Source organism: Benzoatithermus flavus (assembly GCF_037908215.1).
In the GTDB taxonomy this organism is placed as follows: domain Bacteria; phylum Pseudomonadota; class Alphaproteobacteria; order Geminicoccales; family Geminicoccaceae; genus Benzoatithermus; species Benzoatithermus flavus.
This window is the reverse complement of sequence record NZ_JBBLZC010000029.1, coordinates 1-52,381: the sequence shown is the minus strand read 5'-3', so window position 1 is coordinate 52,381 and position 52,381 is coordinate 1. Positions and strand designations below refer to the sequence as shown.

The 52,381-nt window shown below is 69.5% G+C and carries 52 protein-coding genes, 2 tRNA genes and 1 pseudogene; 27 read left to right on the top strand and 28 right to left on the bottom strand.

The features are described 5' to 3' along the window. Positions 1-141 precede the first annotated feature (141 nt). Positions 142-981, top strand: a complete 840-nt coding sequence (locus U1T56_RS20775; protein WP_418161417.1) for a phytoene/squalene synthase family protein — start codon at positions 142-144, stop codon at positions 979-981. 42 nt (positions 982-1,023) lie between these two features. Here U1T56_RS20775 and U1T56_RS20770 read toward each other — a convergent pair whose 3' ends face one another. From U1T56_RS20770 to U1T56_RS20755, 4 genes are all read right to left on the bottom strand, one after another. Next, positions 1,024-1,251: a hypothetical protein gene (locus tag U1T56_RS20770; protein ID WP_418161416.1), complete on the bottom strand. Its 228-nt coding sequence runs from the start codon at positions 1,249-1,251 to the stop codon at positions 1,024-1,026. 29 nt (positions 1,252-1,280) lie between these two features. After that, positions 1,281-1,661, bottom strand: coding sequence for a Rap1a/Tai family immunity protein (locus U1T56_RS20765; protein ID WP_418161415.1), 381 nt, complete (start codon positions 1,659-1,661; stop codon positions 1,281-1,283). Between the two features lie 100 nt (positions 1,662-1,761). Beyond that, complete coding sequence (locus U1T56_RS20760) at positions 1,762-2,235, bottom strand: CreA family protein (protein ID WP_418161414.1); 474 nt, start codon at positions 2,233-2,235, stop codon at positions 1,762-1,764. A 481-nt stretch (positions 2,236-2,716) separates the two neighbouring features. Continuing rightward, positions 2,717-3,145: a GFA family protein gene (locus tag U1T56_RS20755; protein ID WP_418161413.1), complete on the bottom strand. Its 429-nt coding sequence runs from the start codon at positions 3,143-3,145 to the stop codon at positions 2,717-2,719. Positions 3,146-3,412: 267 nt separating this feature from the next. Here U1T56_RS20755 and U1T56_RS20750 point away from each other — a divergent pair, with 267 nt between their 5' ends. Then, on the top strand, positions 3,413-4,744 hold the full coding sequence (locus U1T56_RS20750; protein ID WP_418161412.1) for a replication-associated recombination protein A: 1,332 nt from the start codon (positions 3,413-3,415) through the stop codon (positions 4,742-4,744). Beyond that, on the top strand, positions 4,741-5,748 hold the full coding sequence (locus U1T56_RS20745; RefSeq protein WP_418161411.1) for an RluA family pseudouridine synthase: 1,008 nt from the start codon (positions 4,741-4,743) through the stop codon (positions 5,746-5,748). The genes U1T56_RS20750 and U1T56_RS20745 overlap by 4 nt, the downstream gene beginning before the upstream one ends. Positions 5,749-5,757: 9 nt before the next feature. On the opposite strand, the gene U1T56_RS20740 is transcribed toward U1T56_RS20745, so the two are convergent. Genes U1T56_RS20740 through U1T56_RS20725 form a run of 4 tightly spaced genes read right to left on the bottom strand, consistent with a single transcriptional unit; the run spans position 5,758 to position 10,232 of the window. Next, positions 5,758-6,711 carry an ABC transporter ATP-binding protein gene (locus U1T56_RS20740; RefSeq protein ID WP_418161410.1) on the bottom strand — a complete coding sequence of 318 codons (954 nt, stop codon included), beginning with the start codon at positions 6,709-6,711 and terminating at the stop codon, positions 5,758-5,760. Next, positions 6,708-7,727, bottom strand: a complete 1,020-nt coding sequence (locus U1T56_RS20735; protein WP_418161409.1) for an ABC transporter ATP-binding protein — start codon at positions 7,725-7,727, stop codon at positions 6,708-6,710. The genes U1T56_RS20740 and U1T56_RS20735 overlap by 4 nt, the downstream gene beginning before the upstream one ends. Beyond that, complete coding sequence (locus U1T56_RS20730; protein ID WP_418161408.1) at positions 7,724-8,662, bottom strand: acetamidase/formamidase family protein; 939 nt, start codon at positions 8,660-8,662, stop codon at positions 7,724-7,726. Before U1T56_RS20730 ends, U1T56_RS20735 begins: the two co-directional genes overlap by 4 nt. Continuing rightward, the gene (locus U1T56_RS20725) at positions 8,652-10,232 is read right to left on the bottom strand and encodes an ABC transporter substrate-binding protein (protein ID WP_418161407.1); all 1,581 of its coding nucleotides are present in this window, start codon (positions 10,230-10,232) and stop codon (positions 8,652-8,654) included. Before U1T56_RS20725 ends, U1T56_RS20730 begins: the two co-directional genes overlap by 11 nt. Before the next feature lie 122 nt (positions 10,233-10,354). On the opposite strand from U1T56_RS20725, the gene U1T56_RS20720 reads away from it, so the two are divergent. Beyond that, positions 10,355-10,579: an AbrB/MazE/SpoVT family DNA-binding domain-containing protein gene (locus U1T56_RS20720; protein ID WP_418161406.1), complete on the top strand. Its 225-nt coding sequence runs from the start codon at positions 10,355-10,357 to the stop codon at positions 10,577-10,579. Positions 10,580-10,585: 6 nt separating this feature from the next. Beyond that, the gene (locus U1T56_RS20715) at positions 10,586-10,972 is read left to right on the top strand and encodes a type II toxin-antitoxin system death-on-curing family toxin (RefSeq protein ID WP_418161405.1); all 387 of its coding nucleotides are present in this window, start codon (positions 10,586-10,588) and stop codon (positions 10,970-10,972) included. Positions 10,973-10,978: 6 nt separating this feature from the next. Here U1T56_RS20715 and U1T56_RS20710 read toward each other — a convergent pair whose 3' ends face one another. The 3 genes from U1T56_RS20710 to U1T56_RS20700 form a co-directional block, all read right to left on the bottom strand. Then, a complete protein-coding gene (locus tag U1T56_RS20710) occupies positions 10,979-11,899 on the bottom strand; it encodes an ABC transporter permease (protein ID WP_418161404.1) in 921 nt (306 codons plus the stop codon). Next, positions 11,899-12,741 (bottom strand): ABC transporter permease, encoded by an 843-nt coding sequence (locus tag U1T56_RS20705; protein ID WP_418161420.1) that lies wholly within the window; start codon positions 12,739-12,741, stop codon positions 11,899-11,901. The genes U1T56_RS20710 and U1T56_RS20705 overlap by 1 nt, the downstream gene beginning before the upstream one ends. 103 nt (positions 12,742-12,844) lie before the next feature. Further along, positions 12,845-13,693 carry an alpha/beta hydrolase gene (locus U1T56_RS20700; RefSeq protein WP_418161403.1) on the bottom strand — a complete coding sequence of 283 codons (849 nt, stop codon included), beginning with the start codon at positions 13,691-13,693 and terminating at the stop codon, positions 12,845-12,847. A 139-nt stretch (positions 13,694-13,832) separates the two neighbouring features. On the opposite strand from U1T56_RS20700, the gene U1T56_RS20695 reads away from it, so the two are divergent. The 6 genes from U1T56_RS20695 to U1T56_RS20670 all read left to right on the top strand — a co-directional run bounded on the left by U1T56_RS20695 (position 13,833) and on the right by U1T56_RS20670 (position 20,865). Further along, a complete protein-coding gene (locus tag U1T56_RS20695; RefSeq protein ID WP_418161402.1) occupies positions 13,833-14,480 on the top strand; it encodes an HAD-IA family hydrolase in 648 nt (215 codons plus the stop codon). A gap of 237 nt (positions 14,481-14,717) precedes the next feature. Next, positions 14,718-15,740, top strand: a complete 1,023-nt coding sequence (locus U1T56_RS20690; RefSeq protein ID WP_418161401.1) for an NAD-dependent epimerase/dehydratase family protein — start codon at positions 14,718-14,720, stop codon at positions 15,738-15,740. Next, positions 15,727-16,425 (top strand): PIG-L deacetylase family protein, encoded by a 699-nt coding sequence (locus U1T56_RS20685; protein ID WP_418161400.1) that lies wholly within the window; start codon positions 15,727-15,729, stop codon positions 16,423-16,425. The genes U1T56_RS20690 and U1T56_RS20685 overlap by 14 nt, the downstream gene beginning before the upstream one ends. 56 nt (positions 16,426-16,481) lie before the next feature. Beyond that, a complete protein-coding gene (locus U1T56_RS20680; protein WP_418161399.1) occupies positions 16,482-17,411 on the top strand; it encodes a glycosyltransferase family 2 protein in 930 nt (309 codons plus the stop codon). Positions 17,412-17,497: 86 nt separating this feature from the next. After that, on the top strand, positions 17,498-19,951 hold the full coding sequence (ppsA, locus tag U1T56_RS20675; RefSeq protein WP_418161398.1) for a phosphoenolpyruvate synthase: 2,454 nt from the start codon (positions 17,498-17,500) through the stop codon (positions 19,949-19,951). Positions 19,952-20,169: 218 nt separating this feature from the next. Then, complete coding sequence (locus U1T56_RS20670; protein ID WP_418161397.1) at positions 20,170-20,865, top strand: ATP12 family chaperone protein; 696 nt, start codon at positions 20,170-20,172, stop codon at positions 20,863-20,865. On the opposite strand, the gene U1T56_RS20665 is transcribed toward U1T56_RS20670, so the two are convergent. Beyond that, a complete protein-coding gene (locus U1T56_RS20665; protein WP_418161396.1) occupies positions 20,846-21,685 on the bottom strand; it encodes a hypothetical protein in 840 nt (279 codons plus the stop codon). The two genes, U1T56_RS20670 and U1T56_RS20665, sit on opposite strands and share 20 nt — an antisense overlap. A gap of 173 nt (positions 21,686-21,858) precedes the next feature. Here U1T56_RS20665 and U1T56_RS20660 point away from each other — a divergent pair, with 173 nt between their 5' ends. After that, complete coding sequence (locus tag U1T56_RS20660) at positions 21,859-23,391, top strand: acyl-CoA carboxylase subunit beta (protein WP_418161395.1); 1,533 nt, start codon at positions 21,859-21,861, stop codon at positions 23,389-23,391. Positions 23,392-23,398: 7 nt separating this feature from the next. Then, a pseudogene (locus U1T56_RS20655) lies at positions 23,399-23,614 on the top strand (hypothetical protein); the annotation flags it as partial. A 93-nt stretch (positions 23,615-23,707) separates the two neighbouring features. On the opposite strand, the gene U1T56_RS20650 reads toward U1T56_RS20655, so the two are convergent. Further along, positions 23,708-25,060 (bottom strand): DEAD/DEAH box helicase, encoded by a 1,353-nt coding sequence (locus U1T56_RS20650; protein ID WP_418161394.1) that lies wholly within the window; start codon positions 25,058-25,060, stop codon positions 23,708-23,710. 259 nt (positions 25,061-25,319) lie between these two features. Further along, positions 25,320-27,254 (bottom strand): potassium transporter Kup, encoded by a 1,935-nt coding sequence (locus tag U1T56_RS20645; RefSeq protein WP_418161393.1) that lies wholly within the window; start codon positions 27,252-27,254, stop codon positions 25,320-25,322. Between the two features lie 228 nt (positions 27,255-27,482). Between U1T56_RS20645 and U1T56_RS20640 the strand changes: the two genes are divergently transcribed. The 5 genes from U1T56_RS20640 (at position 27,483) to U1T56_RS20620 (ending at position 32,518) form a co-directional block, all read left to right on the top strand. Beyond that, positions 27,483-27,692, top strand: a complete 210-nt coding sequence (locus tag U1T56_RS20640; protein ID WP_418161392.1) for a TOBE domain-containing protein — start codon at positions 27,483-27,485, stop codon at positions 27,690-27,692. Between the two features lie 136 nt (positions 27,693-27,828). Further along, positions 27,829-29,814 (top strand): acetyl-CoA carboxylase biotin carboxylase subunit, encoded by a 1,986-nt coding sequence (locus U1T56_RS20635; protein WP_418161391.1) that lies wholly within the window; start codon positions 27,829-27,831, stop codon positions 29,812-29,814. Positions 29,815-29,912: 98 nt separating this feature from the next. Next, a complete protein-coding gene (locus U1T56_RS20630) occupies positions 29,913-31,211 on the top strand; it encodes an arylsulfotransferase family protein (protein WP_418161390.1) in 1,299 nt (432 codons plus the stop codon). Between the two features lie 84 nt (positions 31,212-31,295). Continuing rightward, positions 31,296-32,078, top strand: coding sequence for an exodeoxyribonuclease III (locus tag U1T56_RS20625; protein ID WP_418161389.1), 783 nt, complete (start codon positions 31,296-31,298; stop codon positions 32,076-32,078). Next, the gene (locus U1T56_RS20620; protein ID WP_418161388.1) at positions 32,075-32,518 is read left to right on the top strand and encodes a GFA family protein; all 444 of its coding nucleotides are present in this window, start codon (positions 32,075-32,077) and stop codon (positions 32,516-32,518) included. The genes U1T56_RS20625 and U1T56_RS20620 overlap by 4 nt, the downstream gene beginning before the upstream one ends. A gap of 112 nt (positions 32,519-32,630) precedes the next feature. On the opposite strand, the gene U1T56_RS20615 is transcribed toward U1T56_RS20620, so the two are convergent. From U1T56_RS20615 to U1T56_RS20600, 4 genes are all read right to left on the bottom strand, one after another. Further along, a complete protein-coding gene (locus U1T56_RS20615; protein WP_418161387.1) occupies positions 32,631-33,827 on the bottom strand; it encodes a glycoside hydrolase family 26 protein in 1,197 nt (398 codons plus the stop codon). 206 nt (positions 33,828-34,033) lie between these two features. After that, positions 34,034-35,890, bottom strand: coding sequence for a chloride channel protein (locus tag U1T56_RS20610; protein WP_418161386.1), 1,857 nt, complete (start codon positions 35,888-35,890; stop codon positions 34,034-34,036). Continuing rightward, positions 35,874-36,398, bottom strand: a complete 525-nt coding sequence (locus U1T56_RS20605; RefSeq protein ID WP_418161385.1) for a glycine cleavage system transcriptional repressor — start codon at positions 36,396-36,398, stop codon at positions 35,874-35,876. Before U1T56_RS20605 ends, U1T56_RS20610 begins: the two co-directional genes overlap by 17 nt. 86 nt (positions 36,399-36,484) lie before the next feature. Continuing rightward, positions 36,485-37,519, bottom strand: coding sequence for an ABC transporter permease (locus U1T56_RS20600; protein WP_418161384.1), 1,035 nt, complete (start codon positions 37,517-37,519; stop codon positions 36,485-36,487). 135 nt (positions 37,520-37,654) lie between these two features. Between U1T56_RS20600 and U1T56_RS20595 the strand changes: the two genes are divergently transcribed. Next, the gene (locus tag U1T56_RS20595) at positions 37,655-38,098 is read left to right on the top strand and encodes a DMT family transporter (protein WP_418161383.1); all 444 of its coding nucleotides are present in this window, start codon (positions 37,655-37,657) and stop codon (positions 38,096-38,098) included. Positions 38,099-38,108: 10 nt separating this feature from the next. On the opposite strand, the gene U1T56_RS20590 is transcribed toward U1T56_RS20595, so the two are convergent. From U1T56_RS20590 to U1T56_RS20580, 3 genes are all read right to left on the bottom strand, one after another. Further along, a complete protein-coding gene (locus U1T56_RS20590) occupies positions 38,109-39,647 on the bottom strand; it encodes a sugar ABC transporter ATP-binding protein (RefSeq protein WP_418161419.1) in 1,539 nt (512 codons plus the stop codon). Between the two features lie 73 nt (positions 39,648-39,720). Next, positions 39,721-40,677, bottom strand: coding sequence for a substrate-binding domain-containing protein (locus U1T56_RS20585; protein ID WP_418161382.1), 957 nt, complete (start codon positions 40,675-40,677; stop codon positions 39,721-39,723). 185 nt (positions 40,678-40,862) lie between these two features. Next, positions 40,863-41,261 (bottom strand): response regulator, encoded by a 399-nt coding sequence (locus U1T56_RS20580; protein ID WP_418161381.1) that lies wholly within the window; start codon positions 41,259-41,261, stop codon positions 40,863-40,865. Between the two features lie 202 nt (positions 41,262-41,463). On the opposite strand from U1T56_RS20580, the gene U1T56_RS20575 reads away from it, so the two are divergent. Next, on the top strand, positions 41,464-42,363 hold the full coding sequence (locus U1T56_RS20575; protein ID WP_418161380.1) for a methyltransferase domain-containing protein: 900 nt from the start codon (positions 41,464-41,466) through the stop codon (positions 42,361-42,363). An 18-nt stretch (positions 42,364-42,381) separates the two neighbouring features. Here U1T56_RS20575 and U1T56_RS20570 read toward each other — a convergent pair whose 3' ends face one another. The 3 genes from U1T56_RS20570 to U1T56_RS20560 form a co-directional block, all read right to left on the bottom strand. Further along, positions 42,382-42,897 (bottom strand): hypothetical protein, encoded by a 516-nt coding sequence (locus tag U1T56_RS20570; protein WP_418161379.1) that lies wholly within the window; start codon positions 42,895-42,897, stop codon positions 42,382-42,384. Positions 42,898-42,936: 39 nt separating this feature from the next. Continuing rightward, positions 42,937-43,494, bottom strand: coding sequence for a bactofilin family protein (locus U1T56_RS20565; protein WP_418161378.1), 558 nt, complete (start codon positions 43,492-43,494; stop codon positions 42,937-42,939). A 153-nt stretch (positions 43,495-43,647) separates the two neighbouring features. Beyond that, on the bottom strand, positions 43,648-44,334 hold the full coding sequence (locus tag U1T56_RS20560; RefSeq protein WP_418161377.1) for an EI24 domain-containing protein: 687 nt from the start codon (positions 44,332-44,334) through the stop codon (positions 43,648-43,650). A 107-nt stretch (positions 44,335-44,441) separates the two neighbouring features. Between U1T56_RS20560 and U1T56_RS20555 the strand changes: the two genes are divergently transcribed. Genes U1T56_RS20555 through U1T56_RS20545 form a run of 3 tightly spaced genes read left to right on the top strand, consistent with a single transcriptional unit; the run spans position 44,442 to position 46,205 of the window. Next, the gene (locus U1T56_RS20555) at positions 44,442-45,455 is read left to right on the top strand and encodes an adenosine kinase (protein WP_418161376.1); all 1,014 of its coding nucleotides are present in this window, start codon (positions 44,442-44,444) and stop codon (positions 45,453-45,455) included. A 4-nt stretch (positions 45,456-45,459) separates the two neighbouring features. After that, on the top strand, positions 45,460-45,969 hold the full coding sequence (locus U1T56_RS20550; protein WP_418161375.1) for a hypothetical protein: 510 nt from the start codon (positions 45,460-45,462) through the stop codon (positions 45,967-45,969). Positions 45,970-46,004: 35 nt separating this feature from the next. After that, a complete protein-coding gene (locus tag U1T56_RS20545; protein ID WP_418161374.1) occupies positions 46,005-46,205 on the top strand; it encodes a hypothetical protein in 201 nt (66 codons plus the stop codon). A 102-nt stretch (positions 46,206-46,307) separates the two neighbouring features. Here U1T56_RS20545 and U1T56_RS20540 read toward each other — a convergent pair whose 3' ends face one another. Genes U1T56_RS20540 through U1T56_RS20530 form a run of 3 tightly spaced genes read right to left on the bottom strand, consistent with a single transcriptional unit; the run spans position 46,308 to position 49,404 of the window. Further along, positions 46,308-47,588, bottom strand: coding sequence for an O-acetylhomoserine aminocarboxypropyltransferase (locus tag U1T56_RS20540; protein WP_418161373.1), 1,281 nt, complete (start codon positions 47,586-47,588; stop codon positions 46,308-46,310). Positions 47,589-47,644: 56 nt separating this feature from the next. Beyond that, the gene (locus tag U1T56_RS20535; RefSeq protein ID WP_418161418.1) at positions 47,645-48,892 is read right to left on the bottom strand and encodes an MFS transporter; all 1,248 of its coding nucleotides are present in this window, start codon (positions 48,890-48,892) and stop codon (positions 47,645-47,647) included. Further along, positions 48,889-49,404, bottom strand: a complete 516-nt coding sequence (locus U1T56_RS20530) for a CoA-binding protein (protein WP_418161372.1) — start codon at positions 49,402-49,404, stop codon at positions 48,889-48,891. The genes U1T56_RS20535 and U1T56_RS20530 overlap by 4 nt, the downstream gene beginning before the upstream one ends. Before the next feature lie 99 nt (positions 49,405-49,503). Between U1T56_RS20530 and U1T56_RS20525 the strand changes: the two genes are divergently transcribed. After that, positions 49,504-50,973 (top strand): pyridoxal phosphate-dependent decarboxylase family protein, encoded by a 1,470-nt coding sequence (locus U1T56_RS20525; protein ID WP_418161371.1) that lies wholly within the window; start codon positions 49,504-49,506, stop codon positions 50,971-50,973. Here U1T56_RS20525 and rlmB read toward each other — a convergent pair. Further along, the gene (gene rlmB / locus U1T56_RS20520; RefSeq protein WP_418161370.1) at positions 50,968-51,825 is read right to left on the bottom strand and encodes a 23S rRNA (guanosine(2251)-2'-O)-methyltransferase RlmB; all 858 of its coding nucleotides are present in this window, start codon (positions 51,823-51,825) and stop codon (positions 50,968-50,970) included. The genes U1T56_RS20525 and rlmB overlap by 6 nt on opposite strands. An 85-nt stretch (positions 51,826-51,910) precedes the next feature. Between rlmB and U1T56_RS20515 the strand changes: the two genes are divergently transcribed. From U1T56_RS20515 to U1T56_RS20505, 3 genes are all read left to right on the top strand, one after another. After that, positions 51,911-51,996: transfer RNA gene (locus tag U1T56_RS20515), tRNA-Tyr, on the top strand. A gap of 42 nt (positions 51,997-52,038) precedes the next feature. Continuing rightward, positions 52,039-52,112, top strand: a tRNA-Gly gene (locus U1T56_RS20510). Between the two features lie 72 nt (positions 52,113-52,184). Then, positions 52,185-52,381 (top strand): GTP-binding protein (locus tag U1T56_RS20505; RefSeq protein ID WP_418161369.1); only part of this gene is annotated, 197 nt, incomplete at its 3' end.

Here is a 52,381-nt window from a genome sequence, read left to right as displayed (position 1 = left end):
GCGGGGTGGAGCAGCCCGGTAGCTCGTCAGGCTCATAACCTGAAGGTCGCAGGTTCAAATCCTGCCCCCGCAACCAAACCCAGCCGACGTCGCCCGGTGTGCTATCTGGCCTCCGTCCGGCATCGACAGGGATCGCTCCGCGTGCAGCCTCACGAACGCTCGTTCTACCTCGCCGCCGAGGCGCGCCGGCACGACCCGGATCGGTATCTGTGCGCGCTGTTCGCGCCGGCCGAGCGGCGCGATGCCGTGCTCGCGCTCGTGCTGCTCCATCACGAGCTGGCACGGGTGCCGGACGTGGTGAGTCAGCCGATGGCCGGCTACATCCGCTACCAGTGGTGGCGGGATGCTCTCGCCGAAATCGACCAGGGCGAGGGGCCGCGGCGGCATCCGGTGGTGCTGGCGCTGGCGCAGGCCTTCCGCGAGGGCTGGGTCGCCGGACCCGCGCTGCAGGCGCTGATCGACGCGCGCGAGCGGGAACTCGACGAGGTGGTCGCCGAGGATCTGCCGGCGCTCGAGCGCTACGTGGCGGCGACCAGCGGAGCGCTGCAGGCGATCATCTATCGGGCGCTGGGCGGCAATGCGCCCGCCGAGGCAGAGGCCGCGACGGCGATCGGCACCGCCTTCGGGCTCGTCGGCATCGCCCGTGCGGTGGCGCACGGGATGCGGCACCGGCGCCAGTCGCTGCCGGCAGGCCTGCTGCGTCCAGCCGCAGCCGTGGACGAGGCGAGCACGGCACAGCCGCTGGCTGGTGCGATCGGCGCCGTGCTGGAGCGCGTGGAGGCGCTGCTGACGGCGGGTCGGGCACGGGCCGGTCGGCCGACGCGTGCCGTGATGGCGGCGTTCCTGCCGGCGACGCTGGCGGCAGGATACGCCGTGCGGATCCGCCGGCTGGATTGCGATCCCATCCGGGCCGCCGGCCTGACCCGCCCGGCGACAGCACCGCTCCAGCTCCTGGCGCATGTGCTGCTGCGGCGGCCGTGAGCCTCGGCTGCACGCGCTACCCGCGAGCCGAGCGAGCGATCGTCAGCGCTTCTTGAGCTGGTCGTAGACGAAGCCGCCGGTGCCGCCGGCGACTGCGCCGGTGACGGCGCTGCTCAGGAAGTCGCCGTGGAGCAGGCCCACTGCCGCCCCGCCCGCTGCACCCACGATGGCGCCGGTGAGCGTGCGCTCTCCCGTCTGCCGGTTGACCGAGCAGGCGGCCGCGAGAAGCGGCAGCAGTAACGCCACCGCCGCGCCGCGTAGACTTCGCATGTCCCCGTTCTCCGCCATTGGCCTCGCTCCTACCTGGAGCAGGGATAGGTTGCGGCCATGGCCTGCCAGAAGCCGTCGACGGGTTTCGCGCTCAACTGCTGCGGGTTGGCCTTGGCCCAGCGCACGAAAGCGCTGCGGATCTCGTTCAGCGGCGGTGTCGGCTCCTTGCAGGCGAGCGGTTTGATCGCGTCGGCACGGACGAGCTCGAGATAGAACAACCCGGTGCCGGCGATGAAGCCGTTGCAGAAGGCGAGGTCCGCCCCGGTCGGATCGCCGGCATCGCCCGATCCCTCGCAGAAGGCGAGCAGATCGGCCGTGGTGTCGAGCTTGCCGGGATTGGCCGCCTCCGTCGCATGCCCGGCGAGGAGGGCAAGGAGGCCGGCCATCCCGATGACCCTGATCCTGCGCATGGTCGCTCCCTTTTCCGACCGCTCGAGCATAGGCGGTGCGCGGCCGGTGGCAAGCGGCGCAGGGTGGAGCGCACAGCATCGTGCGTCCTCGGGCCGGTCGCTACAAGCCGCTGACCTGCTGATTGTAGAGGGCGACGGTGCTGATCCCCATCTTGGCCGAGCCTTCGGTGACCTGCCGGCTGTAGACGACGTAGATCAGCGTGTTGTTGGCCTTGTCGTAGATCCGGCGCACGGCCAGCGACTTGAACACGAGGCTGAGCCGCTGGCTGAATACCTCCTCGCCCGACTTGCTGCGGTCGATGTCGCGGATCGTGATCGGGCCGGTCTGGCGGCAGGCGATCGAGGCGTTGGACGGGTCCTCGAACCAGTTGCCCTTGGTCAGCTTGTCGATGAAGCCGCGCTCGAAATGGCTGATGTGGCAGGTGACACCGTCGACCTTGGGGTCGGCGATCGCCTCGACCACGATGCCGTTGCCGGTCCAGTCGTTCGTGAAGCTGCCGACCTCCTCGGCAGCGGCGGGAACGATCCCGCAACCCAGGGCGAGCAGAGCGGCCAGCGCACGGAAACGTCTCATGGTCGAGCCTCGGCGGTGAAGGATGGTGGACAGTCGGCAGCCGGCGCGCCGCCGTCAATAGCTCTCGAGCGCCTCGGCCGGCACCTCCGTCCGCTCCCCGGGCACGGCCGCCACCGTCTCGCGCGGTCCGGCCACGGCGCCGTCCCGGGCAGAAGCCAGGCAGCGCGCATCAGCGCCAGGACGAGGTGACAGAGCCCCGGCAGCCGGACAGGAGCCGGCAGGAGGAGCGGCATGGCGGGTATCCCGCGCAGCAGAGGGTATCCCGCCTTCGAAGATGGCGCTGTGCTGCTCGCTCGATCGGCGGGCACCTATCGGAGGCCGCACAGGCGGCGGACGAGGCCAGCTCGCCCGCCTCGTTCGCGTCGCGGCCCAGGTCGGGGCGGCCGCGCGGATGAACGGGTGCCGGGCGCAGCTCGGCCGGCGAGGCGCGAGGGCCGGCGGATCGGGCGGCACCGGCCCTTCCGGTGGCAGGGACCTGCCCCTATTCCGGGACCATCTCGCCCGAGCCGCCGGCCTCGGCCGGAAAATCCTTGAACTTGGGCAGGCCGTCGCGCATCGGCAGGACGGTCTCGGCATAGTTGACGTGGAGCTGCGGGGCGAAGGGAAGGTCGGGCAGGGTGGCGGCGAAGACGTCGACCAGGTTCAGCGGGGGATGGGCCGTCATCAGGTGGCCGCCGCAGACGCGGCAATACTGGCGCTGGCTGAGCGGGGTCTTCTGGAAGGTGGCGATGTGCTCCGCACCCTTGACCACCCGAACCGCCTCGGGCGACCAGAGCGTGAACGCGTTGACCGGGCCGCCCGACCAGGACCGGCACGAACGGCAGTGGCAGTAGCCCATGAGCTGGGGCTCGCCGGTGACGCGGATCTCGACGGCGCCGCAGAAGCATTGACCGGTGTGGGACGTGGGCATGGGGCTCCTCCCTGGGCGTGCGATGCGAGCGGAGTGTCGCCCGATCCGGCGTGGAGGCAAGGGAAATCGGCTCTGCGGGGGCGATCCGTCGACGGGCAGTCGGCCTGTGCTCGAATGCAGGATGCGCTCCCAGTGCCGCCCGCCTGGTTTCCGGCTGGCTCAGCGACCGCACCGGCCGGGAGAAACAACGCTCCACGTGCCGGCGCAGGGCCTGCCTGCACGAACGATTTCGGGACGCCGGCCCTTGCGCCCTGCTAAGCTTCGTCCATGAGCGACCTCTTCACCGACCTCGAATCCGGCCCGCCCCCGCCCGCCGCGCGCGAGCCGGGTGACCGGCCGTTGGCCGACCGGCTCCGGCCTCGCACCCTCGCCGACCTCGTCGGTCAGGACCAGCTCCTGAAGCCCGAAGCGCCGCTCTCGCGGATGCTGCAGCGGCGTCGGCTCGCCTCCCTCATCCTCTGGGGCCCGCCCGGCTGCGGCAAGACCACGCTCGCCCGGCTGCTCGCGAAAGAGGTGGGCGAGCCGCTCCTGGCGCTCTCCGCGGTCATGGCGGGCGTGGCGGATCTGCGCAAAAGCTTCGAGGAGGCGCGCAAATACCGCGCACGCGGGCGGCGGCCGATCCTGTTCATCGACGAGATCCACCGCTTCAACCGCACCCAGCAGGACGGGCTCCTGCACGAGGTCGAGGACGGCACGGTGACGCTGATCGGCGCCACCACCGAGAATCCCTCCTTTGCGCTCACCCCGGCCCTCGTCTCGCGCTGCCACGTGCTGGTGCTCGACCGCCTGCCCGAGACGGCGCTCCTCACCCTCCTGGAGCGCGCCGAAGCAGCGCTCGGCCATGCGCTCCCGCTCGATGCGGCCGCGCGCCGGCGCCTCGCCGAGCTCGCCGACGGCGACGGGCGCTATCTTCTGAACCTGGTCGAGACCATCGCCGACCTGCCGCCCGAGCCGGTCCTCGACCCCGCCGCCCTCGCCGATCTCCTCCAGCGCCGCCTGCCGGTCTACGACAAGGCGCAGGAGGCGCACTACAACCTGATCAGCGCCCTTCACAAATCCATCCGCGGCTCCGACCCCGACGCCGCCCTCTACTGGCTCGCCCGCATGCTCCAGGGCGGCGAGGACCCGCGCTATCTCGCACGCCGGCTCGTGCGCATGGCGATCGAGGATATCGGCCTCGCCGATCCGCAAGCCCTCGTCCTCGCCCGCGCCGCCGCCGAGACCTTCGAGCAGCTCGGCTCGCCCGAGGGCGAGCTGGCGCTGGCGCAGGTCGCGATCTACCTGGCGCTGGCGCCCAAGTCGAACGCGGGCTATGTCGCCTTCAAGGCGGCCATGCGCTCGGCCAGGGAGCGGGGCTCGCTGCCGCCACCCATGCACATCCTCAACGCCCCGACCGGATTGATGAAGCAGCTCGGCTACGGAGAAGGCTACGCCTACGACCACGACGCGCCCGACCGGTTCTCCGGCCAGAACTATTTCCCCGAGGCCATGGCGCGCGAGCACTACTACGTGCCCACGGCGGAGGGCTTCGAGGCCGAGCTGAAGGCGCGCGGCGAACGGCTCGCGGCCTTGCGGGAGAAGCGCGAGGCCGGCCGATGAGTGCCGTCACCCATCTCGAGGTCCGCCCGGAGGAGGAGGGCTGGCGCTTCGATCGCTGGGCCAAGGCCCATTTCCCGGGCCTGAGCTTCGGCCAGCTCCAGAAGCTCTGCCGCACCGGCCAGTTCCGACTCGACGGCAAGCGGGTCGAGGCCAATGCCCGGCTCGCGCACGGCCAGATCGTCCGGGTACCGCCGCTCGACGAGGCGGCGAAGGCGCCGGCAGCACCGGAGAAGCCCGCCCATCGTCCGCTCCGGGCGGAGGATGCGGCCTTCATCAGGAGCCTCGTCATGTACGAGGACGAGCGGCTCATCGCCTTCAACAAGCCCGCGGGCCTCGCCGTCCAGGGCGGCAGCGGCACCACACGCCACATCGACGGCCTGCTCGCTGCCTTCGCCAGGAAGGGCGAGCGGCCGCGCCTCGTGCACCGGCTCGACCGCGACACCTCGGGGCTCCTCGTGGTGGCGCGCTCGGCAGAAGCCGCGCGCGAGCTCACCTTCGCCTTCCAGCAGCACAAGGTGCGCAAGCTCTACTGGGCCATCGTCCTCAAGGGCCCCGAACGCAACCACGGCCTGATCGACGTGCCGCTGGTCAAGGCCGGGCCGGTGGGCCAGGAGAAGATGCGCACCGTCGTCCGCGACGAGGAGGACGCGCCGGAGGCGCGCAACGCCCGCACCCGCTTCATGGTGCTGGCGCGCGCCGGCAAGGTCGCGGCCTGGGTCGGCCTCATGCCGCTCACCGGCCGCACCCACCAGCTTCGCGTTCATTGCGCCGCCATCGGCACGCCGATCCTGGGCGACGGCAAGTACGGCGGCAAGGCGGCGCACCCCACGGGCGCTCCCAAGGGCCTGATGCTCCACGCCCGCGAGCTCGAGCTGCCGCAGCCCAAGGGCCGCCCCTTGCGCCTCACTGCCGAGCCCCCGGCCTCCTTCCGGGAGGCGCTGCGGTGGCTCGGCCTCGGCGTTCCGGAGCTGCCGGGGGCGAGCCTCGACGAGTGGCCGGATTAGGCAGCGCCATCAGCCGTAGAGGTGGCAGCGCACCTCGTGCCCGGCCGAGAGCTGGCGTGGCTCGGGCACGACCGCGCGGCAGACGGCCATCGCCTTCGGGCAGCGCGGGTGAAACGGGCAGCCCGAAGGCGGGCGCTCCGGGCTCGGCGGCTCGCCCTCGAGCGGCGCCCGGCGGCGGCGCCTGGCCGGGTCCGGCTGCGGCACGGCGGCGAGGAGCGCTTCGGTGTAGGGATGCGCCGGATCGGTGAAGAGACGCTCGGCCGAGGCGGTCTCGACGATCCGGCCGAGATACATCACGGCCACCCGGTCGCTGATCGCATGGACCACGCCGAGGTCGTGCGAGATGAAGAGGTAGGAGAGCCCGAGCCGCTCCTTGAGGTCCATGAGGAGATTCAGGACCTGCGACTGGATCGAGACGTCGAGGGCCGAGACCGGCTCGTCGAGGACGACCAGCTTCGGGGCGAGCGCTATCGCCCGTGCTATGCCGATCCGCTGGCGCTGGCCGCCCGAGAACTCGTGCGGGTAGCGGCTCGCGGCCCCTGGATCGAGGCCCACGGTCTCGAGCAGCTCGGCCACCCGTGCCTGGCGCTCCGCCCGGTTGCCGAGCCCGTGGACGACCAGAGGCTCGGCCAGGCTCCGGCCCACCGTGAAGCGCGGATCGAGCGAGGCCATGGGGTCCTGGAAGACGAGCTGCATGTCGCGCCGGCGGCGGCGCAGCGCCGGCTTCGACAGGCCCAAGAGATCCTCGCCCTCGAATCGTACCCGGCCCGAGGCGGGCTCGACCAGCCGCAGGATCGAGCGGACGAGCGTGGACTTGCCGCAGCCCGATTCGCCGACGATGCCGAGCGTCTCGCCGCGCTGCAGGCCGAGATCGACGCCGTTCACGGCATGGATGCGTCCGCCGCCCTCGAGCGGGAAGCTCGTGACCAGGTTCTCGACGAGCAGGAGCGGCTGACCGGTCACGACACGGGATTCCAGCAGGCGACGTCGTGGCCCGCCACGGGTGCCAAGGGCGGCATCGCCGCCCGGCAGCGTTCGAGAGCGCGGGGGCAGCGCGGATGGAAGGGGCAGCCCGTGGGCCGCCGGCCCGGCGGCGGCACGCTGCCCGGGATGGTCGGCAGACGGCCGCGGCCGGCATCGAGCCTGGGCATGGCGGCGAGAAGGCCCGCCGTGTAGGGGTGGGACGGCCGCGCGAACAGGGTGCCGACCGGCGCCTGCTCGACGATCCGGCCGGCATACATCACCGCCACCTCGTCGCAGAACTCGGCGACGACGCCGAGATCGTGGGTGATGAGGAGGATCGCCGTCCCGAGCTCGTCGCGCAAGCTCGCCATCAGCTCCAGGATCTGCGCCTGGACGGTGACGTCGAGCGCGGTCGTGGGCTCGTCGGCGATCAGGAGCCTGGGCGCGCAGGCGAGCGCCATCGCGATCATGACGCGCTGGCGCAAGCCCCCCGAGAGCTGATGCGGGTACTGCGCCGCCCGGCGCTCGGGAGCGCCGATCCCGACCCGGCGCAGGAGCTCCTGCACGCGCTCCTTGCGCGCCCTTGAGCCGAGATCGGTGTGGAGCTTGAGGCTTTCCTCGATCTGGTAGCCCACGGGCCAGGTCGGGTTGAGCGAGGTCATCGGCTCCTGGAAGATCATGGCGATCTGATTGCCGCGCACATTCCGCATCCGGCGCTCGGGCAGGCGCAGGAGCTCGGTGCCATCGAACCGCAGCGTCCTGGCGTTCACCCGCGCGGGTGGCTCCGGCAGAAGGCGCATGATGGCGCGCGCGGTAATGCTCTTGCCGCAGCCGGACTCGCCGACGAGGCCCAGAATCCGGCCGGGGGCGAGACGGAGATCCACCTCCTCCACCACCCGCACCTCGCCTGCCTCGCCCCGGAACGCGACCTCGAGTCCTTCAATTTCGAGCAGCGCCGTCGCGGCCTCGGGCGGCGGGAAGGGGAGACGGGCCGTGAGCGGCCCGCCCGTCATCATCGCAGCACGATCCGGGGAAAGTAGAGCGAGACCACCCAGTTGGGCACGTCCACGATCTCGCTGATCCGAAGGTCGGCGCACACGCTGCACAGCATGTAGGCCTCGACCGGCTTCATGCCGAAGCGGCCGCTCAGGAGGTCGATCATCCCGCTCACCGCGGCGCGCGCGGCCTGCATGAGATCGGGGCCGATGCCGGTCGTCACCTCGTAGCCCTCGCCGTCGAGATGGCGGCTCACCGGCCCCGGCGTGGTGAAGCGTGGCATCCCGAGGTTGGCGCCCTTCACGAGCTCGAAGGAGAGCACCACCGACATCGGGCTCTCGATCGCTGTGCCACAGACCTCGCCGTCGCCCTGCGCCGCGTGCGTGTCGCCGATCGAGAACAGGGCACCCTTCACCTGCACGGGCAGGTAGAGCTCGGTGCCGGCGGCGAGGTCGCGCACGTCCATGTTGCCGCCACAGGCGCGCGGCGGGACGATGCTGTGGAGGCCGGGCTCGGCGGGAGCGAGGCCGATGGTACCGGCGAAGGGCTTGAGCGGCACGCGCCCGCCGGGCCCATAGACGGCGGGGGCGAGGCTCGACGGGTCGTACTTCCAGATGTGGAGCGCCGGCTCCTGGAACTGGTCGGCCAGAAGGCCGAAGCCCGGAATGTTGGCGGTCCAGCCCCAGCCCGAGGGCTGGAACGCGTGGATCGTCACCTTCAAGGCATCGCCGGGCTCGGCTCCGTCCACGTGGATGGGACCGGTCACGGGATTGACCTTGCCGAAATCGAGCCGGGCGAGGTCGTCCAGGCCGGAGCCGGGGTTGAGCTGGGCACCCGAGCTGTCGACCGTCTCGAACTCGACCGTATCGCCCGGTGCGATCACGAGGGCCGGGGTGTTGGCGTTGTCCCAGCCGAAATGGTGGTGGTGCCGGTGGATCGTGTGGCTACTGCGCATCCTTGGCCCAGACCTCGTCGTAATGGACCGGGATGTGGACGGGGTCGACGAAGATCGCGTCGGGCCCGCCGATCCGGTCGGATTTCATGGTGAAGCGCTGTTCGTTGAACACCGGCGCCCAGGGCGCATCGGCCATGATATCGAGGAAGATCTCGCGCCAGAGCGCCAGGCGCTCCCCCGCCCGTGCCGGATCGGTGATGGCATCCGCCTCGGCCGCCTTCCTGTCGAGCGCCTCGTTGCAGTACCAGGACCAGTTCCAGCCGCCGGGCACCGCACCCGCGCAGCCCAGGATCGGCCCGTAGAAGTTGGAGGGATCGGGGAAGTCGGCGATCCAGGCCATGCCGCCCGACCAGATCATGGGCGCACCCGTCTTCTCCCCGCCGGCCGCGATCACGTTGGCCTGGGCCAGGGTCCTGAGCTCGGCCTTGATCCCGATCGCGGCCAGATCCTGCTGGATCGCCTGCGCGATGCGCGGGTTCGGGTCGGTGTTGTTGGCATAGAGCACGGTCGAGAAGCCGTTGCCGAGACCCGCCGCCTGGAGCAGCGACTTGGCCTTCGCCGGATCGTAGGCGTAGCCTTGGTAGTCCTCGGCGTAGCCCGGCATCGAGGGCGGCAGCGGCTGGTTCGCGGGCTTGGCGCGGCCGTTGATGATCCGGACGATGCGCTCCTTGTTGATGGCGTGGTTGACCGCCTGGCGCACCTCCTTCTTGTCGAAGGGCGGCACGTTGACGTTCATCGTCACGTAGCCGGTATGAAGCTGGCCGCCCTCGACGATGTTGTCACCCCACTCCGGGCTGTTCCTGACCTCGAGGAACTTGGCCGGCGGAATGCCGTCACCCAGGATGTCGACCTCGCCGCGCTGGAGGCGCAGGAGTGCCACCAAGGGCTCCTGGCCGATCTCGAACACGATCCGATCCAGATGCGGCTTGCCGGCCTTCCAGTGAGCGGGGTTGCGCGCGAGCACGAGGCGCTGGCCCAGCGTCCACTCCTCGAGCCTGAAGGCGCCGGTGCCGACGGGATGCTTGCCGAAGTCGGCGCCGTACTTCTCGACCTCCTCCCTGGGCACGGCGAAGCTGAAGTTGATCGCCATGACGTGGAGGAAGGTCGCGTCGGGCCGCGAGAGCTTGAAGACGATGGTGCGCGGATCCGGAACCTCGATGCTCTCGATCGAGCCGAAGAAGCCGGCACCCGGGCTCTGGGTCGCGGGATCGCGCACGCGCTCGATCGAGTACTTGATGTCCTCGGCGGTGAGTGCGCGGCCGTTGTGGAACTTCACCCCGTCCCGCAGATGGAAGGTGTAGGTCCTGCCGTCGGGGGCGATGTCGAAGCCCTCGGCGAGGTCGGGGACGAGCTCGGTGGTGCCGGGCTTGTAGTCCATGAGCCCGTCGAACAGGCTCTTGATGATCGACCAGTTCTGCCAGTCGTAGCCGATCGCCGGATCGAGCGTGCTGACGTCGTCCTTGTAGGTGACGACCATCTGCCCGCCCTGCTTGATCGTCTCGGCCGAAGCCGCAGCCGTGAACGCGAGTGTCAGCGTCAGCGCCGTGCCCGCGAGCAGCCCTCGTGCCATCTCGTGCCTCCCGTGCCTCTTGCCCTTCTGATAGCGCAGCCCGCGAGACCGGTCGACAGGCGCCTTGCCAGCCGCCCCGGTCGGCCATATTATAACATCTGTCATAACGGGACGATGCCACCATGCTCGCACTCAAGATCGCCCAGATCGGCAACTCGCTCGGTCTCGTGCTGCCCAAGGAGGCCGTCAACCGCCTGAAGGTGGGGAAGGGCGACGTGGTCTATCTGACCGAGGCCGCCGACGGCTATCGGATCACGCCCTATGATCCCGGGTTCGAGGAGCAGATGGAGAAGGCGCGCGCGATCATGAAGCGGCGCCGCAACGCGCTGCGCGAGCTCGCGAAGTAGGCGCTCATGCACCCGGTCTGGGTCGCGCAGGCGGTGGTGCTCGCGATCCACGACGAGCAGATCGCCGAGCATGGCGGGGCTGCCGGCGTGCGCGACCTGGGCCTGCTCGAATCGGCGCTCGCCCGGCCGCAGCATCTCGCCGCCTACGAGCCCGAGGTGGATCTCGCAGCCTTGGCGGCGGCCTACGCCTATGGGATCACGCGCAACCACCCTTTCGTCGACGGCAACAAGCGGGTGGCGCTCGTGGTCCTGGAGCTGTTCCCGGAGCTCAACGGCCATCGGCTCGAGGCCGAGGATGCCGACTGCGTCGTGACCTTCTCGGCCCTGGCTGCAGGGGATCTGAGCGAGGAGGCCCTCGCCGATTGGGTGAGGGAACGGCTGACGGCTGTCTGAGCGGCCTCATCGCCGCTTGATGCGCGGGTCCACGAACGGGGCCGCGATGTCGGCCATGAGGTTGCCGAGCACGATGAAGCAGGCGGCCACGGCCGTCACACCCACGATCACCGGAATGTCCACGAGCTGGATCGCCTGCCAGACGAGCTGACCGATGCCGGGCCAGCCGAACACCGATTCCACGACCACGGCGCCGCTCATGAAGATGCCGATGTCGAGCCCGATCATGGCGATGATCGGCAGCGCCGCGTTCCTGAACGCGTGGACGAGGAGGATGCGCGCGCTGCCCGCTCCCTTCGCGCGCGCGGTGGTGATGTAGTCCTGGCGCAGCACGTCGAGCATGGCCGAGCGGGTCATGCGCGCGTACCAGCCGCCGCCCAGGAGCCCCAGCGTCAGCGCCGGCAGGACGAGGTGCGAGAAGCTGCCGTAGCCGCCGATCGGAAACCAGCCGAGCTGCACGGCGAAGACGTAGAGCAGGAGGATGCCGACCACGAACTGCGGGGCCGAGACGGCGGTGAGCGAGGCCACCATCAGCGCCCGGTCCACGGGCCGGCCGCGCTTGGCGGCGGCGAGGACCCCCAGGGGCAGGCCGATCAGGAGCTCGACCGCGATCGCCCCTGCCATGAGCTGGAGCGTCGCCGGCAGGCGGGAGAGGATCAGCGTCGTCACCTCGGTCTTCTGGGCGTAGGAGCGGCCGAGGTCGCCCGTGAGCAGCCGGCCGAGATAGCGCAGGTACTGCTGCCAGAGCGGCAGGTCGAGCCCGAGCTGGCGGCGGATGCTCTCGACCACCTCGGGCGTGGCGCTCCGGCCCGCGATCTGCCGCACGGGGTCGGCCGGCAGGAGGAAGAGAAGAAGATAGGTGACGAGCGTGATGCCGAGCAGGATGAAGAGGGCCTGGCCCAGGCGGCGGGCGAGGTAGGTCGCCATCAGTCACGGCCCCGCTGGGTGGGGTCGAGCGCATCCCGGAGCGCGTCGCCCACGAGGTTGAAGGCAAGGGCGAGCAGCAGGATCGCGGCACCGGGAAAGACGACGAGCCAGGGTGCCGTCGTGAGCCAGGTCTGGTTCTCGAAGATGATGTTGCCCCAGGAAGGTGTCGGTGGCCGCACGCCCACGCCGAGGAAGGAGAGGGTGGCCTCGAGCAGCACGGTCGTGGCGATGCCCAGGGTGCCCCAGACCAGCATGGTGGGGACGAGATGCGGCAGGACGTGGCTGAGGAGGATGCGCAATGGCCCGGCGCCGATGGCGCGGCTCGCCTCGATGAACTCGCGCTCCACGAGCGAGCTGGTCTCGGTGTAGACGATGCGCGCGATCTGCACCCAGTTCACCATCGCGATCACCAGCGCCACGATCCATAAAGAGGGCCGGAAGATGGCAGCGAGCGCTATCGCGAGGAGAAGGGCGGGGAATGCCATCATGAGGTCGGTGAAGCGCATGATGACGGCTCCGAGCCAGCCGCGCGCGTAGCCGGCGGCGACGCCCAGGAGCGTCCCCAGGAGCACGGCGAAGCCGTTCGCGACCACGCCGATCAGAAGCGAGGTGCGCGAGCCCCAGATCAGCCGCGAGAGCAGGTCGCGGCCCAGAAGGTCGGTGCCGAGCCAGAAGCGCTCGCTCGGCGGCAGAGGGGCTCCTTCGAGCGACAGGCCGTCGAAGAACTGCTCGTCGGGCGAGTAGGGAGCGAGCTGCGGGGCCAGGAGCGCCGCGAGCACGGTCGCGAGGATCACGGCGAGCCCGAACAGGGTCACGGGATCGCGGAGCAGGCGGCGCAGCATGGAGGTCGGCGGGCCAGGGTTGAGGGAAGCCGCGGTCGAGAAGCCGGCGGCACCAATCTTAGCCACGTGTCCGCACGCGGCAAGAAGCGAAGCTTGGCGCCGTTCAGCCCGGCCGGCCCAGTACCCGGTCGAGGAAGGCCACGGTGTCGCTCAACACCCGGAACACGCGGCGGAACGGGTTGGCCATGGCGAGCAGGATGCCGACATGGCCGTGCCGTGGGTAGAGTTTGGCGGTGGCCTCGTTGCCGGTCTCGCGCAGGGCCTCGGCCAGCTTCAGGCTGTTGATCGGCAGGACCCGCTGATCGCGCATGCCGTGCGCCAGGAGCATGGGCGGGACGTGCCGGCGGACCAGACGGACGGGCTGGACCCGGGTCGGGTCGTGGCGGGCGGTGGCGAAGATCTCCCGCGTCTCCTCGTAGTCGAGCGGATTGAAAGCGTAAGGTCCGGCCAGGCCCACCACACCGCGCAGCGCCGACGGCGGGACTCCGGCCCGCTCGAGATAGGCGGGATCGAGCGCCGCCACGACCGCATTGTAGGCGCCGGCCGAGTGGCCGATCAGGGTCATCCGGCTGCTGTCGACGCCGAAGTCCAGTGCGTTGCGGTAGAGCCAGCCCAGCGCCGAGGCCGTGTCCTCGAGGAAGTCCGGGAAGCGCGCCTCCGGAAACAGGCGATAGTCCGGCACTGCCACCGCGAAGCCGCAGGCGACCATCATGTGGGCGATGAAGCGGTAGGTCCGCCTGGCACCTGCGTCCCAGCCGCCGCCATAGAGGAAGACCACGAGGCGACGCCGCGCGCGCGGGTCGTGTGGCAGATAAAGGTCTAGCCGTTGGCGCGGGCGTGGCCCATAGGCAAGGCTGTCGAGCAGCTCGAGCGGCGGGTTGGGCATCCATGCCTCGAGCAGACGCGAGGGATTGTCGCCGCGGCCGTTGCGGCGGGCGATGTGGTCGAACATGTTGCCGAGCATCGTGACCGTGCCATCATCGAGATCCGACGCCGGTGACGCAGGCAGGGTGCCTCGTCGGCCAATACTTTGATACTGAAACATTGCGGCTCGGAAAAGGAGCCCTCCATCGAAGGAGACTCACACCATCGTGCGTCTGATCGTGTTCGACTGCGACGGCACGCTCGTGGACAGCCAAGCCACGATCGTCGCCTGCGCTCAAGCCGCGTTCCGGGCGGAGGGCCTGATCCCGCCGCCGGCCGAGGCGGTGCGCCGGATCGTCGGCCTCTCGCTCCTGGAGGCCATGACGGCCCTTCTGGCCGAGCCCGATCCGATCTTGGGTGCGCGGCTGGCTGAGCATTATCGGGCCGCGTTCCTCGAACACCGCGCCCGGCCGGATTTTCACGAGCCACTGTTCCCCGGCGCCCGTGAGCTGCTCGAAGCGCTCCTCGAGCGCGATCTCCTGCTCGGGATCGCAACCGGCAAGGCGATGCGGGGCCTGCGCGCCGTGCTCGAGCGGCACGGGCTCGAGCGCTGCTTCGTCACCCTGCAGACGGCCGACCTGCATCCGAGCAAGCCCCATCCCGCCATGCTCGAGGCCGCCATGGCCGAGACCGGCAGCAGTCCGCACGAGACCATGCTCGTGGGCGACACCAGCTTCGACATCCTGATGGCGCGCGCGGCGGCAGCCGTGCCGGTAGGGGTGAGCTGGGGCAATCATCCGGCCGAGGAGCTGGTCGCGGCCGGCGCCACGTACGTGCTCGACCGGTTCGACGAGCTGCACGCTCTTCTACCGTAACGGCAATTTACCTCTACAGACATCCTGCCCTTTGCGTTAATCTCTCTGGAAGCGGACGGGAAAATTCTGCGTATATGGACGATCTGTAATTTCTGGTTTAGATATAATCAGGAGTTCAGATGGTGGCACCATAAATCACGCTGAGGCTGCTCCCGGCTCGGTGCGGCCCGGTGTCGAGATGGATGCTCCCCGCCTTGCACGCAGCGCCCGAGACATATTGAAGAGAAGGGTGTCAGAATGACCATCGAACCGATCAGACCGCGAAGCCGGCGTCGGCATGTTCTGATCACCGGCGGGCTAGGCTTCATCGGCACCCATGTCGCCGATGCGTTCCTTGCCGCTGGCCATGCCGTGACCCTGGTCGACTCCATGGTTCAGGCCGTGACCGACGGCAGCTGGTATCGGGGCATGCCCGAGGTCGCGATCCACACGATCAGCATCGAGGACTATCTCGAGCAGGGGGCGGACCTCGCGGCCTTCGACCTCGTGATCCACGCCGCCTCGCACGTCGGCCCGGCCAGCATCCTGAAATATACCGGCCGTCTCGGCTTCGAGATCGTGAATGCCACCCATCGCGTGATCGAGGCCTGCCTCGAGGCCGGCCGGCCGCTCGTCGTCTTCAGCTCGGCCGAGGTCTACGGCAGGAGCGGCCGGCTCGCCGAAAGCGACGACCTGATCGTGCCTGTGCCCTACAGCACCCGCGTCGAGTACGCGATCGGCAAGGCGCTCACCGAGGCCATGACCCTGAACAGCCGCCACCGCGGGCTCAAGGGCCTCGTCATCCGTCCGTTCAACGTCACGGGCTCGCGGCAGAGCAAGGCCGGCGGCTTCGTCATGCCGACCTTCGTGCAGCAGGCGCTCTCTGGCCAGCCGATCACCGTGTTCGCGGGCGGCCGGCAGACCCGTGCTTTCCTCGCCGCCACCGACCTTGCCCGCTTCCTGGTCGAGCATCTCGACGCGGCGCTCGCGAGCGGGCACGGCATCGTCAATCTCGGCAACCCCGACAACGCCGTCTCGGTGCTGGAGCTGGCCCATCGCATCAAGCGGCTCGCCGGCAGCACGTCGCCGATCGTGCACGTCGACGGCAAGGCGATCCACGGCGAACTCTACGAAGAAGCGGCTTCGGTCGACAAGCTGCCGGTGCTGGACGCTGCCGTCGCCGCCGGCTGGACACCCAGGGTCGGGCTCGACGAGCTGATCCAGCAGACCATCGCCTTCTATCGCTCGCACCGGGATTTCTGTGCCGATGAAGCTGCTTGAGGGTGTCTCGCGGGCGGTCGTGGTGGCGCCGCACGCCGACGACGACGTCTTGGGCTGCGGCGGGCTGATGGCGCGGCTGGGCCGCGCGGGGGCGAAGGTCCACGTCGTCTTCATGACCGTGGACGGCTTTCATCATTACGGCCTGCCGGGCGGGGTCTCGTTCGCCGAGCGGATCGCGGAGATCGAAAGGGTGGCGGCGCATCTGCGCTTCACGTGGGAGATCTTCTTCCCCGACCAGGGCCTGATCGAGAAGCTCGACACGGTGCCGAAGCGCGATCTCGTCGACCGGTTCGAGCATCTGTTCAACGAGCATCGGCCGGAGCTTCTGCTCCTGCCGAGCTACGTCGACTACGACCAGGACCACCGGCAGACCTTCGAGACCGCGTTCGCAGCCGCGCGGCCGATCGCGCCCGTGTTCGGCAAGTGGCTGATCCCGTTCGTGCTCGCCTACGAGCAGACCAAGCTCAACTTCGCCTGGAGCGATCTGCCGAGGCCCGCGGCCTTCGTCGACATCACCGATCACATCGAGGCCAAGCTCGAGGCGAACGCGCTCTACCGCTCGCAGCTCCGGCCGGTGCCGCACGTGCGGAGCCCCGAGGCGATCCGGGCTCTGGCCCGGATCCGGGGCAGCGAGATCGGGGTGGAGTATGCCGAGGCCTACCAGGTGTTCCGGGCGGTGCTCTAGCCATGCCACCGGATGCCGAATCCATCGGGCAAGCGCCGCCTCTCGTGAGCATCGGCATGCCGGTGCGCAACGGGGCGCGCTACATCGCGGCCGCGATCGAATCGATCCTGGCCCAGACCTTCACGGACTTCGAGCTCGTCATCGCCGATGACGACTCGAGCGACGGCACGGCCGAGATCTGCCGGGCCTACGCCGCGAAGGACGCGCGGGTCCGTTTCCACGAGAACGGCCGCAAGCTCGGCCTCGCCGAGAATCACAATCGCGTGGTGGAGCTCGCGCGCGGTCGGTTCTTCCACTGGACCGGTGCCGACGACGCGCATGATCCCCGCTTCCTCGAGTGCTGCCTTGCCGCACTCGAGGAAACGCCCGACGCCATCCTCGCCTATACGGCGATCCGGGTGATCGACGAGGAGGGCAGGGAGCTCGGCATCCGGGAGAACCGCATCCTGGGCTCGGACGATGCCGCACCGGCGCGGCGGCTCGCGGGGGCCCTGCTCGACTGCCCCTGGTGCAGCGCCATGTACGGCCTGTTCCGGCTCGATGCGCTCCGCCGGACCTCGCTGATGCTGCCCTTCCATGGCTCGGACCGCACGCTCCTGGTCGAGGCGGCGCTTGCCGGCCGTTTCGTCCACGTGCCGGAGCCGCTGTTCCTCAACCGGGAGCACGCCGAGCGCTACACCGCCAATGCCGAGCGCTGGCACACGGCGCTGCAGAGCGCGTCGCGGCCGAAAGCGCGCTCGTTGCCCTTGTGGCGCGGTGTGGCGAGCTGGCTCGGCGCCGTCGCGCGGCTCGTCCCCGTCCCGCGGGACCGCCTGCTCTGCATGGCGCCGATCGTCCACTGGCTCGTGCGCTGGCCCAATCCCCTGCTCCTCGCCTGGGATGTCCTCGCCTGGCTCAGCCCCGGCCTCGTCGCCCGGTTCTGGTCGTGGAAGCGGCGCCGCAGGCTGGTCGGCGTTCTCGGGCGGCACCGCCGCAGCGTGTCCTGAGCGCGATTGATCGAGAGCAAGGCGCTGCTCCATGCTTCGGGTTAGCCTCTCGCGACGAGGCTGCACCCCGAGCAGGAGGAGGCGTCATGGCCGAGGCCCGTTACGTCCGCTGGTTCTCCGAGCTGTCGCTGGCCGATGTCGGCCTCGTCGGCGGCAAGAACGCGAGCCTGGGCGAGATGTACCGCGAGCTCGTACCCTTGGGCATGCCGGTGCCCGACGGCTTCGCCGTCACGGCCGACGCCTATCGCGACGCGCTGACGCGGGTGAATGCCTGGCCGCTCCTCCATGCCGAGCTCGCTCACCTCGACAAGACCGACACGAAGGCCCTCGCCCGCGCCGGGGCGCGCTGCCGCGAGATCGTCTACAGCGCCGGCCTCACGCCCGAGATGGAGGCGGAGATTCTCGCCGCCTACCGGAAGCTCGTCGAGGAGTACGGCGAGGACGAGCTGTCGGTCGCGGTGCGCTCCTCGGCCACCGCCGAGGACCTGCCCACGGCGAGCTTCGCCGGCCAGCACGAGACCTATCTCAACGTGCGCGGGCCTGCGATGCTGCTCGATGCGATCCGCCGCTGCCAGGCCTCGCTGTTCACGGATCGCGCCATTTCCTATCGGATCGACAAAGGCTTCGGCCATTTCCAGGTGGCACTCTCGGTCGCGGTGCAGAAGATGGTCCGCTCCGATCTCGCGAGCGCAGGCGTGATGTTCTCGATCGACACCGAGACCGGCTTTCGGGATGCGGTGTTCATCACCGGTGCCTGGGGCCTCGGCGAGAACGTCGTCCAGGGGGCCGTCGACGTCGACGAGTTCTACGTCCACAAGCCGACCTTCAGGGCCGGCAAGCGCTGCGTGCTGCGCCGCGTGCTGGGCGCCAAGAAGATCAAGATGGTCTATGCCGCCGGTCGCACCCGCGAGCCCGTGGTCAATCGGCCGACGAGCGAGGCCGAGCGCCGGACCTTCTGCCTCACCGACGCGCAGGTCCTCGAGCTCGCCGACTACGCCATCCGCATCGAGGACCACTACAGCCGCAAGGCGGGCCGGTTCACGCCCATGGACATCGAATGGGCGCTCGATGGCATCGACGGCAGGCTCTGGATCGTCCAGGCGCGGCCCGAGACGGTGGTCTCGCAGCGCGCTGCGAACCTGGTCGAGGAGCACGTGGTCGCGAGCAAGGGAGCGACGGTGCTCGCGAGCGGGCGCGCGGTCGGCACCAAGGTCGCCACGGGCCGTGCGCGCCTGATCACCGACCCGCGACGGCTCGCCGAGTTCCGGGACGGCGAGGTGCTCGTCGCCGATACCACGACACCCGACTGGGAGCCCGTGATGAAGCGGGCGGCCGCCATCGTCACCAACCGCGGTGGCCGCACCTGCCATGCCGCCATCGTGGCGCGCGAGCTCGGCATCCCGGCCGTGGTGGGGGCGGAAGGCGCCACCACGACGATCGCGGACGGTGCCATCGTCACCGTCTCCTGTGCGGAGGGCGACATCGGCCGGATCTACGCGGGCGAGGTGCCGTTCACGGTCGAGACCATCGACCTCGCGACGCTGGAGCGTCCCTCGACCGAGGTGATGATCAACCTCGGCAACCCCGAGCTCGCCTTCGGCCTCTCGTTTCTCCCGGCCGATGGTGTGGGGCTCGCCCGGCTCGAGTTCATCATCAGCGAGCATATCAAGGCACATCCGATGGCGCTCCTGCACCCGGAGCGGGTCATCGATCCGGCGCAGCGGCAGGCGATCGAGGCCATGGTGGCGGGCTATCCTTCGGGCCGGGACTTCTTCGTCGAGCGGCTCTCGGAGGGGGTGGGGACCATCGCCGCCGCCTTCTGGCCACGGCCGGTGATCGTGCGGCTCTCGGATTTCAAGACCAACGAGTACGCGGCACTCTTGGGCGGCGCCGCCTTCGAGCCCGCGGAGGAGAATCCGATGCTCGGGTTCCGGGGTGCCTCCCGCTACGCCCATCCCGCCTACCGCGAGGCCTTCGCGCTGGAATGCGCCGCCATGCGCCGGGTGCGCGAGACGATGGGACTCGAGAACCTCAAGCTCATGATCCCGTTCTGCCGCCGGTTGGAGGAGGCCGACCGGGTGTTGGCAGCGATGGCGGAGGAGGGGCTGCGCCGTGGCGAGAACGGGCTCGAGATCTACGTCATGTGCGAGATTCCGGCCAACGTGATCCTGATCGACGCGTTCAGCCGGCGCTTCGACGGCTTTTCGATCGGCTCGAACGACCTCACCCAGCTCACGCTGGGCGTGGACCGCGACAGCGCCATGGTGGCGTTCGACTTCGACGAGCGCGATCCGGCCGTGATGGCCTTCCTGCGCCAGGCGGTCGAGGGTGCGAAGCGCAACGGCCGCCACAGCGGCATCTGCGGCCAGGCCCCGTCGGACTATCCCGAGGTCGCCGAGTTTCTGGTCGGCTGCGGGATCGATTCGGTGAGCGTCACCCCGGACGTGCTCCTGCGCACGATCCGCCTCGTGCGTGCCGCCGAGGCGCGGCTCGGCCGGCCGGGGAGGGGTTCGCAAGGGACCGGAACCGACCTACATTAAGTTCACGTGCACCGTTGCCCTGGACGAGCCCGAGAAGCAACTCGCCGACCATGTCCGCGTTCCCGGTCGCGGTGCGCGCGCTCGACGCCCTGTACCTTGCCACGGCTCGCCATCTGGCGGTGCACTGTCCTGATCTCCGTCTCGCCACCTGCGACCGCCTTATGGCGGATGCCGCAGCGGCTTCCGGCATTCCGCTCGTTGCCTTGGAGTGATCTCTCTTGCAGCGCTTCTACAAGGATGTCGCCGTCGGCGCCGAGGCCGACGGGTTCACCGTGCTCCTCGACGGCAAGCCGGTCCGCACGCCCGCCCGCCGGCTCCTGCTCCTGCCGACCCGGGCCCTGGCCGAGGCGGTGGCCGAGGAGTGGCGCGCACAAGGCGAGACCCTCGCCGCCGACGCCATGCGGCTCACCCGGCTCGCCACCACCGTCGTCGACCTGATGCCGACCCGGCGCGGCGATGCGATCGAAGAGGTGGCGGGCTTCGCCGACACCGATCTCCTGTGCTATCGCGCCAGCAGCCCCGCGACGCTCGTGGAGCGGCAGGAGGCGAGCTGGCAGCCCTGGCTCGACTGGGCCGAGCGGCAGTACGACGCCCGCCTCCAGCCGGCCTCCGGCATCATGCCAGTGGAGCAGTCCGAGACGGCGCTGAAGGCGCTGAAGGCCGCCGTGGCGCGGCTCGGCGACTGGCGGCTCGTCGGCCTGCATGCCGCTACGACCGCTCTGGGCTCCCTGATCCTCGGCCTCGCCCTCGAGCGTGGCGCCATCGACGGCGAGCGCGCTTTCGAGACGGCGTATCTCGACGAGTTGTTCGAGATCGAGGAATGGGGCGAGGACGCGGAGCAGACCCGGCGGCACGAACGGCTCAGGGCCGACGTCGCGGCGGCCGAGCGGTTCCTCAGGCTTCTGGCGGCCTGATCGCAGCGCCGCTCGCGGCCAAGGTGCGGTAGACGAGGGCGAGAGCGCTGGCACCGGCCATGCCGGTGAGGAGGTCGAGGAGCGCTTCGACGATCGACGTCGCGACGAGAATGGCGCCGGTCGCGTTCTCCGGCCCGACGACCACGACCAGGAGCTGGAGCCCGGCAGCAGCCGTGGCGAGGGCGCCGAAGCCCAGGACGAGCAGCAGCATGATGCCGAGCAGGCGCAGCCCGTTGCCCCGCGTCGCCGCCCAGGACCGCTGCAGGCCCATCGCGCGGTCGTCGATGCTGACACCCACCGGCACGAGGCAGAGCCGCATCAGGAAGAAGGATGCTGCCGCCACGCCGAGGCCGAGGAGCCCGATGCCGGCGAAGCCGATCGTGAAAGGTGCCTCGGCCTGGGGCGTTCGGACGATCGCACCCGTGGCATAGCCGAGGAGAGCCGCAGCGCCCAGGGGCAGAGCGGCGACCAAGCCGACGAGCATGTTCCAGAGCGCATAGCGCAGCACCCGGCCGTCGAGCGGTGCTATGCCACGGAGCGGCTCGGCCAGGACCACGTGGCGCTGCCAACGCACGGCGCAGGCGACGACGCAGAGCGAGAGCACGATCTCGGCCGTGCCTTCCCCGAGCGCCGGGGCGATCGCTCCGATGAGCCCGCCTCCGCTCGTCGGGCCGCCGGCCCGGCCCGCCATGGCGAGGAGAGAGAGCGCCAAAGCCAGGGCGTAGTAAGGCCAGGCGATGCGGGCGAGGCCGGCAAGATGGCCGAGCACGTCGCGCCAAGCCGCGACGACCAGGCCCAGGACGGGCAGCTTCGCTCGCATGTGCGCTCCCCTCGGATCGGTCGCCGATGGCCGTCCTATAGCGCCATTTGCCGCGTAGGCGAGGCTTTGCCGTGCGTCGAGCGGCATGCTACGTGGCCGTCACGATCGTATGGGCGCGGGGTGCGGGGCTGGTGCCGCGGACCCCGCCGGATCCGGGTGGGAGAGCAGGGGCCGTGCAGGAAATCCTCGAGCAGCTCGATGCGAAACGTCAGGCGGCCCGGTTGGGCGGCGGCGAGCGCCGGATCAAGGCCCAGCACGCGCGCGGCAAGCTGACCGCACGCGAGCGCATCGAGCTCCTGCTCGATCCGGGCTCGTTCGAAGAGACCGACATGTTCGTCGAGCACCGCTGCACCGATTTCGGCATGGCCGAGCAGCGCGTGCCGGGCGACGGCGTGATCACCGGCCAGGGCACCATCAACGGCCGGCTGGTCTTCGTGTTCAGCCAGGACTTCACGGTGTTCGGCGGCTCGCTCTCCGAGGCGCACGCCGAGAAGATCTGCAAGATCATGGACCGTGCCGTGCGGGTCGGGGCGCCGGTGATCGGCCTCAACGATTCCGGCGGTGCCCGCATCCAGGAGGGTGTGGCCTCGCTCGCCGGCTATGCCGACGTGTTCCAGAGGAACGTGCTGGCGAGCGGCGTCATCCCGCAGATCTCGGTGGTGATGGGCCCCTGCGCCGGCGGTGCGGTCTACTCGCCGGCCATGACCGATTTCATCTTCATGGTCCGCGACAGCTCCTACATGTTCGTGACCGGCCCCGACGTGGTGAAGACGGTGACGAACGAGACGGTGACGCAAGAGGAGCTGGGCGGGGCCACGACCCACACCCAGCGCTCGGGCGTGGCCGACCTCGCCTTCGACAACGACGTGCAAGCACTCCACGAGATCCGGCGCTTCGTCGACTTCCTGCCGCTGAGCAACCGCGAGAAGCCTCCCGTACGGCCGACCGAGGACCCGGCCGAGCGCGACGACTTCTCCCTCGACACGCTGGTCCCGCCGAACCCGAACAAGCCCTACGACATGAAGGAGCTGATCCGGAAGGTCGTGGACGAGGGTGACTTCTTCGAGCTCCAGCCCGACTACGCCAAGAACATCATCACCGGGTTCGCCCGGATCGAGGGCTCGACCGTGGGCATCGTCGCAAACCAGCCCATGGTGCTCGCGGGCTGCCTCGACATCGACAGCTCGCGGAAGGCGGCGCGCTTCGTCCGCTTCTGCGACTGCTTCAACATCCCGATCGTCACCTTCGTCGACGTGCCGGGCTTCCTGCCGGGCACCGCGCAGGAATATGGCGGCATCATCAAGCACGGGGCGAAGCTGCTCTTCGCCTACGCCGAGGCCACCGTGCCCAAGGTGACGGTGATCACGCGGAAGGCCTACGGCGGTGCTTACGACGTCATGAGCTCGAAGCACCTGCGCGGCGACGTCAACTATGCCTGGCCCACGGCCGAGATCGCGGTGATGGGCCCGAAGGGGGCGGTCGAGATCATCTTCCGCGCCGATATGAAGGACCCGGCGGCGATCGAGGCCAGGACGCAGGAATATCGCGAGCGGTTCGCGAACCCGTTCATCGCCGCGAGGCGCGGCTTCATCGACGACGTGATCATGCCGCACGGCACGCGCCGCCGCATCGCCCACAGTCTGCGCTGGCTCGAGAACAAGCAGCTCCAGAACCCCTGGAAGAAGCACGCCAACATCCCGCTCTAGCAGCGGGGTGGCCGGAGGTGTAAGACGCCAAGCTCCTGCCAGGGCAGGAGCATCTGGACGCAGGATCAGGCCAGAGCGCTCCGGTGGCCGGGCCGAAGCGATCGTCGACGCTCGCAGCGAGCTGCACGACGATCTCGTCCCGAGCCTCAGACGCGATCTCGAGACGAGCCTTGCCGGGCTCTACGAGCGGGCGCGCCGCGACGCCACGCACCGGCTTCGTCTCCATGGCGAAACGGCGGCAGCCCCCTACACGCTGGACCAGATCCTCGACGAGGACTGGCTGCCGAGAGCCGAGCGAGCGGCCGGCCGCTCCCGATCATCCCGTCCGGCTGGCGCCGTTGCGCCGCTGACGGGACTGGTAGCCGCGCCCCGGCTCGCCGGGGCGGGCCTCCAGGAAGCGAGGCGGCTTGGCCATGGCAGGCGCCGACCCGCCGCCACGACGCTGGCCGGACGGATGCCGGGGGGGCGAAGCGGCCAGTCGCGGGCCGGGGCGAGGAGCGCCGCGCTCCGGCCTGGGTGCCGGCGCCGGCAGGCTGCCCTCGACCTCCATGACCGGCACCTGCTGGCGGATCAGGGCTTCGATCGCACGCCAGTCGCTGCGCTCCTCCGGCGCGCAGAACGAGATCGCGTGCCCTTCTGCCCCGGCGCGCGCGGTGCGGCCGATGCGGTGCACGTAGCTCTCGGGCACGTCCGGCAGGTCGAAGTTGACGACGTGGCTCACACCGTCGACGTCGATGCCGCGCGCGGCGATGTCGGTCGCGACCAGCACCTTGGTGCGGCCGGCGCGAAAACCGCCGAGCGCCCGCTCGCGCTGGCTCTGCGTCTTGTTGCCGTGAATGGCCGCGGCCTCCACCCCGGCGGCGAGCAGGTGCTTCGTCACCTGATCGGCACGGTACTTGGTGCGGGTGAAGACGATGGTGCGGCCGACCGCGGGCTCGCGTACGATCCCGGTGAGCGCTGCCTTCTTTCCCGCCTGCTCGATGTGGACGACGCGCTGCGTCACGCGCTCGGCGGTCGTGGCCACGGGTGTTATGGTGACGCGCGCCGGCTCCTTCAGGAGCTCGGCCGCGAGCGCGGCGATGTCCTTGGGCAGGGTCGCCGAGAAGAACAGGCTCTGGCGCTGCGCCGGCACGTGGCTCATCACGCGGCGTATGGCGTGGATGAAGCCGATGTCGAGCATCCGGTCGACCTCGTCCAGCACCACGATTTCGGTGTGGTCGAGGCGGATCGTGCGCCGGCCGAGATGATCGACGAGCCGGCCGGGCGTGGCGACCAGGATGTCCACGCCGCGCGCCATGGCCCGCTCCTGCCGGCGCATGTCGACACCGCCGAAGACGACGGTGGCGGAGAGCCGCAAGTGGCGGCCGTAAGCCTGGAAGCTCTCGAGGATCTGGCTCGCGAGCTCGCGGGTGGGGGCCAGCACCAGCGCCCGGCAGGTGCCGGGGGCGGCCCGGCGGCGGTCGGCCGCGAGCCGGTGCAGGATCGGCAGCGCGAACGCCGCGGTCTTGCCGGTGCCGGTCTGAGCGATGCCCAAGAGATCGCGGCCCGCGAGGAGATGCGGGATCGACTGGGCCTGGATCGGCGTCGGCGTCGTGTAGCCTTCGGTCGCGAGCGCCTGGAGCAGGGGGGTCGCGAGGCCGAGGTCGGAGAACTGGATCAAGGTGGGCAATCTTTCGTTCGCGGGCAGGCAATGCCGGACCGGGCGAAGGGCGCCGGTGCCGCGTGCTGCCGAGGGGCTGATGGAATGACGCCCCGCGTGACCTGGGCAATCGGGTAGGAGGACTGGGTCTTCGGCAGGAAGCTGCCCGCTTTAAGCGGCGCTCTCACGCGGCCTCAGACCGAGGGCCGCTGCTGCGGCCCCCTCCATGTGCGGTCTTTGGCCCGGCAAGTCAAGCCGGGCGATCCGCCATGATGGCGCATGGCCGTGGTCATACGGCGACCTGGGTTCCCACCTCCACCACCCGACCGGTCGGGATCTGGAAGTAGTCAGTGGCGTCGTCGGCGTTCCTGGCCAGGGTGATGAACAGGCGGTCCTGCCAGTGTCGCATGCTTGAGTTCGCCGCCGCCTTCACCTTGCGGCGCGACAGGAAGAACGAGGTCGACATGATGTCGAAGGCGAAGCCCTGGCGCCTCGCGATGGCGAGCGCTCTGGGTACGTTCGGCGTCTCCACGAACCCGAAGCGCAGGATCAGGCGCGAGAAGCCCTCCGAGAGCGGCTCGAGCGTGACCCGCTCGCTCGCCGGCACGTGCGGCGTGTCGGCGAAGCGGATCGTCAGGATCACGTTCTTCTCGTGCAGGATCTTGTTGTGCTTGAGATTGTGGAGAAGCGCCGTGGGCGCGCTTTCGGGGTCGCTGGTCAGGAACACGGCGGTGCCGGGGACGCGGTGCGGCGGGTGCCGCTCGAGCGAGGCGACGAGGTCCTGGAGCGGCACCTCGGCGCGGCGCGTCTTCTCGAACAGGATCTCGCTGCCGCGCCGCCAGGTGAGCATCACCGTCATCAGAAGAGCGCCCAGAAGGAGCGGCACCCAGCCGCCGTGCAGCAGCTTGAGGAGATTGGCGCCCAGAAAGGCGAGATCGAGGGCGAGGAGCGGTGTGATCACCATGGCCGTCAGCGGCAGCGACCAGCCCCAGACCTTGCGGATGACGATGAACGCCAGGAGCGCCGTCACTACCATGGTGCCGGTCACGGCGATGCCGTAGGCCGAGGCGAGATGGGTGGAGCTCTGGAACAGCCCCACGAGCAGAAGCACGCCCACGAGCAGGAAGGCGTTGATCCTGGGCACGTAGATCTGGCCGGAATGCGCTTCCGAGGTATGGCGTATCTCGAGCCGGGGCAGGAGGCCGAGCTGGGTCGCCTGGCGCGAGATCGAGTAGGCGCCGGTGATGACGGCCTGGCTCGCGATCACGGTGGCGGCCGTGGCGAGCGCCACCATCGGCAGGAGCGCCCACGAGGGCACGAGGAGGAAGAACGGGTTCGCGATCGCCTCGGGCCGCTTCAGGACGAGCGCGCCCTGGCCGAGATAGTTGAGCGCCAAGGCCGGAAAGACCAGCGCGAACCAGGCCGTGCGGATCGGCCGGCGGCCGAAATGGCCGAGATCGGCATAGAGCGCCTCGGCACCCGTGACCGCGAGGAACACGGCACCCAGGGTCGCGAGCCCGATCAGTCCGTGCGAGGTCAGGAAGCGGATGGCATGGAGCGGGTCGAAGGCGGCGAGCACGTCGAGATCGTCGCGGAGGTGGACGAGGCCGGCTGCCGCCATCGCCACGAACCACAAGCTCATGACCGGGCCGAAGCAGGCCGCGACCCGCCCGGTGCCGTGGCTCTGCACGGTGAACAGCGCCACGAGGATCGCCACCGTGATCGGCAGGATCGAGCCCTCGAACGCCGGCGTCACGAGCTCGAGGCCTTCGACCGCGGAGAGCACCGAGATCGCCGGCGTGATGATCGCATCGCCATAGAAGAGCGCTGCACCGGCGATGCCGAGGAGCAGGATGCAGCCGGTGCTCTTCCTCATGGCCCGCTGGGCCAGCGCCATGAGCGAGAGTGTTCCGCCCTCGCCGTCATTGTCCGCCCGCAGCAGGACGAGGACGTACTTCACCGTGACGATGAGGATCAGCGCCCACAGGATCAGCGAGACCACGCCGATTACGGCCTCGCGGCCCAACGGCCCGCCGGCCGAGGCGGCCAGGAGCGCCTCGCGGAAGGCGTAGAGCGGGCTCGTGCCGATATCGCCGTAGACGACGCCGATGCTGCCGATGGTGAGCGCCAGGAGACCTGTCCGCGGATGGGCACGGTCGCTGTCGAGGCCGTTGGACAGGCACGGCTCTGCCGACCGGGTGAGGACGGCGGCCGAACTGGACATGGAGAGACCCTTGCCTTGTTGCGACGCGGAACAATTAATGTGTCCGAATAGCAAGTCCAGAGGTGCGCCAGGATGCCACCCGATGACGCTGCGTTGAGGAGCCGCGGGGGCGGCAGAAGAAAGAGCCTGCCCGGCCGTACAGGCGCGATCGCCGGGTTCCGGCGCGCCATGCCGCATCGTATCCGGACATTCTCCAGGATGGGTGCCTCACGGCAAGGGGAGGGATGAATGCGACTCAGCGCGCGCAACGTTCTCAGCGGCAAGATCGTCGACGTCGCCAAGGGCCAGACCACGGCCCATGTCCGGATCGACATCGGCGGCGGGAAGATCATCACCGCCTCGATTACCAACGAGGCCGTCGAGGAGCTCGGCCTGAAGGCCGGCGACGCGGCCTTTGCCGTCATCAAGGCCTCGGACGTGATCGTCGGCAAGGGCTGAAGACCGCCTCGGATCGGGTGCCGCGCCCCGCGCCGCGGTGACGCGCTGCTCTGGCACGCGCGCGCGCGCGATGCTAAGCCCACGCGCGCTGCATCGCGGCAGCGGGTCGCGGCGGATCACGGGACGAAAAAGGCCGATGTTCAAGAAGCTTCTGATCGCCAATCGCGGTGAGATCGCCTGTCGGATCATCCGCTCCTGCCGGAAGCTCGGCATCGGAACCGTAGCCGTCTACTCGGAGGCCGATGCCGACGCGCTGCATGTCCAGCTGGCCGACGAGACGGTCTTCCTGGGTCCCCCGCCCGCGGCCCAGAGCTATCTCCTGATCGACAGGATCGTGGCCGCCTGCAAGGCCACCGGGGCCGAGGCCGTGCACCCGGGCTACGGCTTCCTCTCCGAACGTGCCGCCTTCGCGCGCGCGCTCGAGGAGGAGGGCATCGTCTTCGTGGGGCCCCCGGTGGGCGCCATCGAGGCCATGGGCGACAAGATCGAGAGCAAGCGGCTCGCGCGCGAGGCCAGAGTCTCGACCGTGCCGGGCACGCTCGATGCCATCTCGGACCCGGCCGAGGCGCTCCGGATCGCGCGCGAGATCGGCTATCCCGTGATGGTCAAGGCTTCCGCCGGCGGCGGCGGCAAGGGCATGCGCATCGCTCACGACGAGCAGGAGCTCGTCGACGGGCTCGAACGCGCCCGCTCGGAAGCCCGTTCGTCCTTCGGCGACGATCGCGTGTTCATCGAGAAGTACGTGGTCGAGCCGCGCCACATCGAGATCCAGGTGCTGGGCGACAGATACGGCAACGTCGTCTATCTCGGCGAGCGCGAGTGCTCGATCCAGCGCCGGCACCAGAAGGTGATCGAGGAAGCGCCTTCGCCGTTCCTCGACGAAGCCACGCGCCGGGCGATGGGCGAGCAGGCCGTGGCGCTGGCCAAAGCCGTGGGCTACCACTCCGCCGGTACGGTCGAGTTCATCGTCGACAAGGACCGCAACTTCTACTTCCTCGAGATGAACACGCGGCTTCAGGTCGAGCACCCCGTGACCGAGCTCGTCACCGGCCTCGATCTGGTCGAGCTCATGATCAAGGTCGCGGCCGGCGAGAAGCTGCCCTTCACCCAGGCCGACGTGAAGCTCGAGGGTTGGGCGATCGAGGCCCGCGTCTACGCCGAGGACCCCAAGCGCGGCTTTCTGCCCTCCACGGGCCGGCTCGTGCGCTACATCGAGCCCGTGGGCGAGGGGATCCGGGTCGACAGCGGCGTCGTCGAGGGCGGCGAGGTGTCGATGTTCTACGATCCCATGATCGCGAAGCTCTGCGCCTATGGACCGGATCGAGCCGCCGCGACGCGCCGCCTGTCGCGGGCGCTCGACGCCTTCGTCATCCGCGGTCTCGGCCACAACATCCCGTTCCTGAACGCCGTCCTCGCCAACCCGCGCTTCCAGCAGGGCCGGCTCTCGACCAACTTCATCGCCGAGGAATACGGCGAGCGCTTCCAGGGCTCGGAGCTGCCCGAAGGCAGGCGGCACGAGCTTGCCGCCATGGCCGTCGTCATGAAGGTGCGCGAGGTCGCGCGCGCTGCCGAGATCAGCGGCAGGATGCGGACCTGGCGCTACCAGCCGGTGACCGCTTGGTCGGTGCAGCTCGACAAGGAAACCTTTCCGGTCGAGGTCGAGAGCCACGGCCAGGACGGCCTCTCGGTCACGATCGGCGGCCACAAGCTGCACGTTGCGCTGGAATGGCGGCCGGGCCAGCCGCTGGCACGGGCGACCATCGACGGCCGCTGGATCGTGGCCCAGGTCGACCCGATCCTCGAGGGCTACATTTTGACCCATGGCGGGGCCGAGCTCACTGCCCTCGTCCGTACCCGCAAGGCGGCCGAGTATGCCGCGCGCATGCCCGAGAAGACGCCGCCGGACACGTCGCGCCTGGTGAAGTCGCCGATGCCGGGCCTGATCGTGTCGGTTGCGGTGGCCGAAGGGCAGGAGGTCAAGGCGGGCCAGGAGCTGTGCATCCTGGAAGCCATGAAGATGGAAAACGTCTTGCGTGCCGAACGCGACGGTATAGTAAGCGAGGTCAGGATAAAGGCGCGCGACACGGTGGCGGCCGATCAGGTGCTCATGACCTTCGGCTGAGCCGTGCCTCGCGCCGACAACCCGGCTACGAGGAAACGCCCCTGTTCCGCTGGCTACGTCGTCACGTCGACGTCGTCCTGTTCGCCCTCGGCTTCACCATGCTGGTCTTCCTGGCCGGCATGGTGGTGGGGCGGGCGGGCCTCTTCCCCTATCCGCTGCTCAACGCCGCCTGGGACGCGCTGGACGACTGGCGCGAGAACTGGCGGCATTATCTCGGCCTGCGCTCGAAATATCTCGAGCCCACCACCCGGACGGCAGGCGGGGTCACGATCCACGACAAGGATCTCGCCTTCGACGGGCTGACCTTCGTCGCCGCCTACCGCGAGGGCCGCTACGACGCCTGGCTCCTCGACATGGACGGCAGGACCGTCCACCGCTGGGACGCCACGTTCAGCCGGATTTGGCCCGATCCGAGCCACCTCGATGCGGTGGGCTGGGACGGCAGCATGGAGATCCACGGTGCCTGGCTCTATCCCGACGGGGACGTGCTGCTCGACCTCGGCGGTGCGGGCACGGCCAAGCTCGACCGCTGCTCCAACGTGCTCTGGACCGTCGACCGTCACACCCATCACCATGTCGAGCCGCTGCCCGACGGTGGTGCGGTGATTCCGAGCCGGGTCCAGCGCTTCGCGCCTCAGCCCGCCCGGCCGCTCGTCAATGTCGGCCCGAACGGCTTCTACTGGGACGACACGATCCTGATCGTGGGCCCCGACGGCAAGGTGCGCGAGGAGGAGTCGGTCATCGACATCCTCTACCGCAGCGGCTGGGCCTCGGTCCTCCTGTCCACACCCGGCTCCGCCAAGGCGCTACGCACCGAGGACCCGGTCCATCTCAACGACGCCGAGGTCCTGAGCCCGGCACTGGCACCCAAGTTCCCGATGTTCGCGGCCGGCGACATCATGTTGTCCCTGCGCGGCCCGAACGCGCTCGTCGTGGTCGAGCCCGGAACCTGGCGGGTGAAGTGGGTGCAGATGGGGCCGTTCATCGGCCAGCACGATCCCGATTTCCTGCCCAACGGCCACATCCTGGTCTACGACAACCGGATCACGGGCAGCACGCCCAAGCTCGGCAACACGCGCCTCGTCGAGATCGATCCCGCCACGCACCAGGTCGTCTGGACCTACGAAGGCGAGGGCGATCAGGCCTTCTACGGCGAATCGCGCGGCGAGCAGGAGCTGCTCCCGAACGGCAACATCCTGATCAGCGACTCCCATCACGGGCGGGTGTTCGAGATAGCGCCCGCGGCCGGCAACAAGACCGTGTGGGAATGGGTCAACCTCGTCGAGCCCGGCTATGCCGGACTGGTCACGGACGTGCAGCGTATCCCGCGCGACGCCGTTTCCTGGGTGGGACAGCCCTGCGCTGGCGGCGGGATTCCCGTCGCGGGCGGCTCCTGAACGCGAGCGGGCGCTCGGGCCAGTGGACCTCGGGCGAGCGGCCGGCGTAAATGGCGGCCGCCGCCTCTGCTGGACCCGAGCGCCATGCCGACCATAGCGACCTGGAACGTCAACTCGATCAACGCCCGCCTGTCGAACGTGCTGGAGTGGCTCGGCGCCGCCAAGCCCGATGTCGTTCTCCTGCAGGAGATCAAGTGTCAGGACGCGGCCTTCCCGCGCGAGGCGATCGAAGATCTGGGTTACCAGGTCGCGACCTACGGCCAGAAGAGCTACAACGGCGTCGCGATCTTGAGCCGCTGGCCGATCCTGGACGTGGTCCGGGGGCTGCCGGGCGAGCCGGGCGACGAGCAGGCCCGCTACCTCGAGGCCACGGTGGATGGCATGCGTGTCGCCTCGATCTATCTGCCCAACGGCAACCCGGTCGGCACGGAGAAGTTCGCCTACAAGCTCGCCTGGATGGAGCGGTTGCGGGCGCGCGCGGCGGATCTCCTGGAGAGTGGAGCGCCCCTCGTGCTCGGCGGCGACTACAACGTCATCCCCGAGCCGATCGACTGTCACGATCCCAAGGCCTGGGAGGGAGACGCGCTGTTCCGGCCGGAGAGTCGGCGCGCGTTCCGCGCTCTCCTCCATCTCGGCCTCGTCGATGCGTTCCGGGCGCTCCACCCGCACGAGGAGCACGCCTACAGCTTCTGGGACTACCAGAAAGGCGCGTTCCAGCTCGACCACGGCATCCGCATCGACCATCTCCTGCTCTCGCCTGCCGCCGCCGACCGTCTCGTGGCCTGCGCCATCGATAAGGAGCCGCGCCGGCGGCCGAAGGCTTCGGATCACACGCCCGTCGTGGCGACACTGGAGGACCGGCCATGATCACCCGCGAGGGTGGCTGCTTCTGCGGCGCCGTGCGCTATCGTGTCGAGGGCGAGCCGGTCGATGCCGGCTATTGCCACTGCCGGATGTGCCAGCGCTCGGTCGGCGCGCCGGTGGTCGCCTGGGGAACCTGGCGCCGCAAGCGCTTCGTCTGGCTCTCGCCGGAGCCCGCGACCTTGCGCTCCTCGGCGAGAGCCGCGCGGCGTTTCTGCAGCGCCTGCGGCACCCAGCTCCTGTTCTGGGGCGAGGATGCGCCGCAGGTGGTCGACGTGAACCTCGCCACGCTGGACGACCCGGCTGCGATCCGTCCCGGCCATCACATCTGGATCATGAGCCGGATTCCCTGGTTCGACACCGCCGACAGCCTGCCGCGCTACCACGATGTCGGTGCCGACGAGCGAGGGCTGCGGCTCGGGGACGATCCGCCCGCGCAGGTTTGAGTCTCTCCCGCTCGCGAGGAAAAAGTGGCGACCATCGCCCGGGCGATGGTCGCCGAGTCGACCACAGGGAAACGGTGGACGAGGACGCCCGCGGGCGTCCGGACGCGAGAGATCAGCTCGTGGGTCCCCAAAGGGCCTTGTACTGGGCCGAGGACAGCGGGTTCGCATCCGCCGGGTAGAGCTGATACGAGCCCGTCGGCGACGTCCCGTTGAAGTAGGCCTCGTAGGCGATCGAGTCTGCGTTCGTCGTGAAGAACTGCCACATCTTCTGGATGAAGAACGGATTGTCGACGCCGGGCCTGGCGCAGGCGGTGCTGGGACCACCGATACCCCACTCGGGCACGGAGAGGCGCTTGCCCTTGGACCTGGCGTAGGCCAGCCACTTGCCGAGCCCGTACGGGCTGCCGGTCGTGGTGTTGTACGAGTTGTAGCGCTTGTCCCAGTCGGCCTGGGTCAAAGCCGGCGGGCAGCGGTCGTAGTACTGCACGCCGATGATGTCGACGTAGTCGTTGCCGGGATAGATCTGGTCGACGTGGTAGGGCAGGTTGCCCTGTGCTCCCATGTTCCAGTCGAAGCTGAAGGACTGCCCCGGCACCGTGCGCAGCACGTCGACCCAGCGACGGAAGCACGCTTTATACGGTTCCGGTCCGGAGGTGCTGGTGACCGCCCAGGGGAAGTCGCCCATGCGGTTGGCCTCCCAGCCCAGCCGCAGGATGGCGTTGCCGGCCCCTTCCATGACGAGGTCCTGGCCGATCTCGTGGATGTAGGCGTCGAAATCGCCGTTGGCGCACTGGGCGAGCTGGCCGCGCGCGCTCTCGGGCAGGAGGCCGACCGCGAATACCGGCTGGTTGCCGGGCGTCACGTACTGGTCGACCCAGGCGAGCTGGGTCATTTCGGTCCAGCCGTAGCGGATGGTGAGATAGCCCGTGCGCACGTCGAGGCGGCGGCCGCGATAGGCCTCGAAGGCGTCGGGGCTGCCGGTGCCGCCCGAGGCCCACGGCAGGCCGGAGAGGCTGCCGCCATAGGCGAACTTCGGCAGCGGCGCGGGGCTGGTCGTGGTGGATGCGTCGGCCACGACCAGTGTGGGGCCGGTCACCTGCGACACGTCGCCGGCGAGCAGATCGGCAACGGGTGCCGGCGCAAAGGTCGCGGGGGCCGGGTCGAGAAGGCTCGGCAGGCCCAGGGTTCCGGTTGGAGCGGCGAGCGCCGTCGTGCCGGCACCGCCGAGCAGCAGGGAGGAGAGCGCAGCCAGAGTATGGCAATACTTGCCTGAACGCGAGGCGTGCCTGCCGCGCGGGATCCTTGTCATTGTTGTCGTCCGTCAACTGAGGCGTTTTCTCGAGGGCTCCTTTATAATCTAAAGGATGCCTGATTGATAAATAAATCAACCTTAGCGCTGATTCGAGCGGAAAATTCGCCTCAGGATCAAAAAATCAGCTTGAAATGAAAACGGTAAGGTAGAAAACTATCCGCCCTTGCGGAACCGACCGAGCGCTTCGCCCGCCCAGTGCCCTATCATCGAACCTCGCCGACGAGCTCCCGGCGGCGCCGATCGAGTTCCTCGCTGTAACGCCGGAGCGCATGCGCCTCGCTCAGGAGGCCCAGGACGCGCCCCTTCTCCGCCTCGTCGACGACCGCGAGCGCGTCCGCTCCCGCCTGCTCGAGCCGCGCCACCGCGTCCTTCACGTTCATCGAAGGCGTGAGCGCATGGTTGCGGTAGCGCAGGAGCTGGTCGATCCGGATGTCGGCGGCCTGCTCGTCGAGCTCGGGCGCGTGCGCCTCGGCCAGGAGTACCATGCCGGCATAGCGCTCGGCCGCGTCCAGCGCCACGACCTGGCTCGTCGAGCCCAAGGGGAACTGCCGGCGAAACGCGGAGAGCAGCGTGTCGGCGCGCACGGTCCGCACGTCGCGACGCATCAGCCGGCCCACGGTCAGGTTGCGGATCCAGCCGATGTCGTGAGCGCTCCGGATCGCCTCGCCGCGCAGATGGAAGCGCCAGGTCGCGAAGGAGTAGCCGAACAGCCGCCGTGAGGTCAGGGTCGCCACCAGGACGGCGGCGACGAGCGAGGGGGCCAGCAGGAAGTCGCCCGTGGTCTCGAGGGTGAGAAACAGCATGGTGAGCGGCCCGCCCACCACCGCTACGGCCATGCTGCTCATGCCGACGATGGCATAGGTGTGGGGATCGGGACGGAGGCTTGGGGCGACGAGCGCCAGGCCCGCCGCAACGAGGCCGCCGAGAAGCCCGCCCATGAACAGCGAGGCGAAGAACAGCCCGCCGCGGAAGCCGGAGCCGATCGAGACCGCGGATGCCACCGACTTCGCCAACAGAATCACGGCGATCTCGGCGACCGGCAGAGGGGCCGCGAGCAGCCCGTCGAGAGCACCGTGGCCGGAGGAGAGCACCTGCGGGTGAAGGAGGGCGAGGAGCCCGACGCCGCCGCCGCCGAGAGCCGGGCGCAGGGGGCGTGGCATCCGCGCGCCCCGGAACAGGCGCTCGGTGAGCGTCACCCCCAGCATCAGGCCGATGCCGGCGAGCGCCGCCACGAAGCTGAGGCCCAGGAACGGGATCTGGTCGCGCCAGCCCACGGCCAGGCTCGAGGTGATCTCGACCGGCGTCGCGTGCGCCGCCAGCATCTGCGCCACGGTGGTGCCGGCGAGAGCGCTTCCCACGACGGGTGCGAGGGCCGAGATCGTGTAGCCGCCGATGATCAGCTCGAAGGCGTAGAAGGCGCCGGCCAGCGGGGCCAGGAAGGCGGCGCCGATCGCACCCGCCGCCCCGCAGCCGACCAGCGTGCGCAGGTCGTTGCGGCGCAGGCGCAAGCCGGCCCCCAGCCTGGAGGCGGCGCCCGCGCCGAGCTGGGTGTAGCCGGCCTCGAGCCCGATCGAGGCGCCGACCCCGTTCGAGAGCACCGTCTGCAGCGCGACCACGAGGCTGCCGAGCAGCGACATGCGGCCGCCATAGAGCGCATTGGCCTCGATCGGGTCGACCGCGGGCCCGAGCCGGAGCCGGTTGGTGGCGAGCATCAGGCCGCCGAGTGCCAGCCCACCGACCGTCGGGACGAGCAGAAGGCGCCAGGGCGCAATCCCGGTCGTGGCGCTGAGGTGAGCGCCCGCCGGAATGGCGAACAGAAGCTCGTGAAGCAGCTGGGCCGTCCGGCTCATCAGGGCCACGCCGCTGCCGGCGAGCGCGCCCACGACGATCGCGAGCGCCACGAACGCCAGCTCGTCGGTGCGCAGCAGCGCGCGCATCCTTCCGAGCGGGCCGTCGAAAGCCCGTCCGACGACGAGGCGCAGGCGCTTCAGCCAGACCACGCGGGCCGGCCGACCCTCCCGCAGCAGCACGCCCGGCTCGCCCTCAGCCTTCGGTCGCATCCAGGCTGATGTCGACCATGAGCTCGTTGGCGAGCGTCTCGAGCGCCTCGCGCAGCTCCTCCGCGGCCACGTCGTCCGGGACGCGCAGGCGCGCACGCGCCTTGAACAGGCTCTCGCCGGAGAACGAGCCGCTCACCACCTCGGTCTCGAGCTCCTCGATGTTGACGTTGCGCCTGGCCAGCACCTCGGCGATCTCGTGCACGATGCCGGAGCGGTCGTGGCCCACGAGCTCGAGGACGAACGCCCGCCGGGTCGCTCCCGCCTCCTCGGGAGCGCCGCGCTCGACCGTGACGTGCAGGCCTTCCGCATCGAGCCCGCGCAGATCCTCGACCAGCCGATCGGCCGCCTCCGCCGGGACCTCGACCATGAGAATGCCGGCGAACTGGCCGCCCAGGCGCGCCATGTGGCTCTCGAGCCAGTTGCCGCCGGCGGCGGCGACCCGCTCCGAAAGGGCGCGGACCAGGCCCGGCCGGTCGCGCCCGATCAGCGTCAACGTCAAGGATGCCATCGCGAGAACCTCCCTCCTCGACCTCCGCCAAGGCCGCCGACACTGTCGACGTCGCGGCGTCCGGTCAACAGGGGAGGAGCGCCTCCTCAGGCGCGGCGGCGGCGCGACTTCGCGAAGGTGTCGAAGGCGACGGCGAGCACGATGATGATGCCGATCACGATCTGCTGGACGTAGCTCGAGACGTTGTTGAGGACGAGCCCGTTGAGCAGCACGCCGATCAGGATGGTGCCGACGACCGTGCCGAAGATCGAGCCGATCCCGCCGAACAAGGACGTGCCGCCGATCACGACCGAGGCGATCACGGTGAGCTCGTAGGTGAGCCCGGCCACGGCTTCGGCCGAATTCAGCCGGGCCGAGAGCACGAAGCCGCCGAGCCCGGCCATGAAGCCGATGATGACGTAGACCGAAGCCGTGAGCCGGTCGACGTCGAGGCCCGAGAGGCGGGCGGCTTCCGGATTGCCGCCCACACAGTAGATGGCGCGCCCGTAACGGGTCGAGCTGAGGACGAGGTGCGCCAGCACCGCAAAGGCGAGAAAGATGATGACGGGTACGGGCACCGGCCCGACATAGCCCTGACCCCACCAGCGATAGGCCTCGTCGAAGCCGCTGATCGGCCCGCCGCCGGCGATGTAGAGCGCCAGGCCCCGGAAGGCCGACATGCCGCCGAGCGTCACGACGAAGGGCGGCACCTTGAGCCTGGTGATGGCGAGCCCCTGCAGCCAGCCCGCGGCCGCGCCGACGGCAAGGGCGGTAAGAAGCGCCAGAGGCCAGCCATGGCCGTGCGCCTCGGCCTCCACGCCCACCGCGAAGCGGCTCTCGAGCCCGCCTTTCGCGACCGCGGCAGCGGCGAGGCCCGTGAGCGCCACGAGCGAGCCCACCGAGAGGTCGATGCCGCGGGTGAGGATCACGAACGTCATGCCGATGGCGAGGAGACCGTAGATCGAGACCTGCCGCATGACGTTGAACAAGTTGAGCGGTGTCAGAAAGCGCGGCTGCAGCAGCGCGAAGGCCGCCATCAGCACGAGCAGGAAGATCAAGGGCGCGAACCGGGCGAGGAAACCGAACAGATCCACCTCGCCGCGACCGGACGCGGGAGCTCGGGCGCCCGTGCTCGTGCTCATGCTGCCTCCCTTGCCTTGCCGGCGCATCGTGCCCGGATCGGCGCAAGGGTCAAGGGCTCACCTGCCTCTGGTGCCGGGCGTCGCCCTGCTCTAAGCGGCGAGAAGGACGCTGCACGAAGGGGAGGAAAAGCGCGCATGTTCTGGCTCTTGGCTCTGGCGTCCATCGTCGTGGGCGGACTCTTGTCCGTGCAGCCTCTGATCAATGCACGGGCTGCCAGCGCTGCCGGGCATCCCATCTACGGCGCCATGCTCTCCGTCTTCGTCAGCACGCTCACCATGATCGTGATGTCGTTCCTGCTGCGGCTGCCGCTGCCCGACACCCGCGCCCTCGCCGCGAGTCCGGCCTGGACCTGGATCGGCGGCGTCATCGGCGCCTTCGTCGTGCTGACGGCGCTCACCGCCACGCCGCGGCTCGGCGCGGCCACCACCGTGATGCTGTTCATCACCGGCCAGATGACGGCCGCCCTGATTCTCGATCATCACGGCTGGCTCGGCGTGCCCGTCCATCCGATCGACCTGCCACGCATTCTGGGCGTGCTCTGCCTCGTCGCCGGAATCGTCCTGATCCGCTGGGCGTGAACGCGGTGCCTCAGGCGGCTTCGCGCCGGCCCAGCGCCATGAGCTGCATCAGCCGCTGCTCGCTCGCCTCGGCACGGGTGAGCTCGCCCGTGATCCGTCCCTCGCGCATGGTGATGATCCGGTCGCTGATGGTGAGGATCTCGGGCAGCTCCGAGGAGATGGCGAGGATCGCGATCCCGGCCGCGGCCAGCTCGTAGAGCAGCGCATGGACCTCGGCCTTGGCGGCGACGTCGATGCCGCGGGTCGGCTCGTCCACGATCAGGATACGGGGCTGCAGCGCCAGCCAGCGGGCGAGCACCACCTTCTGCTGGTTGCCGCCCGAGAGATGACCCACGACCTGCTCAGGGCTCGTCATACGGATGCCGAGCTTCTTCCTGAAGCTCTCGACGAGGTCCTCCTCTTTGCGCTTCGCGATGAGACCGAACGCACCCGCGAGCCGGTCCATGGCCGCCACCGCGAGATTGGTGCGGATCGCGAGCGAAAGAAAAAGCGCCTGCAGCTTCCGGTCCTCGGGCACGAGGCCGATCCCGGCCCGGATCGCGTCCTTGGGCGAGCGGACCTGGACCTCGTGCCCTTGCACGAGGATGCGCCCACGCTCGATGGGATCGGCGCCGAAGATGGCGCGCGCGAGCTCGGTGCGGCCCGCGCCCACGAGTCCGGCCAGGCCCACGATCTCGCCTTGGCGCACGGTGAGGCTCACGTCGTGGAGCATCACCGCGTGCGGGTCGAGCGGGTCGCGGCCGCGGGCGATGCCCTGGATCTCGAGCGCCACCGGCCCCGTGCCCGCGTCCTCGCGATGGGCGAACAGCCGCTCGATCTCGCGGCCCACCATCAAGCGGATGATGTCATCGATCGTGGTCTCGGCGATCCTGCCGGTACCGGCGAGCCTGCCGTCGCGTAAGACCGTCATCCGATCGCAGAGCTGCATCACCTCCTCGAGTCGGTGGGTCACGAAGATCACGGCGATGCCGCGGCTCTTGAGTTCGCGCACGAGCGCCATCAGCCGCTGCACCTCCTTCTCGGAGAGGGCCGAGGTCGGCTCGTCCATGACGACGAGCCTCGCGTCCATCGACAGCGCCCTGGCGATCTCGACCATCTGCTGCTCGGCGACCGAGAGGTCGGCCACGAGCCGCCGCGGGTCCACGGCGAGTCCGACCGCTCGCGTCAGCGCCGCCGTGCGCTCGTGCAGCAGGCGCCAGTCCACCCTGCCGCCCCGGCGCACCGGCAGCCGGCCGATGAACACGTTCTCGGCGACCGAGAGGGTAGGGACCAGGTTGAACTCCTGGTAGATCGTGACGATCCCAAGATCTTGTGCCGTATGCGGGCTGTCCAGCCGCACCTCCCGACCGTCGAAGACGATCGTTCCGGCATCGGGCGCCTGAGCGCCGGAGAGGATCTTGAGGAGCGTACTCTTGCCGGCCCCGTTCTCGCCCAGGAGCGCATGGATTTCGCCGCGCCCGACCACGAGATCGACGCCCTGCAGCGCCTGCACGCCCGGAAAACTCTTGGCTATGCCGCTCATGCGCAGGATCGGCTCGCCGCTCGTCATCCGCTCACCCCGCCTCGGCACCCGAACGAAGCCCTCCTCCGCCCAGGAGGGACGGAGGAGGGTGGGGACGTCGTTATTTCAGCTCGCTCAGGCGCTCGGCCTTGTCGAGGTTGGCCTTGGTGATGACGATCGGCGTCAGCAGCACGAGATCGCTCTCGGGCGCCTTCTTGGTCTTCAGGTGCTCGACCATGATCTGCATGGCCTTCCTGCTCTGGCCACCTGGGAACTGCTCGACCGTGCCGGCGAGCGCCCCGTCGCGCACCGCGGCCAGAGCCTCGGGGAGCGCGTCGAAGCCGATGATCTTGACCTTGTCGGCGAGCCCCCGTGCCTTCACCGCTTCGACCGCGCCCAGCGCCATGTCGTCATTGGCGGCGACGATCACGTCGGGCGGGCTCTTCATGCCGGCGAGCAGGCTCTCGGTCACCGAGAGGCCCTGATCTCGGGCGAAGTTCGCGGTCTGTTCGGCCACGAACTTGTACTTCTCTTTATGCTGGTCGAGGACGTTGTGCAGGCCCTTGTTGCGGTCGATGGCCGGGCTGGCGCCGGGCTGGCCCTGCAGGTTGACGATCGTCGCCCCGTTCGGGAAGTTCTCGAGGACCCACTGGCCTTGCGCCTCGCCGCCCTTGACATTGTCGGCGCCGACATGGGCCAGGATACCTTCCACCCCGGCCACGCGTCGGTCGATGGTGACGACGGGCACACCGTTCTCGATCGCGGTCCTGATCGCGGGCGCCATCGCATTGACGTCGAGCGGGCTGATGACGATCCCGTTCACGCCCTGGACCACCGCCGCCTCGATGTCGGCGGTCTGCTTCGGCGCCGAGTTCTGCCCGTCCGATTCCACGGTCTTGACGCCCAGCGCCTTCCCCTCGTCCTGCAGCGCCTTCATCATATGGACGAAGAACGGGAATCCCAAGCTCGGCACCGAGGTCATCACCGTCGTCTCGGCGGCACGGGCACCGATGGTGCCCAGCGACAGCACGCCCGCGAGCGCCACGCCCGCGAGCAACGCCTTCACGGCTCTCGCCATGTCGACCTCCCCAAGAAGCGCGGCCGGATTGTTCGTCTGAGCGCGGCCGGCGGCCTCGACGCTCACCTCCCGGAGGCGACTCTGTCAACGACTTTCGTGCCTCTTCACCCCGAAGGCCGTCGCCCCGCGATCCCGGTAGTCATGGCGCAACAGACCCATCTCGAGCAGAAGCTGCAACGGCAACGCTAGGCCGGCACCACGGCCCCTGCCCGCGCCTCGGGCATGTTCTGGAAGACCGATCTGCAGGCACGCTGCAGCGCCGCCACGTTGATCGGCTTGGAGATGACCGTCAGCTCCGCCATCCCGGCGAGCTCCTCCGCACTGGCGGTGATGAAGACGACGGGGATCGAGGGGGCGATCCGCGCGTGGATGGTCCGCACGACGTGAAGGCCGGAGTCGTCGGACAGGCGGAGATCGGCAGTGATCAGGTCCGGGCGTCGCTCTTCTGCCGCTGCGATGGCCTCGGCTGCGGTCGAGGCGATCGCGAACGACTCGAAGCCGAGATCGCGCAGGAGATCCTCGAGCCTCCAGGCGAACAGGAAGTCGTCCTCGACGATCAGGGCATGGAACGAAGGAGCGGCCATGATCGGTCGATAGTCTACGTATCGGGCTATGCTGTCTACATGTTGAAAACGAGAATGCCGGTGCCGCAGCCCGCCAGGAAGTTGCAAGGAGATCGGAGATGCGCCTGACCGTCCAGCCAGCATGCGAGGCGTGGGTCCGGCCCGCAAAAATGCGCGGCGGAGAGATCTTGGCGCCGGTCGGCGGTGACACCATAACCGGGCCATGACCGACCGCATGCGCATCTTCGACCGCAACCTCGTCCGGCAGCGCCGGGCGCGTTTCGCCCGCGACTTCGGGGAGGCCGGCTTCCTGGTCGCAGAGGTGGCCGGCCGCCTGATCGACCGGCTCGAGGACATTCGCCGGAGCTTTCCGCGCGTTCTCGTCCTGGGCGGTCAGCAGGGCGTGCTCGAGCGAGCGCTCGCAGGCCGCTTCGGGATCGAACTCCTCGTGACCAGCGATACCGTTCCCGGCATGCTCGAGAGCGGGAACGGGCTTGCCGTGGTCGCCGACGAGGAGGCTCTGCCGTTCGGGCCGGACCGGTTCGACGCGGTGCTCAGCGTCATGCTGCTGCATTGGGTCAACGATCTGCCCGGCGTTCTCGTGCAGCTGCGGACCTGCCTGAAGCCCGACGGCCTTCTCCTCCTCGCCCTGCCGGGCGGGGAGACCCTGTTCGAGTTGCGGCAATGCCTGCTGCAGGCGGAGCTCGAGATGGAGGACGGGGCCAGTCCACGCGTCTCGCCCATGACGGACGTGCGCGATGCTGGCGGGCTCCTACAGCGGGCGGGCCTGGCGCTGCCCGTGGTCGATGTCGACCGGATCACCATCACCTACGCCGACCCGCTGCGCCTGATGCGCGAGCTCAGCCGGATGGGCGAGGGCAACGCACTCCTCCAGCGCCGGCCCGGTCCGCTGCGGCGGGCGACGTTGGCGCGGGCATGCCAGCTCTATGTCGAGCAGTTCGGCGATGCCGACGGGCGGGTGCCGGCGACGCTCGATATCCTGTTCCTGACCGCCTGGAAGCCGCATCCCAGCCAGCCGAAGCCGAAGCCACGCGGCTCGGCCACCGTCAGCCTGATCGATGCCCTCAAGGCGCCGCCGGCGAACGACGGGAGCGGTGGTTAAGCTCGGTAGTGAACGGGATCAGTGCGTTTCAACCTCGGGGAGGCCGCCCGTCGCATCGGCTTCCCGGTCGGCACGGGTCGTGATCTCGCCGCGCAGGACCTTGGCGGCGCTGCTGCAGGCGTCGGCATGGGCGAGCGAGACATGGCCGGACGGCCGCACATCGAGATAGGCCACGCGCGCCGGACCCGCCTTGCGGTCGGCATAGAGGAACAGATCGAGCTGGCAGTTGCCCAGGCTGTAGCGCCAGTACTGGGCGCCCTGCTCGCTACGCACCAGCGTGGGCTGTCCGAGAAGGCTCTGCAGATCGGCGCTGCCGAGGCCGACGAGCTGAACGCCACGGGGAAGCTGCGGCAGATGCTGCGGCCGCGTCGGCTCGGCAGCGCTCGCGGTCGAGGAGGCGGGCGGGACAGGCGGCGCAGACGCGCAGGCCGCCATGGCGGCGAGCGGCAGGACGCTCAGCACCACCCGACCGAGCGTCGAGCCGTGCTTCCCGCAAGCGCCATCACGATCCTTCGTCCCGCCGACCGCGAGCATGGATCTTCGGGCCCGTCCGCCCCAGCTGGAGGTTGTCGGTTACTTGCCGCCGGATTCGAGCATCGACACCGAGCCGGAGAGCCGGCCGCCGCGCTCGATCTCGAGCTCACCGTAGCGCACCGTGCCCTTGACCTGACCCGTCGAGCGGATCAGGAGGCGGTTGCGCACGGTGAGGTCGCCCTCGTAGATGCCGCTGATCTCGGCCTCCTCCACCTCGGCCTTGCCGTTGGTGAACCGGCCCGATTCGGTGATCTCGATGGCGCGGGTCTGGTTCAGCGTGACCTGGACGCTGCCCTCGACCACGAGCCGGTCGCACGCCGTGATCTCGCCCGAGAGGCTGATGCCCTGGCCGACGATCAGGCGCTTGCCGGCCTCGTCCCGATGGACGGCGCCGGCCCGTGCCGCCTCGTTCGGCATCGGAGCGCCGGCCACACCGCTCGGGCCGATCGGCAGATCGACGCGGCGCGGCGGCAGCTCCGGCTGCATGGGCTGGCGGACCTCGAGAGGCGATCGGGTGGTGGAGACGGGGGTGGCCTCGGCAGGCTTCTCGGCGACGCCGCCGGTGCGGACCGGATCGTTGTCTTTCTTGCGGAACATGCGGGACTACCCTGGGGCTCGCGGTGGTTGAACAGGGGAGGGTGGGGTCGCGTGCGCATGACGCAACCGGCCGACAGAGTGCCCCTAGAGCATTAGGCCTCCGCGAGAATCAAGTCAAACCGTACCGCGACTGCGAAAATGCCGCGCTGCCGCCTAAGCGGAACGACGCGCCAGAGCCAGCATCTCGCCGCAGAAGCGGTGGAAGCGCTGCGTCATGAAGGAGGCTCCGACGATCGGCGCGATCAGATTAACCACCGGTATGGTCAGCAGGAAAGCGATGACTATGCCCGTGAGCCAGAACATGCCGCGCTGTTGCCGGCGCAGCACGGTCAGTGTGGCCGGATCGATACGACGCAGGCCGACCAGCTCGGCATATTCGCGTCCGACCAGGTAGCCGTTTAGCAGCAGCCACAATGGCAGGTTGAGGAGCGGGACGAAGTAGAGCGGCAGGGCCAGGAGGTTGAGCAGGAGCGAGAGGCCGAGGAGCCGCAGGCTCGCCGCCAGCGCCCCGTGCCAAGGAAGCGGGCTCGTTGGCGGCAGGGCGGGGAAGTAGCGCGCCTCGGTCGCGTCCACGACCCGCTCGAGGAACAGGCCCGAGACGGCGACGACGATGCTCGGGAACAGGAACCAGGAGACGACGAGGGTGCCGAGCACGCCCAAGACCTCGACGGTCGCGTTGATCCAGCCGTAGCTGGTCCGGGCGGCCCAGCCCAAAAGCCAGTCGACACCGACGACGAGGGCGGCCAGGGTGAGCACGGAGAGGCCCACTCCCAGCCACAGCACGCGTCGGACGTTCGGATCGCCGAGCTCGGCGAAGGCGCGCACGAGTTCCTTGAGCATGGCAGGTCCATCGCCGCGGCGTCGCGGCGCGCCGGCGGCTCGGTTGAGGGGTGCACGACGGCCGCTATAGTCGGCGCGGCCGGCTTCGCAAAGGGAATCGGATCGACATGCATCTTGCGGACACTGCGGGCGACACGTTCGACGTTCTGGGCATCGGCAACGCCATCGTCGACATTCTGGCTTACGCCGAAGAATCGCTCGTCGAGGAGCTGGAGCTGCCGCGCGGCGCCATGACCCTGATTGACGAGGAGCGCAGCGCCTACCTTTATCGCCGCCTGGGCCCGGCGCGGGAGGTCTCGGGCGGCTCCTGCGCCAACACCATTGCGGCGATCGCGGCGCTGGGCGGCCGGGCCGCCTATATCGGCCGGGTGCGCGACGATCAGCTCGGTCGCGTCTTCACCCACGATATCCGGGCGGCCGGCGTCACCTTCAGGAGCCGGCCCAGCACGGACGGACCCTCGACCGCCACCTGCATGATCTTCGTCACACCGGACGGCCAGCGCACGATGAATACCTATCTCGGCGCCTGCGTCGAGCTCGGCCCCGACGACGTCGACCCGGAGCTCGTGGCGAGCGCCAGCATCACCTATCTCGAGGGCTATCTCTGGGACCGGCCCGAGGCCAAGGCCGCCTGCCGGAAGGCCGCGAGCATCGCACACGCGGCCGGCAAGAAGCTCGCCCTTACGCTTTCGGATGCGTTCTGTGTCGATCGCTGGCGGGCGGAGTTCCGCGAGCTGGTCGAGCGCGAGGTCGACATTCTGTTCGCCAACGAGAGCGAGATAAAAAGCCTCTACGAGGTCGACGACTTCGACGCGGCGCTGCAGGAGGTCCGCCGCCACGTCCATTTCGCGGCGCTGACCCGCGGCCCCAAGGGCTCGGTCGTCGTGCGCGGCGACGAGGTCCACGTCATCGACGCCACACCGCCCGAGCGCGTCCTCGACACGACGGGGGCGGGCGACCTCTACGCCGCCGGATTCCTGCGCGGCCTCACCATGGGCCTCGACCTCGCCGCCTGCGGCCGCCTCGGCAGCGCCTGCGCCGCCGAGATCATCGCCCAGTACGGTGCCCGCGCCGAGCGCCCGCTGCTGCCGCTGCTCGAGCGGGTGGCAGGGCGATCGTAAGGCCATGGCGTTTCGCCGAGAGTACGTCGAGACCTTGCGGTTACTCGCCCGGGCTTTCGCGCTCTACGAGGTGCAAGGTTACGAGCGGCCCATCATCGTCGGAGGATCGGCCGTCGAGTATTACACGCACGGCGCGGTCGAGTCCGGGGACTTCGATCTCGTCGAAGCCGACGAGCGCGCTCTTGGCGGGGCGCTCGAGGCTGTAGACTTCGTACGGGAGAATCGCGCCGGGCACTTGCTCCGTGGCTTCTACCATCCGGAACTCCTGACCGGCGTCGAGATTGTCTCGGGTACCCTGTTCGACGGGCGAACCGACAGATCACGCTCGGGCGTGCTCATGCTCGACGAGTCGTCCGTCCTGTTCCCGCCGGTCGAGGATCTGATCGCCGACCGGCTGGCACAGTATGAGGCGTCTCAACGGCAGGATTCGGAGATGCTCGGGCAGGCGCGCTCCCTGCTCGAGCTTGCGGATCAGCTCGATCACGGAATACCCAATCAGACGTGTGCAGGATGAAGGGGGCGATCCCCGATTGCTGATGAGCAGCCGTGATGCGGATCCTACGTAGTCTGGAGGATCAAGCGGCTTATCTGGAGTGCCGCAAACGCGAGCTCGGCCTGCCGCTCGGGCCGAACGAAGCAGCGCGCAACAAGGGCCGTCGTCGTACCGACAGCAAGCGCGCGCTGCTCAGGAAACTGGCAGAGGAGGCCAGCCGCTCGGGCCGTGCCGTTCCGATGCTGGCTGTCTTTTGAGCAGCATTCTGCGTTCGCAACCCGTTCGTAACCAAAGATACTGGTGAGAGTTCGTCATCGCGGCCATGCTGAGTGGCATGGCCGCGATGACGGATGCCGTCGCTAGGCCGCCGCCTTCAGTGCCTGATCGAGGTCGGCGATGATGTCGTCCACCGACTCGAGGCCGATCGAGAGCCGGACCACGTCGGGGCCCGCGCCGGCCGCGATCTGCTCCTGCTCGCTGAGCTGGCGGTGCGTGGTCGAGGCCGGGTGGATGATGAGCGAGCGCGTGTCGCCGATGTTGGCGACGTGGCTCAGAAGCTGGCAGTTGTCGACGATCCTGACACCGGCCTCGTAGCCGCCCTTGACGCCGAAGGTGAAGACCGAGCCCAGGCCCCTGGGGCAGTACTTGTCGACGAGCGGGGTCCTGTTCTGCGGCAGGCGCGCATAGGATACCCAGGCCACCTGCGGGTGCCGGGCGAGCCAGGCCGCGACCTTGTCGGCGTTCGCCACGTGGCGCTCCATCCGGAGTGGCAGGGTCTCGATCCCCTGCAGGATCAGGAAGGCGTTGAAGGGCGACAGCGCCGGGCCCATGTCGCGCAGACCGATCGCCTTGTTGCGCACGGTGAGCGCGAAGTTGCCGAAGGTCTCGTAGAAGCGGAGCCCGTGATAGGCCGCCGTCGGCTCGCTCATCAGCGGGAACTTGCCGTTGCCCCAGTCGAACCTCCCGCCCTCGACGATGACACCGCCGACCGAGTTGCCTTGGCCGCCCAGGTATTTGGTCATGGAGTGGACGACGACATCCGCCCCCCACTTCAGAGGCTGGCACAAGTAGGGCGAGGGCAGGGTGTTGTCGACGACGAGCGGCACGCCGTTTGCGTGGGCGATCTCGGCGATCGCCTCGATGTCGGCGACGATTCCGTCGGGATTGGAAGCGCTCTCGATGAACACCGCCCGGGTCCGATCGTCGATCGCGGCTCGGAAGTTCGCGGGATCCCGCGGATCGACGAAACGGACCTTCCAGCCGAACTGCGGGAAGGTGTGGGTCATCTGCGCGATCGAGCCGCCATAGAGCTTCGAGCTCGCGACGACGTTGTCGCCGGGCTGCATCAGGTTGAGAAAGGTGAGGAACTGGGCGGCGTGGCCGGACGCCGTGCAGCAGGCGGCGGTGCCACCCTCGAGGGCGGCGATGCGCGCCTCCAGCACCGACACGGTCGGGTTGGTCAGGCGCGTGTAGATGTTGCCGAACTTCTGCAGGTTGAACAGGGATGCTGCGTGGTCGACGTCGTCGAACACGTAGGAGGTCGTCTGGTAGATCGGCACCGCACGGGCGCCGGTGGTCGGATCGGGCTCGGCGCCGGCATGGATCGCCAGGGTCTCGAAGCCGTAGGTCCGTTCGGACATGGATGGTTCCTCATGCGCAGCCGGGGAAGCGCCCCGTTCGTCTCGCTGGCGGTGATCTAGCCGCTTCGGGAGCGGCTTGCCAAAGGTCTCTCGATCGCGTGCCGGCGGCCGAGAGCCGACAGCGTCAGAAGCGAGAGCAGCGCGAAGCCGCCGCCGGCGAGAAAGGTGGCGGCCGCGCCCGCCCGGTCCCACAAGATGCCGGCCACGAGGCTCGCCGCGAGGAGCACGAGCCCGGTCAGCAGGTTGAACAGCCCGAAGGCGCTGCCGCGCAAGGCGGGCGGGGCCGTGTCGGCGACGAGCGTGGCGAGCAGGCCCTGGGTCAGGCCCATGTGCAGCCCCCACAAGGCCACGCCCAGCATGACGGGCACGATGGCGCCTGCCGCGGCGAGCACGAGATCGGCGAGGAGGAGGGCCGCGATCCCGAGTGCCAGGAGCCGGCGCCGGTCGATCCGGTCGGCGAGGACACCGGCAGGGTAAGAGGAGAGCGCATAGGCGAGGCTCATCACCACCATGACCAGCGGCACCAGGCCGGTCCCGAGCCCGACGTCGCCGGCGCGGAGTACCAGGAAAGCCTCGCTGAACCGGGCGAGGGTGAGAAGGCCGCCCGTCAGGAGGACCCGCCAGTAGGCGCCGGGGAGGAGTCGCAGGTCGCGCACGTGTAGCGGGGCGGCGCCTGCGGCCGGCCGTTCGGCCGCTGGCGCGTGCCGGGGCTCCTCGACGCCGACGACCAGCAGCAGGACCGCGAGCATGGCAGGCAGCACGGCGAACCAGAGTGCTGTGCGGATGTCGAAGGCGAGTCCCGCCACGAGCAGGACGGCAAGGAGCGGTCCCAGCACGGCCCCCACCGTGTCGAGCGACTGGCGCAGCCCGTAGCAGGCGCCGCGCAGATGCACGGGCGCTATGTCGGCGATCAGCGCGTCGCGCGGGGCGCCTCGAATACCCTTGCCGATCCGGTCGACGAAGCGGGCGGCGAAGACCAGCCCCAGCGAGCTCGCGAGCGGGAACAGGGGCTTGGAGAGGGTGGCGAGGCCATAGCCGATGACGGCGAGCAGCTTGCGCCGACCGAGCACGTCGCTGAGGATGCCCGAGAACAGCTTGGTGATGGAGGCCGTGGCCTCGGCCAAGCCCTCGATCAGGCCCACGGACGCCATGCCGGCACCGAGCGTACCCACCATGAACACCGGCAGCAGCCCGTGGACCAGCTCCGAGGAGGCGTCCATGCACAGGCTCACGAAGCCCAAGGCCCACACACCTCGGGGGATGGCGCGGAACCCATGCGGCGGCCTCGGGGTCACGGCGTTCAGACGAGGCCGCCCTTCTTCTTCCTGAGCTGCACCGCCGTTCCGCGCTTGGCGGAGACGATGCCGCGATTGACGCCGAGCCAGCCGATCTCACCGAACAACCGGCCGTATTCGATCTTGGGGCAGCGATCCATCACGACCTCGGCCCCTTGCGCCCGTGCCCGCTCGGCCGCGGCGTCGTCGCGCACGCCGAGCTGCATCCAGATCACCTTGATCCCGCGCCGCACGGCCTCGTCGGCGACGGCGCCCGCCTCCTCCGAGCGGCGGAAGATCGAGACCATGTCGGGCACCACGGGCAGGCTCGCGAGGTCGGGATAGACGGTCTCGCCCAGGAGTGTCTCGCCGGCGCTGCGCGGATTCACCGGCAGCACGCGGTAGCCTTTGCCCTGCAGATAGAGCATGGCGAAATAGGACGGCCGCATCTCGTTCGTCGAAGCACCCACCATGGCGATGGTCTTCACCTTCTGGAGAATGCGGCGCAGGTCGTTGTCGTCGTAGACGAGGGGTTCGGGCATCGGGCGGTCGGGATCGTCGAGGATGGGGGCGCCACTATAGGCGGGGCGCCGTGCGACCGCCACCCATAGCCCGCGCCAGCGAGGGACGGGAAGAGCAGGATGAGCAGCGACGATCGGCCGGACGGCACGCTCGACCCCGAGGACTGGGAGGCGTTCCGCGCGATCTGCCACCGCGCCGTCGACCGCATGATCGAGCGCTGGGCCCATGCACGCGAGCGCCCGGTCTGGCAGTCGGTCCCGGACGCGGTCAAGGATGCCCTTGCCGGGGAGGGCCCGCCCGAGCGCGGCATCGGCCTCGAGGCGACGTTGCGCCGGTTCGAGGAGCTGATCCTTCCTTACCCCACCGGCAACACCCATCCGCGCTTTCTGGGCTGGGTGCACGGCTCGGGGACGCCGGTGGGCGCTCTGGCCGAGTTCCTCGCCGGTGCCATGAACGCCAATCTCGGCGGCCGCGAACACGCGCCGGTCCATGTCGAGCGCCAGGTGATCCGATGGTCGCGCACGTTGTTCGGCCTGCCCGAGGGAGCGAGCGGGCTGCTCGTCGGCGGCACCTCGACGGCGACCCTGATCGGCCTCGCCTGCGCCCGCGAGGCCAAATGCCCCGGCGACGTGCGCCGCGAGGGGCTGCAGGGAGGCCCGGCGCGCCTCACCGGCTATACCTCGCGCGAGGCGCACGGCTCGGTCACGAAAGCATTCGAGCTTTTGGGCCTCGGCCGCGAGCATCTGCGCCTGGTCCCGGTCGATGCCGAGCTGCGCATGGACGTTCGGGCGCTGCAGGAGGCGGTCGCGGCCGACCGCGCTGCGGGTTTCCATCCGTTCTGCGTCGTGGCCACGGCCGGCACCGTCAACACCGGCGCCATCGACGACCTTGCCGCCATCGGGCACTTCTGCCGCGAGCAGAGCTTGTGGCTCCACGTGGATGCCGCCTTCGGCGGGCTCGCCGTCCTCGTTCCCGAGCTGGCGCCGCGCCTCGCTGGGATCGAGCAGGCGGACTCGCTCGCCTTCGACTTCCACAAATGGCTGCACGTGCCCTACGACGCCGGCTGTGTGCTGATCCGCGACGAGGGGATCCACCGCGCCACGTTCGCGCTCCGGCCCGACTATCTCGCCGCCGCCGAGCGCGGGCTCGCGGGCGGCAATCCCTGGTTCTGCGAGTACGGTATCGATCTCTCGCGGGGCTTTCGGGCGCTCAAGGTCTGGTTCACGCTGCTCGCCTACGGCCTCGACCGGCTGGGAGAGGCGATAGCGCGGAACTGCGCGGACGCGGCCTGGCTCGGCGAGCGCGTGGCGGAAACACCGGAGCTCGAGCTCCTGGCCCCGGTGGCGCTCAACATCGTCTGCTTCCGCTGGCGCGACGGCCGGCTGTCGCCGGCGGCGCTCGACGCGCTCAACGCCGCCGTGGTGGCCGACCTGCACGAGGAGGGGATCGCCGCCCCCTCGACGACCCAGCTCGACGGGAGGCTCGCGATCCGTGCCTGCCTGTGCAACCACCGCACGGACCGCTCCGACCTCGCAGCCCTGCTCGAAGGGGTCATCACCCTGGCACGCCGCCGGGCCGCAACCCTATGAGGCGGCTCGCCGCCGTGCCAGGACATAGAGCGCGATCCCGGCCGCGACCGAGACGTTGAGGCTCTCCATCCTGGGGTCGATCTCGAGCCGGGCGAGGAAGTCGCAAGCATCGGCCACGAGCCGCCGCAGGCCCTCGCCCTCGCTGCCCAGGACCAGCACGACGCGGGACGGCAGGTCCAGCTCCTCGAGCCGCTGCGGGCCGGCCGCATCGAGGCCGACCAGCCAGTAGCCACGCTCCTTGAGCTCGCCCAAGGTCCGGGCGAGGTTCACGACCTCCACGATCGGCAGGAGGTCGAGCGCACCCGAGGCTGCCTTGGCGCAGGCACCGCCCAGCTCGGCGCTGCGCCGTTGCGGCAGGATCACGCCTTCGACCCCGAGCGCTGCCGCCGTGCGCAGGATGGCGCCGAGATTGCGGGGATCGTTCACCTGGTCCAGCGCCAGCACGAGCGAGGGGGCTGCCGGATCGCGTCCGAGCTCGTCCGGGCTGCACTCGGGGAGAGGCTCGACGCCGAGCGCCAGGCCCTGGTGCGGCGTGTCCGGCGGGAGAATCTGGGCGAGCCGTTCGGGACTCACGGTCTCGACCGCGAGTCCGCGCGCCCGCGCCGCCTCTTCGACCAGGGGTAGCGCCGCTTCGGTCGCGAGCAGCCGGTGGCAGGTCCGGTCCGGGTTGCGGAGCGCGGCGACCACGGCGTGCTGGCCGTAGAGCCACAGCCGGCCCGGCGCTGGCGCTGCGCCGCGCTGGCGGCCGGCGGGTCGATGGCGGGCCGCGGCCTCGTCCGGCCGAGGACGGGCGGGGCTCGAAGGCCGGTTCTGCCGGCCGCGATCGGGGGTGTTCCGTGGACGACGGGTCAAGGTGACGGGGTCTCTTCGCTGCGGGTTGACAAGTGCTGGAAAACGACCATATTCCGCCCGCGTTTCGCCCTGAAGCCCCGGGTTTGGAGGGGTGGCCGAGCGGTCAATGGCAGCAGACTGTAAATCTGCCGACGTACGTCTACGTAGGTTCGAATCCTACCCCCTCCACCACCATCCTCATCGAAACAGGCGCGAAACGAAGGCCGGACCCGGGCGGGTGTAGCTCAATGGTAGAGCTCCAGCCTTCCAAGCTGGCGGTGAGGGTTCGATTCCCTTCACCCGCTCCATCCAGCCAGCATCATCACCCGTCACCATCCGCCACATCCGCCGGAACCGCGAGGGAAGCGCAGGAGCCGTAGATGGCCAAGGAAAAGTTCGAGCGGACGAAGCCGCACTGCAACATCGGGACGATCGGGCACGTCGATCACGGCAAGACGACGCTGACGGCGGCGATCACCAAGGTGCTGGCGGAGCAGGGCCGGGCCCAGTTCCAGGCGTACGATTCGATCGACAAGGCGCCGGAGGAGAAGGCGCGCGGCATCACGATCAACACGGC

Coding starts and splice junctions, on each gene's coding strand:
- U1T56_RS20550 (WP_418161375.1), top strand. CDS start 45,460: ATGGCGTTTCGCCGAGAGTACGTCGAGACCTTGCGGTTACTCGCCCGG.
- U1T56_RS20710 (WP_418161404.1), bottom strand. CDS start 11,899: ATGGCGACCTACCTCGCCCGCCGCCTGGGCCAGGCCCTCTTCATCCTG.
- U1T56_RS20625 (WP_418161389.1), top strand. CDS start 31,296: ATGCCGACCATAGCGACCTGGAACGTCAACTCGATCAACGCCCGCCTG.
- U1T56_RS20620 (WP_418161388.1), top strand. CDS start 32,075: ATGATCACCCGCGAGGGTGGCTGCTTCTGCGGCGCCGTGCGCTATCGT.
- U1T56_RS20680 (WP_418161399.1), top strand. CDS start 16,482: ATGCCGGTGCGCAACGGGGCGCGCTACATCGCGGCCGCGATCGAATCG.
- U1T56_RS20615 (WP_418161387.1), bottom strand. CDS start 33,827: ATGACAAGGATCCCGCGCGGCAGGCACGCCTCGCGTTCAGGCAAGTAT.
- U1T56_RS20735 (WP_418161409.1), bottom strand. CDS start 7,727: ATGATGACGGGCGGGCCGCTCACGGCCCGTCTCCCCTTCCCGCCGCCC.
- U1T56_RS20745 (WP_418161411.1), top strand. CDS start 4,741: ATGAGTGCCGTCACCCATCTCGAGGTCCGCCCGGAGGAGGAGGGCTGG.
- U1T56_RS20575 (WP_418161380.1), top strand. CDS start 41,464: ATGACCGACCGCATGCGCATCTTCGACCGCAACCTCGTCCGGCAGCGC.
- U1T56_RS20605 (WP_418161385.1), bottom strand. CDS start 36,398: ATGGCATCCTTGACGTTGACGCTGATCGGGCGCGACCGGCCGGGCCTG.
- U1T56_RS20610 (WP_418161386.1), bottom strand. CDS start 35,890: ATGCGACCGAAGGCTGAGGGCGAGCCGGGCGTGCTGCTGCGGGAGGGT.
- U1T56_RS20685 (WP_418161400.1), top strand. CDS start 15,727: ATGAAGCTGCTTGAGGGTGTCTCGCGGGCGGTCGTGGTGGCGCCGCAC.
- U1T56_RS20595 (WP_418161383.1), top strand. CDS start 37,655: ATGTTCTGGCTCTTGGCTCTGGCGTCCATCGTCGTGGGCGGACTCTTG.
- U1T56_RS20635 (WP_418161391.1), top strand. CDS start 27,829: ATGTTCAAGAAGCTTCTGATCGCCAATCGCGGTGAGATCGCCTGTCGG.
- U1T56_RS20765 (WP_418161415.1), bottom strand. CDS start 1,661: ATGCGCAGGATCAGGGTCATCGGGATGGCCGGCCTCCTTGCCCTCCTC.
- U1T56_RS20630 (WP_418161390.1), top strand. CDS start 29,913: ATGCTGGTCTTCCTGGCCGGCATGGTGGTGGGGCGGGCGGGCCTCTTC.
- U1T56_RS20600 (WP_418161384.1), bottom strand. CDS start 37,519: ATGAGCACGAGCACGGGCGCCCGAGCTCCCGCGTCCGGTCGCGGCGAG.
- U1T56_RS20760 (WP_418161414.1), bottom strand. CDS start 2,235: ATGAGACGTTTCCGTGCGCTGGCCGCTCTGCTCGCCCTGGGTTGCGGG.
- U1T56_RS20590 (WP_418161419.1), bottom strand. CDS start 39,647: ATGACGAGCGGCGAGCCGATCCTGCGCATGAGCGGCATAGCCAAGAGT.
- U1T56_RS20770 (WP_418161416.1), bottom strand. CDS start 1,251: ATGCGAAGTCTACGCGGCGCGGCGGTGGCGTTACTGCTGCCGCTTCTC.
- ppsA (WP_418161398.1), top strand. CDS start 17,498: ATGGCCGAGGCCCGTTACGTCCGCTGGTTCTCCGAGCTGTCGCTGGCC.
- U1T56_RS20645 (WP_418161393.1), bottom strand. CDS start 27,254: ATGTCCAGTTCGGCCGCCGTCCTCACCCGGTCGGCAGAGCCGTGCCTG.
- U1T56_RS20540 (WP_418161373.1), bottom strand. CDS start 47,588: ATGTCCGAACGGACCTACGGCTTCGAGACCCTGGCGATCCATGCCGGC.
- U1T56_RS20555 (WP_418161376.1), top strand. CDS start 44,442: ATGCATCTTGCGGACACTGCGGGCGACACGTTCGACGTTCTGGGCATC.
- U1T56_RS20690 (WP_418161401.1), top strand. CDS start 14,718: ATGACCATCGAACCGATCAGACCGCGAAGCCGGCGTCGGCATGTTCTG.
- U1T56_RS20565 (WP_418161378.1), bottom strand. CDS start 43,494: ATGTTCCGCAAGAAAGACAACGATCCGGTCCGCACCGGCGGCGTCGCC.
- U1T56_RS20755 (WP_418161413.1), bottom strand. CDS start 3,145: ATGCCCACGTCCCACACCGGTCAATGCTTCTGCGGCGCCGTCGAGATC.
- U1T56_RS20750 (WP_418161412.1), top strand. CDS start 3,413: ATGAGCGACCTCTTCACCGACCTCGAATCCGGCCCGCCCCCGCCCGCC.
- U1T56_RS20720 (WP_418161406.1), top strand. CDS start 10,355: ATGCTCGCACTCAAGATCGCCCAGATCGGCAACTCGCTCGGTCTCGTG.
- U1T56_RS20525 (WP_418161371.1), top strand. CDS start 49,504: ATGAGCAGCGACGATCGGCCGGACGGCACGCTCGACCCCGAGGACTGG.
- U1T56_RS20700 (WP_418161403.1), bottom strand. CDS start 13,693: ATGTTCGACCACATCGCCCGCCGCAACGGCCGCGGCGACAATCCCTCG.
- U1T56_RS20665 (WP_418161396.1), bottom strand. CDS start 21,685: ATGCGAGCGAAGCTGCCCGTCCTGGGCCTGGTCGTCGCGGCTTGGCGC.
- U1T56_RS20560 (WP_418161377.1), bottom strand. CDS start 44,334: ATGCTCAAGGAACTCGTGCGCGCCTTCGCCGAGCTCGGCGATCCGAAC.
- U1T56_RS20585 (WP_418161382.1), bottom strand. CDS start 40,677: ATGGCGAGAGCCGTGAAGGCGTTGCTCGCGGGCGTGGCGCTCGCGGGC.
- U1T56_RS20640 (WP_418161392.1), top strand. CDS start 27,483: ATGCGACTCAGCGCGCGCAACGTTCTCAGCGGCAAGATCGTCGACGTC.
- U1T56_RS20725 (WP_418161407.1), bottom strand. CDS start 10,232: ATGGCACGAGGGCTGCTCGCGGGCACGGCGCTGACGCTGACACTCGCG.
- U1T56_RS20580 (WP_418161381.1), bottom strand. CDS start 41,261: ATGGCCGCTCCTTCGTTCCATGCCCTGATCGTCGAGGACGACTTCCTG.
- U1T56_RS20570 (WP_418161379.1), bottom strand. CDS start 42,897: ATGCTCGCGGTCGGCGGGACGAAGGATCGTGATGGCGCTTGCGGGAAG.
- U1T56_RS20730 (WP_418161408.1), bottom strand. CDS start 8,662: ATGCGCAGTAGCCACACGATCCACCGGCACCACCACCATTTCGGCTGG.
- U1T56_RS20715 (WP_418161405.1), top strand. CDS start 10,586: ATGCACCCGGTCTGGGTCGCGCAGGCGGTGGTGCTCGCGATCCACGAC.
- U1T56_RS20530 (WP_418161372.1), bottom strand. CDS start 49,404: ATGCCCGAACCCCTCGTCTACGACGACAACGACCTGCGCCGCATTCTC.
- U1T56_RS20705 (WP_418161420.1), bottom strand. CDS start 12,741: ATGCTGCGCCGCCTGCTCCGCGATCCCGTGACCCTGTTCGGGCTCGCC.
- U1T56_RS20545 (WP_418161374.1), top strand. CDS start 46,005: ATGCGGATCCTACGTAGTCTGGAGGATCAAGCGGCTTATCTGGAGTGC.